General features: G+C 63.2%; 50 protein-coding genes (2 of these 50 running past the window's edge). 27 read left to right on the forward strand and 23 right to left on the reverse strand.

Features of this window, described 5'->3' with window-relative positions:
• A protein-coding gene (gene alaS / locus DXT74_RS19100; RefSeq protein WP_194426772.1) for an alanine--tRNA ligase crosses the window boundary here: on the forward strand, window positions 1-173 show its 3' portion. 2,461 nt of this gene lie to the left of the window's left edge; only the last 173 of its 2,634 coding nucleotides appear in the window; its start codon lies off the left edge, out of view; it ends in the stop codon at window positions 171-173.
• Between the two features lie 114 nt (window positions 174-287).
• A complete protein-coding gene (locus DXT74_RS19105; protein ID WP_194426773.1) occupies window positions 288-773 on the forward strand; it encodes a GNAT family N-acetyltransferase in 486 nt (161 codons plus the stop codon).
• A 200-nt stretch (window positions 774-973) separates the two neighbouring features.
• Here DXT74_RS19105 and DXT74_RS19110 read toward each other — a convergent pair whose 3' ends face one another.
• Together DXT74_RS19110 and DXT74_RS19115 are read right to left on the reverse strand one after the other, a co-directional pair.
• Window positions 974-1,744 (reverse strand): sulfite exporter TauE/SafE family protein, encoded by a 771-nt coding sequence (locus DXT74_RS19110; protein ID WP_043634085.1) that lies wholly within the window; start codon window positions 1,742-1,744, stop codon window positions 974-976.
• 635 nt (window positions 1,745-2,379) lie between these two features.
• Window positions 2,380-2,604, reverse strand: a complete 225-nt coding sequence (locus tag DXT74_RS19115; RefSeq protein ID WP_143330317.1) for a hypothetical protein — start codon at window positions 2,602-2,604, stop codon at window positions 2,380-2,382.
• Between the two features lie 90 nt (window positions 2,605-2,694).
• Between DXT74_RS19115 and kdpF the strand changes: the two genes are divergently transcribed.
• From kdpF to kdpE, 6 genes are all read left to right on the forward strand, one after another.
• The gene (gene kdpF, locus DXT74_RS19120; protein ID WP_019103745.1) at window positions 2,695-2,784 is read left to right on the forward strand and encodes a K(+)-transporting ATPase subunit F; all 90 of its coding nucleotides are present in this window, start codon (window positions 2,695-2,697) and stop codon (window positions 2,782-2,784) included.
• Between the two features lie 2 nt (window positions 2,785-2,786).
• Entirely contained in the window at window positions 2,787-4,610 is a 1,824-nt protein-coding gene (gene kdpA, locus DXT74_RS19125; protein ID WP_194426774.1) for a potassium-transporting ATPase subunit KdpA, read from the forward strand.
• An 88-nt stretch (window positions 4,611-4,698) separates the two neighbouring features.
• Entirely contained in the window at window positions 4,699-6,744 is a 2,046-nt protein-coding gene (gene kdpB / locus DXT74_RS19130; RefSeq protein WP_196783920.1) for a potassium-transporting ATPase subunit KdpB, read from the forward strand.
• Window positions 6,745-6,764: 20 nt separating this feature from the next.
• The gene (gene kdpC, locus DXT74_RS19135; RefSeq protein WP_043591748.1) at window positions 6,765-7,340 is read left to right on the forward strand and encodes a potassium-transporting ATPase subunit KdpC; all 576 of its coding nucleotides are present in this window, start codon (window positions 6,765-6,767) and stop codon (window positions 7,338-7,340) included.
• Between the two features lie 234 nt (window positions 7,341-7,574).
• Window positions 7,575-10,277 carry a sensor histidine kinase KdpD gene (locus DXT74_RS19140; RefSeq protein WP_194426776.1) on the forward strand — a complete coding sequence of 901 codons (2,703 nt, stop codon included), beginning with the start codon at window positions 7,575-7,577 and terminating at the stop codon, window positions 10,275-10,277.
• A gap of 19 nt (window positions 10,278-10,296) precedes the next feature.
• Window positions 10,297-10,992, forward strand: a complete 696-nt coding sequence (gene kdpE / locus DXT74_RS19145; RefSeq protein ID WP_043634099.1) for a two-component system response regulator KdpE — start codon at window positions 10,297-10,299, stop codon at window positions 10,990-10,992.
• A gap of 172 nt (window positions 10,993-11,164) precedes the next feature.
• Here kdpE and DXT74_RS19150 read toward each other — a convergent pair whose 3' ends face one another.
• The 8 genes from DXT74_RS19150 to DXT74_RS19185 all read right to left on the reverse strand — a co-directional run bounded on the left by DXT74_RS19150 (window position 11,165) and on the right by DXT74_RS19185 (window position 22,432).
• Window positions 11,165-11,833 (reverse strand): response regulator, encoded by a 669-nt coding sequence (locus DXT74_RS19150; RefSeq protein WP_043634103.1) that lies wholly within the window; start codon window positions 11,831-11,833, stop codon window positions 11,165-11,167.
• 70 nt (window positions 11,834-11,903) lie between these two features.
• Window positions 11,904-13,838, reverse strand: a complete 1,935-nt coding sequence (locus DXT74_RS19155) for a type IV pili methyl-accepting chemotaxis transducer N-terminal domain-containing protein (protein WP_043634105.1) — start codon at window positions 13,836-13,838, stop codon at window positions 11,904-11,906.
• A gap of 10 nt (window positions 13,839-13,848) precedes the next feature.
• Window positions 13,849-14,823: a GTP 3',8-cyclase MoaA gene (gene moaA, locus DXT74_RS19160; protein ID WP_043634108.1), complete on the reverse strand. Its 975-nt coding sequence runs from the start codon at window positions 14,821-14,823 to the stop codon at window positions 13,849-13,851.
• Window positions 14,824-15,296: 473 nt separating this feature from the next.
• The gene (locus tag DXT74_RS19165; protein WP_043634110.1) at window positions 15,297-15,623 is read right to left on the reverse strand and encodes a glycine zipper domain-containing protein; all 327 of its coding nucleotides are present in this window, start codon (window positions 15,621-15,623) and stop codon (window positions 15,297-15,299) included.
• 201 nt (window positions 15,624-15,824) lie between these two features.
• A complete protein-coding gene (narI, locus tag DXT74_RS19170; protein WP_019102299.1) occupies window positions 15,825-16,511 on the reverse strand; it encodes a respiratory nitrate reductase subunit gamma in 687 nt (228 codons plus the stop codon).
• A 22-nt stretch (window positions 16,512-16,533) separates the two neighbouring features.
• Entirely contained in the window at window positions 16,534-17,175 is a 642-nt protein-coding gene (gene narJ / locus DXT74_RS19175) for a nitrate reductase molybdenum cofactor assembly chaperone (protein ID WP_194426777.1), read from the reverse strand.
• 8 nt (window positions 17,176-17,183) lie between these two features.
• Window positions 17,184-18,734 carry a nitrate reductase subunit beta gene (narH, locus tag DXT74_RS19180; protein WP_194426778.1) on the reverse strand — a complete coding sequence of 517 codons (1,551 nt, stop codon included), beginning with the start codon at window positions 18,732-18,734 and terminating at the stop codon, window positions 17,184-17,186.
• On the reverse strand, window positions 18,731-22,432 hold the full coding sequence (locus DXT74_RS19185; protein WP_194426779.1) for a nitrate reductase subunit alpha: 3,702 nt from the start codon (window positions 22,430-22,432) through the stop codon (window positions 18,731-18,733). The genes narH and DXT74_RS19185 overlap by 4 nt, the downstream gene beginning before the upstream one ends.
• 308 nt (window positions 22,433-22,740) lie before the next feature.
• Between DXT74_RS19185 and zigA the strand changes: the two genes are divergently transcribed.
• The 5 genes from zigA (at window position 22,741) to DXT74_RS19210 (ending at window position 29,553) form a co-directional block, all read left to right on the forward strand.
• Complete coding sequence (gene zigA, locus DXT74_RS19190) at window positions 22,741-23,988, forward strand: zinc metallochaperone GTPase ZigA (protein ID WP_194426780.1); 1,248 nt, start codon at window positions 22,741-22,743, stop codon at window positions 23,986-23,988.
• On the forward strand, window positions 23,985-24,869 hold the full coding sequence (folE2, locus tag DXT74_RS19195; protein WP_194426781.1) for a GTP cyclohydrolase FolE2: 885 nt from the start codon (window positions 23,985-23,987) through the stop codon (window positions 24,867-24,869). The genes zigA and folE2 overlap by 4 nt, the downstream gene beginning before the upstream one ends.
• Window positions 24,870-25,021: 152 nt before the next feature.
• Complete coding sequence (locus DXT74_RS19200) at window positions 25,022-25,582, forward strand: carbonate dehydratase (protein ID WP_194426782.1); 561 nt, start codon at window positions 25,022-25,024, stop codon at window positions 25,580-25,582.
• The gene (locus DXT74_RS19205) at window positions 25,583-26,920 is read left to right on the forward strand and encodes a dihydroorotase (protein WP_194426783.1); all 1,338 of its coding nucleotides are present in this window, start codon (window positions 25,583-25,585) and stop codon (window positions 26,918-26,920) included.
• 644 nt (window positions 26,921-27,564) lie between these two features.
• Window positions 27,565-29,553: an exotoxin A binding domain-containing protein gene (locus DXT74_RS19210; RefSeq protein WP_194426784.1), complete on the forward strand. Its 1,989-nt coding sequence runs from the start codon at window positions 27,565-27,567 to the stop codon at window positions 29,551-29,553.
• 159 nt (window positions 29,554-29,712) lie between these two features.
• Here DXT74_RS19210 and DXT74_RS19215 read toward each other — a convergent pair whose 3' ends face one another.
• The 6 genes from DXT74_RS19215 to DXT74_RS19240 form a co-directional block, all read right to left on the reverse strand.
• On the reverse strand, window positions 29,713-31,521 hold the full coding sequence (locus DXT74_RS19215; protein WP_043634136.1) for a carbon starvation protein A: 1,809 nt from the start codon (window positions 31,519-31,521) through the stop codon (window positions 29,713-29,715).
• A 123-nt stretch (window positions 31,522-31,644) separates the two neighbouring features.
• On the reverse strand, window positions 31,645-32,421 hold the full coding sequence (locus tag DXT74_RS19220) for a hypothetical protein (RefSeq protein WP_081556627.1): 777 nt from the start codon (window positions 32,419-32,421) through the stop codon (window positions 31,645-31,647).
• A 70-nt stretch (window positions 32,422-32,491) separates the two neighbouring features.
• Window positions 32,492-33,226, reverse strand: coding sequence for a two-component system response regulator BtsR (gene btsR / locus DXT74_RS19225; RefSeq protein WP_231138224.1), 735 nt, complete (start codon window positions 33,224-33,226; stop codon window positions 32,492-32,494).
• Window positions 33,223-34,923, reverse strand: a complete 1,701-nt coding sequence (locus DXT74_RS19230; RefSeq protein WP_279625728.1) for a sensor histidine kinase — start codon at window positions 34,921-34,923, stop codon at window positions 33,223-33,225. Before DXT74_RS19230 ends, btsR begins: the two co-directional genes overlap by 4 nt.
• 158 nt (window positions 34,924-35,081) lie before the next feature.
• Complete coding sequence (locus DXT74_RS19235; RefSeq protein ID WP_043634142.1) at window positions 35,082-36,608, reverse strand: fumarate hydratase; 1,527 nt, start codon at window positions 36,606-36,608, stop codon at window positions 35,082-35,084.
• Window positions 36,609-36,802: 194 nt separating this feature from the next.
• Complete coding sequence (locus DXT74_RS19240) at window positions 36,803-37,744, reverse strand: GlxA family transcriptional regulator (protein WP_043634145.1); 942 nt, start codon at window positions 37,742-37,744, stop codon at window positions 36,803-36,805.
• Window positions 37,745-37,920: 176 nt separating this feature from the next.
• On the opposite strand from DXT74_RS19240, the gene DXT74_RS19245 reads away from it, so the two are divergent.
• Together DXT74_RS19245 and DXT74_RS19250 are read left to right on the forward strand one after the other, a co-directional pair.
• On the forward strand, window positions 37,921-39,066 hold the full coding sequence (locus DXT74_RS19245) for an aromatic ring-hydroxylating dioxygenase subunit alpha (RefSeq protein ID WP_052370372.1): 1,146 nt from the start codon (window positions 37,921-37,923) through the stop codon (window positions 39,064-39,066).
• 15 nt (window positions 39,067-39,081) lie between these two features.
• Complete coding sequence (locus DXT74_RS19250; RefSeq protein ID WP_194426785.1) at window positions 39,082-40,017, forward strand: PDR/VanB family oxidoreductase; 936 nt, start codon at window positions 39,082-39,084, stop codon at window positions 40,015-40,017.
• Between the two features lie 340 nt (window positions 40,018-40,357).
• Here DXT74_RS19250 and DXT74_RS19255 read toward each other — a convergent pair whose 3' ends face one another.
• The 3 genes from DXT74_RS19255 to DXT74_RS19265 all read right to left on the reverse strand — a co-directional run bounded on the left by DXT74_RS19255 (window position 40,358) and on the right by DXT74_RS19265 (window position 42,656).
• A complete protein-coding gene (locus tag DXT74_RS19255) occupies window positions 40,358-40,768 on the reverse strand; it encodes a type II toxin-antitoxin system HicB family antitoxin (RefSeq protein WP_043634152.1) in 411 nt (136 codons plus the stop codon).
• A 9-nt stretch (window positions 40,769-40,777) separates the two neighbouring features.
• Entirely contained in the window at window positions 40,778-40,960 is a 183-nt protein-coding gene (locus DXT74_RS19260) for a type II toxin-antitoxin system HicA family toxin (protein ID WP_043634155.1), read from the reverse strand.
• A 283-nt stretch (window positions 40,961-41,243) separates the two neighbouring features.
• The gene (locus DXT74_RS19265; RefSeq protein WP_081556622.1) at window positions 41,244-42,656 is read right to left on the reverse strand and encodes a sigma-54-dependent Fis family transcriptional regulator; all 1,413 of its coding nucleotides are present in this window, start codon (window positions 42,654-42,656) and stop codon (window positions 41,244-41,246) included.
• Window positions 42,657-43,023: 367 nt separating this feature from the next.
• Between DXT74_RS19265 and DXT74_RS19270 the strand changes: the two genes are divergently transcribed.
• The 10 genes from DXT74_RS19270 to DXT74_RS19315 all read left to right on the forward strand — a co-directional run bounded on the left by DXT74_RS19270 (window position 43,024) and on the right by DXT74_RS19315 (window position 52,861).
• Window positions 43,024-43,815, forward strand: coding sequence for an ABC transporter ATP-binding protein (locus DXT74_RS19270; RefSeq protein WP_194426786.1), 792 nt, complete (start codon window positions 43,024-43,026; stop codon window positions 43,813-43,815).
• Between the two features lie 19 nt (window positions 43,816-43,834).
• Entirely contained in the window at window positions 43,835-44,608 is a 774-nt protein-coding gene (locus DXT74_RS19275) for a transporter substrate-binding domain-containing protein (protein WP_081556620.1), read from the forward strand.
• A gap of 40 nt (window positions 44,609-44,648) precedes the next feature.
• A complete protein-coding gene (locus DXT74_RS19280) occupies window positions 44,649-45,362 on the forward strand; it encodes an ABC transporter permease (protein ID WP_052370374.1) in 714 nt (237 codons plus the stop codon).
• Between the two features lie 13 nt (window positions 45,363-45,375).
• Window positions 45,376-46,071 (forward strand): ABC transporter permease, encoded by a 696-nt coding sequence (locus DXT74_RS19285; RefSeq protein WP_043634166.1) that lies wholly within the window; start codon window positions 45,376-45,378, stop codon window positions 46,069-46,071.
• Window positions 46,072-46,159: 88 nt separating this feature from the next.
• On the forward strand, window positions 46,160-47,362 hold the full coding sequence (locus DXT74_RS19290; RefSeq protein ID WP_194426787.1) for a pyridoxal phosphate-dependent aminotransferase: 1,203 nt from the start codon (window positions 46,160-46,162) through the stop codon (window positions 47,360-47,362).
• On the forward strand, window positions 47,359-48,954 hold the full coding sequence (locus DXT74_RS19295; RefSeq protein WP_194426788.1) for a 5-guanidino-2-oxopentanoate decarboxylase: 1,596 nt from the start codon (window positions 47,359-47,361) through the stop codon (window positions 48,952-48,954). Before DXT74_RS19290 ends, DXT74_RS19295 begins: the two co-directional genes overlap by 4 nt.
• A gap of 274 nt (window positions 48,955-49,228) precedes the next feature.
• On the forward strand, window positions 49,229-49,903 hold the full coding sequence (locus tag DXT74_RS19300; RefSeq protein ID WP_194426789.1) for a hypothetical protein: 675 nt from the start codon (window positions 49,229-49,231) through the stop codon (window positions 49,901-49,903).
• A 185-nt stretch (window positions 49,904-50,088) separates the two neighbouring features.
• A complete protein-coding gene (locus DXT74_RS19305) occupies window positions 50,089-50,646 on the forward strand; it encodes a hypothetical protein (RefSeq protein WP_196783789.1) in 558 nt (185 codons plus the stop codon).
• Window positions 50,647-50,816: 170 nt separating this feature from the next.
• Window positions 50,817-51,923, forward strand: coding sequence for a hypothetical protein (locus DXT74_RS19310; protein ID WP_194426790.1), 1,107 nt, complete (start codon window positions 50,817-50,819; stop codon window positions 51,921-51,923).
• A 323-nt stretch (window positions 51,924-52,246) separates the two neighbouring features.
• Entirely contained in the window at window positions 52,247-52,861 is a 615-nt protein-coding gene (locus tag DXT74_RS19315) for a hypothetical protein (protein WP_194426791.1), read from the forward strand.
• 119 nt (window positions 52,862-52,980) lie between these two features.
• On the opposite strand, the gene DXT74_RS19320 is transcribed toward DXT74_RS19315, so the two are convergent.
• The 3 genes from DXT74_RS19320 to DXT74_RS19330 all read right to left on the reverse strand — a co-directional run bounded on the left by DXT74_RS19320 (window position 52,981) and on the right by DXT74_RS19330 (window position 55,247).
• Window positions 52,981-53,394, reverse strand: coding sequence for a hypothetical protein (locus DXT74_RS19320; RefSeq protein WP_194426792.1), 414 nt, complete (start codon window positions 53,392-53,394; stop codon window positions 52,981-52,983).
• 545 nt (window positions 53,395-53,939) lie between these two features.
• Complete coding sequence (locus tag DXT74_RS19325; RefSeq protein WP_114152881.1) at window positions 53,940-54,416, reverse strand: peptidylprolyl isomerase; 477 nt, start codon at window positions 54,414-54,416, stop codon at window positions 53,940-53,942.
• 306 nt (window positions 54,417-54,722) lie between these two features.
• On the reverse strand, window positions 54,723-55,247 hold the full coding sequence (locus DXT74_RS19330; protein ID WP_194426793.1) for a hypothetical protein: 525 nt from the start codon (window positions 55,245-55,247) through the stop codon (window positions 54,723-54,725).
• Window positions 55,248-55,392: 145 nt separating this feature from the next.
• Between DXT74_RS19330 and DXT74_RS19335 the strand changes: the two genes are divergently transcribed.
• Complete coding sequence (locus DXT74_RS19335; protein WP_194426794.1) at window positions 55,393-55,587, forward strand: hypothetical protein; 195 nt, start codon at window positions 55,393-55,395, stop codon at window positions 55,585-55,587.
• 69 nt (window positions 55,588-55,656) lie between these two features.
• On the opposite strand, the gene DXT74_RS19340 is transcribed toward DXT74_RS19335, so the two are convergent.
• The gene (locus DXT74_RS19340) at window positions 55,657-56,592 is read right to left on the reverse strand and encodes a LysR family transcriptional regulator (protein WP_043634192.1); all 936 of its coding nucleotides are present in this window, start codon (window positions 56,590-56,592) and stop codon (window positions 55,657-55,659) included.
• A 94-nt stretch (window positions 56,593-56,686) separates the two neighbouring features.
• Here DXT74_RS19340 and DXT74_RS19345 point away from each other — a divergent pair, with 94 nt between their 5' ends.
• A protein-coding gene (locus tag DXT74_RS19345; protein WP_194426795.1) for an NAD(P)H-dependent oxidoreductase crosses the window boundary here: on the forward strand, window positions 56,687-57,303 show its 5' portion. It continues 157 nt past the right edge of the window; only the first 617 of its 774 coding nucleotides appear in the window; the start codon lies at window positions 56,687-56,689; its stop codon lies beyond the right edge, outside the window.

Here is a 57,303-nt window from a genome sequence, read left to right on the forward strand (position 1 = left end):
CCGCCGATCTGACCGCCAAGCTGAAGGCCGGCGAACTGGTCAACTTTGTCGCCCAGCAAGTGGGCGGCAAGGGCGGCGGCCGTCCGGACATGGCCCAAGCCGGCGGCACTCAGCCGGAAAACCTGGCCGCGGCCTTGGCCGGCGTGCAAGCCTGGGTGGCCGGCAAACTCTAAGCCGCACGCCACGCTACGACAAAAGACCGCGCAAGCGGTCTTTTTTTGCCCGCCTTTTGCCAAATGGGCCAAACCACGCGCATGCTGTAGCGGGACAACGCAGCGGAAACCGCCATGAACTTGCTCGACACGCTGGAACTGCGCGCGGCGCGCGCCGACGAACTGCCCGCCGTACTGACCTTGATCGCCCTCGCTTTCCAACCGCTGGCCGCGCGTTTGCCCAGCCGTCCCACCGCGCTGGACGAGACCGAAGACAGCCTGCGCCAGCGGCTGGACGCAGGGGGACAAGTCTACATCGCCAGCCGGCAGGATACGCCCTTGGCCTGCCTCATCACCGCGCCGCTGAACGCCGCCGCGGTGGAATGCAAACGCGTGTGCACTCACCCGGACTGGCAGGGCCAAGGTCTGGGCAAGCGCCTGATGCTGCACAGCGAAGCCCTCCTGAAACAACAAGGCCTCACCCGCATCCAGTTGGCCACCCGCGCCAGCATGCCGGCCAATCTGCGCTTTTATCAGGCGCTGGGCTATCGCATCATCGCGGAAGAGCCTTACCCGGCAGGCATTGCCGATCTGCGCATCATTCTGGAAAAACAATTGTAGCCGGCGGACGCGGCTTTCTTGTTCCAAATCAAGGGCGCAAGAATTACGAAACCCTAATATTAAGAGGCTTTAATTTTGGCTTCTCCTTTTGTTGTTTGCATTTCAGCCCTGCTCGCCTCTCCGACCAGGGCGTTTTTTTGTGCGCGGACATGAAAAAAGGCGGCCCGAGCCGCCCAGTTACCGTGAAGCCGCGCTGCGGCTCAAAACACCAGCTTGCCCCCTATCACCGCCAACATCACCGCCAGCGCCGGCCGCAGCCAGCCCTCCGCCAACTGCCGCGTCAGCTTGCTGCCCAGCCAGATGCCGGGCAAAGAGCCCGCCAACAGATTAAACAGCAGCGAGAAATCGACATTTCCAAGCCCGGCATGCCCCAGGCCCGCCACCAGGGTCAGCGGCACCGCGTGAGCGATTTCCGTGCCCACCAGCCGCGAAGTCGGCAAGGCCGGATACAGCAGGAACAAAGCCAGCGTGCCCAGAGCGCCGGCGCCGATGGAACTAAGCGTCACCAAGACGCCCAGCACCACGCCGGTGGCCACGGTCAGCCCGACCCGCGGCTCGAACGACAACTCCGCCGCGCCGGAGCGGCCCAGCCAGCGCAGCAGCAAGGGCTTGCCCAGGATGGCGGCGGCGGTCAGCAACAGCGCCGCGCCCAACACCAGCTTGAACAGAGTGTCCAGCATCTTCTCCGGCAGATGCAGATAAGACAGGCCCGCCAGCACCAGCAAGGCCGCCGGCACGCTGCCGACTGTCAGCCAGCCTGCGATGCGCCAATCAACATGGCCCTGCCGGTGATGCACCGTCACCCCGCCCATCTTGGTCAGGGCCGCGTACAACAGATCAGTGCCAACCGCGGTGGCCGGAGAAATGCCGAACCACAGCAAGATAGGCGTCATCAAAGAGCCGCCGCCCACACCGGTCAATCCGACAATAAAGCCCACCGCCAGCCCTGCGATCGCATACCCCCACTCCATAAAACCCGCTCCTTGGCCGCGCCATTCGATAGCGGGATGCTACGCCAGTTTCATATAACGATTTATACCGTTTTGAAACAACATTATTCGAAAAGTGATTTACCTCAAAGACTTGCTTCAACCGCCCTCCGAATCATGCTGCGGTAACATCGCGCCGGTAGCGTGAAAAGGCGGAGACGGCAAGCAAACGCCACTTTTGCTTCTAACCGTAACCAAGCAGGGCTTTACAAATCTTCAAAATAGCGTCAATGTCAAAGGGTCAGGGTTTGCCCTGGCCTCACACAAGTACGTGACCGAGAGGTGCAAGGATGATGACTTCCCGTATTCCTCTGAGTGTTCGCAGAAAGCAGGCTAGAGACCAGCACGAGAGTTTTCTCTATGCGGTTGCAAAGCCTCAGTTGAGTGATGCTGAGAGGTCGCGCCAGCAGAAAGTGCGCCAACGCGCACATGATCGGGACGATGCCCGGTTCCTGGCCGACCGCTGCGACGACCTGTTCTGAACACCCGCCCGGCGGATTTCCGCCTCATAACGGCTAGCGACCCAGCCTGACGCCAGGCCGCAGCCCTACTCGCTTGCAAGCCGCGGCGCTGCATCTGTTCTGCGCCGCAGCTTTACTGTTTTTCCTCTTTCCCCGCTACCACCCCCGCCAGGCCACTGCCAGCAAGCCGTGTGCGCTCCCTAGACTCATCCCCGCGTATAAAAAAAATCCGTTTTCCCGCCCAAATCTGGCTTGAAATGAAATAAAGGCCAGTTTTTCAAACATTTTTATACGATTTTTATCGGCTACCATGGGGTTTTGTCGGGTTTTTGACGTGCGCTTGCGTACCTTCTCATTACTGATTCGAATGGAGATTTTCATGATGGATGCCGTCTATCTGGGACTCGTCCTGCTGTTTGGCGCGCTGAGCTACGGCTTTGTCGTCGGCTGCCAACACCTGGGAGAAAAGAAATGAGCGTCTGGTATCTGCTTAGCGCGCTGATCGCGCTGGGCCTGCTTGGCTATCTGATCTACGCACTGCTTAAGCCGGAGAATTTTTAATCATGTTCGCCAATTTCATCGGCTCGGCCGCACCCTTGCAGCTGGGCTTGTTCCTGCTGGTGCTGCTGGCGCTGGCCTGGCCCCTGGGCGCCTATATCGCCCGTGTGATGCAGGGCGACAACGTCGGCCCCCTGCGCCTGTTCGCGCCGCTGGAGCGCGGTTTCTACCGGCTGGCCGGCGTCAAGCAGGACGAAGACATGGGCTGGCGCGGCTATGCCGTGGCGCTGCTCTTGTTCAACGTGCTGGGCGCGCTGGCGCTGTACCTGTTGCAACGCGTGCAGGGCTGGCTGCCTTTCAACCCCCAGGGCATGGGCGCGGTGGCGCCGGACTCCGCGTTCAACACCGCGATTTCCTTCATCACCAACACCAACTGGCAAGGCTATGGCGGCGAATCCACCATGGGCTATCTGGTGCAGATGCTGGGCCTGACGGTGCAGAACTTCCTGTCCGCCGCCACCGGCGCGGCGGTGGTGCTGGCGCTGGTGCGCGGCTTCGCCCGTCACAGCTCGGCCAAGATCGGCAACTTCTGGGTGGACGTCACCCGCTTCACTCTCTACGTGCTGCTGCCGCTGTCCTTCGTGTTCGCGCTGGTGTTCAGCCAGCAGGGCATGATCCAGAACCTGTCCGCCTATAAAGACGTGCAGACGGTGGAGACCACCCATTACCAGCAGCCCAAGACCGATGCCCAGGGCAATGCGGTCAATGGCGCCGACGGCAAGCCGGTGATGGTGGACGCCAGCACGCAGAAACAGACGCTGCCTATGGGGCCGGTGGCCTCGCAGGAGGCGATCAAGCTGCTGGGCACCAATGGCGGCGGCTTCTTCAACGCCAACTCCGCGCATCCGTTCGAAAACCCCACCCCGCTGACCAACTTCTTGCAAAGCCTGGCCATCTTCCTGATCCCGGCCGCGCTGTGCTTCATGTTCGGCCGGATGGTGGGCGACCAACGCCAGGGCTGGGCCATCATCGCCGCGATGACGGTGATGTTCGCCTGCGCGGTGGTGGTGGAAACCGGCGCCGAGCAAGCCGGCGTGCCGCAGTTCAGCGCCCTTGGCATAGACCAGCATGCCAGCCATCTGCAGGCCGGCGGCAATATGGAAGGCAAGGAAACTCGTTTCGGCATCATCGACACCTCCTTGTTCATCGCGGTGACCACCTCCGCCTCCTGCGGCGCGGTCAACGGCATGCACGATTCCTTGACCCCGATAGGCGGCCTGGTGCCCACCTTCCTGATGCAACTGGGCGAGGTGGTGTTCGGCGGCGTCGGTTCCGGCCTGTACGGCATGCTGATCTTCGCCATCCTGGCGGTGTTCATCGCCGGCCTGATGGTGGGCCGCACGCCGGAATACCTGGGCAAGAAGATAGAAACCTACGAGATGAAGATGACGGCAATCACCATTCTGGTGACTCCGGTGCTGGTGCTGACGCTGACCGCCGTCGCGGTGCTGGCCGCCTCCGGCAAGGCTGGCATCCTCAACCCCGGCGCGCACGGTTTCAGCGAGGTGCTGTACGCCTTCACATCGGCCGCCAATAACAATGGCAGCGCCTTTGCTGGCCTGTCCGCCAATACGCCTTTCTACAACATCGCCACCGGCGTGGCCATGTTCTTTGGCCGCTTTTTCATGATCGTGCCCATCCTGGCCATCGCCGGATCGCTGGCCGCCAAGAAGCGTCTGGCCGTCAACGGCGGCACCCTGCCCACTCACGGCCCGCTGTTCGTGGTGCTGCTGATAGGCACCGTGTTGCTGGTGGGCGCGCTCAACTATGTTCCCGCGCTGGCGCTGGGCCCGGTCGTCGAGCAGTTGCAGATGATCAACGGCCGCTGAGCCTGACGGGAGGATGCAGAAAATGAACAATATCAATCATTCCAATATCCAGCCCGCTCAAGCGGGCCACCGGAGCGCGGCCAAGTCCATGCTGGACCCCAGCCTGGTGAAACCGGCCATCGTCGACTCCTTCAAGAAACTGTCGCCGCGCACCCAGTGGCGCAATCCGGTGATGTTCGTCGTCTACATCGGCAGCATCCTGACCAGCGCGCTGTGGGTTCAGTCGCTGGCCGGCCAGGGCGAGGCGCCGTCCGGCTTCATCCTGGCGGTGGCGCTGTGGCTGTGGTTCACCGTGCTGTTCGCCAACTTCGCCGAAGCGCTGGCCGAAGGCCGCAGCAAGGCCCAGGCGGCCAGCTTGCGCTCCGCCAAGAAAAACGTGGTGGCCAAGAAGCTGTCCGGTCCTAGCCACGACGCCGGCAAGACCGTGATAGACGGCAGCAGCCTGCGCAAGGGAGATTACGCGCTGGTGGAAGCCGGCGACGTGATCCCGGTGGACGGCGAGGTGATCGAAGGCGTGGCCTCGGTGGACGAGTCCGCGATCACCGGCGAATCCGCGCCCGTGATCCGCGAGGCCGGCGGAGACTTCTCCTCGGTCACCGGCGGCACCCGCGTGCTGTCCGACTGGATCGTGGTGCGCATCAGCGTCAATCCGGGAGAAACCTTCCTCGACCGCATGATTGCGATGGTGGAAGGCGCCAAGCGCCAGAAAACTCCGAACGAGATCGCGCTGACCATCCTGCTGGTGGCGCTGACCATCGTGTTCCTGGTGGTCACCGTCACCCTGCTGCCCTTCTCGCTGTTCAGCGTGGAAGCGGCCAAAGCCGGCTCGCCGATCACCATCACCACCCTGGTGGCCTTGCTGGTCTGCCTGATCCCCACCACCATCGGCGGCCTCTTGTCCGCCATCGGCGTGGCCGGCATGAGCCGGATGATGGGCGCCAATGTGATCGCCACCTCCGGCCGCGCGGTGGAAGCCGCCGGCGATGTGGACGTGCTGCTGTTGGACAAGACCGGCACCATCACCCTGGGCAACCGTCAGGCCTCCACCTTCATCCCGGCTCCCGGCGTCAGCGAGCAGGCGCTGGCGGACGCCGCGCAACTGGCCTCGCTGGCCGACGAAACCCCGGAAGGCCGCAGCATCGTGGTGCTGGCCAAAAAGCAATTCAATTTGCGTCAGCGCGAACTGGCCAGCCATGAAGCCGTATTCATCCCCTTCACCGCGCAAACGCGGATGAGCGGCATAGACTACGACGGCCGCCAGATCCGCAAGGGCGCCATCGACGCCATCCGCCGCCATATCGCCGATCAGGGCGGCCAGTTCCCGGACGCGCTGGCCAAGAGCGCCGATGACGTGGCGCGCCGCGGCTCCACTCCGCTCTTGGTGGCGGAAGGCAACCGCGCCTTGGGCGTGATCGAGCTGAAGGACATCGTCAAGGGCGGCATCAAGGAGCGTTTCGCCGAGCTGCGCCAGATGGGCATCAAGACGGTGATGATCACCGGCGACAACCCGCTGACCGCCGCCGCCATCGCCGCCGAGGCCGGCGTGGACGACTACCTGGCCGAGGCCACGCCGGAGGCCAAGCTCAAGCTGATCCGCAGCCACCAGGCCGAGGGCAAGCTGGTGGCGATGACCGGCGACGGCACCAACGACGCGCCGGCGCTGGCCCAGGCCGACGTGGCTGTGGCGATGAACACCGGCACCCAGGCGGCCAAGGAAGCCGGCAATATGGTGGACCTGGACTCCAACCCCACCAAGCTGATCGAGATCGTGGAAATCGGCAAGCAGATGCTGATGACACGCGGCTCGCTGACCACCTTCTCCATCGCCAACGACGTGGCCAAGTACTTCGCCATCATTCCGGCCGCTTTCGCCAGCACTTACCCGCAATTGAACGCGCTGAACGTGATGGGCCTGAACAGCCCGGCCTCGGCCATCATGTCGGCGGTGATCTTCAACGCCGTCATCATCGTGTTCCTGATCCCGCTGGCGCTGAAGGGCGTCAAATACCAAGCCAAGAGCGCGGCGGAGCTGCTGCGCGGCAACCTGCTGATCTATGGCCTGGGCGGGCTGCTGGTGCCCTTCGCCGGCATCAAGCTGATCGACATGCTGCTGGGCGCACTGGGCCTGGTATGAGCACTGAAAGGAAAAACCAAATGAAACTGTTACGTCCCCTGCTGGTGGTGTTTGGCGGCCTGACCCTGATCACCGGCCTCGCCTACCCGCTGCTCACCACCGGAGCGGCCCAGGCGCTGTTTCCGTTCCAGGCCAATGGCAGCCTGATCGAGCGCGACGGCAAGATCGTCGGCTCGCGGCTGATAGGCCAGAACTTCAGCGGCCCGCAATATTTCTGGGGCCGCCCATCCGCCACCGGTCCAATGCCGTACAATGCCGGCGGGTCCAGCGGCTCTAACCTGGGCCCCACCAACCCGGCGCAGCTGGACGCGGTGAAAGCCAATGTGGCGCGCATCCGCGCCGCCCACCCGGCGCAAAGCGGCCCGGTGCCGGTGGACCTGGTCACCGCTTCGGCCAGCGGCCTGGATCCGGAAATTTCCGCCGCCGCGGCTTTCTACCAGTTGGAACGCGTCGCCGCCGCCCGCAAGATGGAGCCGGCCGCGCTGCGCAAGCTGGTGGAAAGCCGGGTGATAGGCGAAACCTTCGGCTTGCTTGGCGAGCCGCGCGTCAATGTGCTGGAATTGAATCTGGCGCTGGACCAGGCCGCCAAAGCCTGATCGACCTTCGGCGCCGGGGGCGCAGCGAGGCTTGCTCCGCCTCGTCCCCGGCGCCGATGAATGAATAAGAGCGTGTTTACGATCTAGCGGGCTAGAGCGAGACAAGGCGTTGCGGCTGAGAAAGCGGAATGCGCAAGTGGCACGTGAGCATTTTCAGGACGATTTCAACGCCCTTTTCCACCCATCCTGCCGACGCGCGGCAGATCGTAAACAGGCGCTAAACAAAGCTCGCATATGACCGATTCCCGTCCCGATCCGGACGCCCTGCTCGATGAGCTCAAACGCGAAGAACTGGACGCCCAGCGCGGCCGGCTGAAGATTTTCTTCGGCGCCTGCGCCGGCGTCGGCAAGACTTACGCCATGCTGGCGGCGGCCCGCGCCAAGCGCCAGGACGGCGCGGCGGTACTGGTGGGCGTGGTGGAAACCCACGGCCGCAAGGAAACGCAGGAACAACTGGCCGATCTGGAAGTCCTGCCGCCAAGACAGATCGCTTATAAAGGCCACGAACTGGCTGAATTCGATCTGGACACAGCGCTGGAACGCCGGCCCCAGCTGATCCTGATGGACGAGTTCGCCCACTCCAACGCGCCCGGTTCTCGCCACCCCAAACGCTGGCAGGATGTGGAAGAACTGCTGGCCGCCGGCATCGACGTTTACACCACCCTCAATGTCCAGCACCTGGAAAGCCTGAACGACGTGGTCGGCCAGATCACCGGCATCGTGGTGCGCGAAACCCTGCCCGACCATGTGTTCGACCGCGCCGACGAAGTGGCGCTGGTGGACCTGCCGCCGGACGAGTTGCTGGGCCGCCTGGCCGCCGGCAAGGTCTATCTGCCGCAGCAAGCCGAACGCGCGGTGAAGAACTTCTTCCGCAAGGGCAATCTGCTGGCGCTGCGCGAACTGGCGCTGCGTCGCACGGCGGACCGCGTGGACGCCCAGATGCGCGCCTACCGCGCCGACCAGGCCATCAACCCGGTGTGGCATGCGCGCGAGCGGCTGCTGGTCTGCGTCGGCTCCAGCGCCGGCATCGACAAGCTGATCCGCAGCGCCAAGCGCCTGGCCGCCAGCCTGGACGCGGACTGGATCGCCGTCTACGTGGAAACGCCCCAGCAGCGCAAACTGTCCGAGGATCAGCGCGCCCGCGTGCTCAAGGGCCTGAAGCTGGCGCAGGAGCTGGGCGCGGAAACCACGGTGCTGGGCGGCAGCGAGTTGGCGCCCACGCTGCTGGCCTATGCCCGCAGCCGCAATGTGTCCAAGCTGGTGCTGGGCAAATCCGCCCGCGGCGGCTGGTCGCGGCTGTGGCGCCGCCCGTTGGCCGACGAACTGAGCCGCCGTTCCAGCGACGTCGATCTCTTCGTGGTGGCCCACGAGCAGGAAGACGCCTCCGCCAACGCCGCCGCCAAAACCGGCGGCAGCCTGCTGTTCGAAGACCAGGACAGCCCGCGCTCGCGCTTCGGCTATCTCGCCGCCTTCGTCGCCTGCCTGCTGACCACCGCGCTGGCCGGCCTGCTGATTCCGCACGTGGCGCTGGCCAACGACATCATGATCTACCTGCTGGTGGTGGTGCTGGTGTCGGTGCGCTACGGCCGTGGTCCCGGCATGCTGGCCTCGCTGCTGTCGGTGGCCTCCTTTGATTTCTTCTTCGTGCCGCCGCATATGTCGTTCGCGGTGTCGGACACCCAATATCTGATGACCTTCGTGGTGATGTTGCTGGTGGCCTCCATCATCAGCCAGCTCACCGCCCGGCTGCGCTTCGAAGCCAATATCTCCACTTATCGCGAACGCCGCACCCGCGCGCTGTACGACCTGGGGCGCGAACTGGCCGGCGCGCTGACCGCCGCGCAGATTGTCGATACCGCCGTCAGCCGGCTGGAACCGCTGTTCGCCGCCAAGGTCAGCCTGTTCCTGCCCAATAGCGGGGACGAGCTGCGCTCGGCCGGCGAGGGCCGCGGCGATGCCGATATCGGCGTCGCGCAATGGGTTTACGACCATCAGCAGCCGGCCGGCCTGGGCACCAACACCCTGCCCGCCAACGCCGCGCTTTATGTGCCGCTGCGCGCCCCCATGCGCAACCGCGGCGTGATCGCGCTACTGCCGGACATTACCGATCAGGTCTTCTTGCCGGAACAACAGCGGCTGCTGGAAACCTGCGCAGCCCAGATCGCGCTGGCGCTGGAACGCGTGCATTACGTGGAGGTGGCGCAGGACGCCATCGTGGCCATGGAGTCCGAGCGGCTGCGCAACAGCGTGCTGTCGGTGGTGTCTCACGATCTGCGCACACCGCTGACCACCATGGCCGGCCTGTCCGAGCGGCTGTGCTCGTCCAATATGGACGACAGCCAGCGAGCCGAGATCGCCGCGGCCATTCAGGACGAAGCGCTGCGCATGAACAAACTGGTGACCAACCTCCTGGACATGGCGCGACTGCAATCCGGCGTCAAACTCAACAAAGAATGGCAGATGCTGGACGAGGTGGTGGGCAGCGCGCTGCGCGCCGCCGAACGCGGCCTGCGCGGCCGGGAGCTGACGCTGGAGCTGGCGCCGGACCTCCCTGTGCTGGAGTACGACGCCGTGCTGCTGGAGCGGGTACTGGTCAACCTGCTGGAAAACGCCGGCAAATACACCCCGCCCGGCAGCCACATCACACTGGCGGCGCGGCGCGAGGGCGCGGAGGTGGTGGTGTCGGTCAGCGACGACGGCCCCGGCCTGCCGCCCAATATGGAAGAGCGCGCCTTCGACAAATTCTCGCGCGGCGCGGCGGAATCCAGCACCCCCGGCGTGGGGCTGGGTCTGGCGATCTGCCGCTCCATCGTGGAAATCCACGGCGGCCGCATCAGCGCGCGCAACCGCTCGCCTCACGGCGCGGAATTCCGCTTCAGCCTGCCGGCAGGACAAGCGCCGGCGCTGCCGGAAGAACACCCCGAACCGCGAGCCTAAACCTGAGCGAAACCCTATCATGCAAGACGCACCGATCAGCATCGTCGTCATCGAAGACGAAAAACCGATCCGCCGCTTTCTGAGCGCGGCGCTGGAAGAGGAAGGCCTGACCGTTCACGAGGCGGAAACCGGCAAGCAGGGCCTGATCGAAGTGGCCACCCGCAAGCCGGACCTGGTGATTCTGGACCTGGGCCTGCCGGATATGAACGGCCAGGACACCATCAAGCAACTGCGGGAATGGACCGACCTGCCCATCCTGGTGCTGTCGGCGCGCACTCAGGAAACCGAAAAGGTGGCGGCGCTGGACGCCGGCGCGGACGACTACCTGACCAAACCCTTCGGCGTGGCCGAATGCCTGGCGCGCGTCCGCGTGCTGCTGCGCCGCCGCACCCACGGCAGCGCCGCGGCGCAGCAGGTGTTCCAGTTCGGCGACATCAAGGTGGACCTCGTCAACCGTCAGGTGGCCAAGGCGGAGGCGGCGGTGCATCTGACGCCGATAGAATATCGGCTGCTGTCCACCTTGATACGCAGTGCCGGCAAGGTAATCACCCATCGCGAGCTCTTGCTGGCGGTATGGGGGCCGTCGTTCTCGGAGCACAACCAGTATCTGCGCGTCTACATGGGGCATTTGCGCCAAAAGCTGGAAGACAATCCGGCGATGCCGCGCCACATCCTCACCGAGACCGGAGTCGGTTATCGGTTGGTGGAGGGTTGAGCAGGCCGCCGCTTAGAGCGGCTAACAAAAATCAGTTTTACGGATGAGGCAAGGCGCGCCGACGCAGGCAGTACTTGAGTACGGCAAGTCGGCGCAACGCAGCATGAGGTATTTTGTTAGCCGCTCTTAGAAGCTGTTCATGCTCCAGGGAGCCAGGGGCATGTGTAGCCGCTCAAGCGCTGCGCCCCACCCCGTTCTCCACCGCGAACACCGCCGCCTGCACCCGGCTGCTGAGGCTGAGTTTTTTCAGGATGTTCTGCACGTGGATCTTGACCGTGCTCTCCGCCAGGTCCAGGCTGCGCGCGATCTCCTTATTGCTCTTGCCCTGGGCCAGAAAACCGAGGATTTCGCGCTCGCGCGGGGTCAGCTTATCCAGCTCCTGCTCCTCCGGTTCCACCGGCGCCGCCGCGCCGTGGCGGAACTGGGCCATCAACTTGGCGGTCATCGAGTCGCTCATTACCGATTCCCCGGCGGCGGCGCGCACCACCGCCTGAGTCAGAAAGTCCGCGTCGATGTTTTTCAATAGATAGCCGCGCGCGCCGGCCTTCAGCGCCGCGGTCAGGTCGTCGGCCTCCTCGGACACCGTCAGCATCACCACCGCCCGCTTGGGCTGGTCCTGCAGCATCAAGGTCAAGGCCTCCACGCCGGAGATACCGGGCATGTTCAGGTCCAGCAGCACCACGTCCGGGTCCAGCTGCTTGGCCAGCTTGACGCCCTCGGCGCCGTCGGCCGCCTCGCCTACGACGTCGAAACCCGCCTGGCGCGCCAGCAGAGCCTTGATGCCGCTGCGGAACAAAGTGTGATCGTCCACCAGCAAAATGCGTATGGTCTGTTCAGACATCATCGAGTTCCGGGTCTTTCTAGTTCAGATATGGACAGTATGAGAGCTGTCTTGCCGCCGCGCCAGCGGCTCAAGCGGCCATGCGCCGCGCGCGCGGCAGCAGCAGGCTGACCAGGGTGCCCGCCTCCGGGGTGGATTCAATGTCCAGCTGCAAGCCGGCGCGCTGCGCGCGTTCCTGCATGATGGACAGGCCGAAATGACCGTCGCCCTTGTTCCGCACGGTATCCAGGTCGAAGCCGACACCGTTGTCCAGCACGCTGAGCACGAACACCTCGCCGTCGTCGCTAAGGCTGACCGTGACCTGGCTGGCCTCGGCGTGCTTGCGCACATTGGACAGCGCCTCTTGCAGAATAAACAGGATTTGCAGCTGTTGTTCCGGCATCAAAGGCGCGCTGGCCCCGGTGGAGCGCAGCTCCACCCGCAGCCCGGTCTGCTTGCGGAATTTGTCCAGCAAGCTGCTCACCGCCTGACTCAGGCTTTCCGACAGCTTGGAGCGGAAATTATTGAGCAGTTCGCGCACATCATCGTAGCTTTCCTTGACCCCGGCCTCGAACAAGGCCAGCGTGTCGTCCACCAGCCCCGGATCCCCGCTGTCCAGCGCCTGCCGCATGATCTGGGTTTGCAAGTTCAGGAAAGACAGACCTTGCGCGATGCTGTCGTGCAAGCCCTGGGCCACCAGGTTGCGCTCTTCCAACACAGCCAGTTCGCGCTCCTTGGCCGCCAGCCTCAGGTTTTCGATCGCCACCGCCAAATGCTGGCCCAACATCTCCAGCTGCCGCACTTGTTGCGGCAGCAGAATGCGCGCCTGGCGGAAATGCAAATTGAAAATGCCCAGCGTGCGGTTCTGCGTCGACACCGGAAAGGCGCTGACTACGCGGAAGCCTTCGCGGCTGCATTGCTTGTCCGGCAGGCCGCGCATGTTCTCCACCCGGCTCTCGGCTTTGGCTGCGGCTTCTCCGCACAGGCAGTCGCCCACTTTCAGGCAGTGTTCGTCGCGCAGCAGCCCCTCCGGCAAGCCGTCGTCGGCCACCACGAACACCATGCCCTGGCCATAGTCGGTCAAGCGCACAGCGCCGCCGTCGGCGTCGAAGGCGCGCATCACTCGGGCCAGAAAACCCTTGCACAGCGCTTCCAGCGGCTGGGATTGATTGCAGAAGGCCGTGATTTCGTACAGCAGGGCCAATTCCTGGTTTTTCTGCTGCAGGCTGGCCGTCTTGCCGCGCACCCGCTCTTCCAGGGTGGCGTGGGATTCGGACAAACAGGCCGCCATCAGATTGAAGCCGGTGCTGACTTGGCCGAACTCGTCGTCGGTCTCCACCGGCACCCGCACGCTGTAATCGCCTGCAGCCAACTGGCGTATGCCCTGGTGCAACTTGTCCAGCGGCCTCAGCACGATCAGCAGCATCAGATAGATCAGCGCGACGGTGCCCACCACCGCCATGCTGGCGAGCAAGAGCTGCAACAGGCGAAGGTAGTCTGTATTGCGCGCGTTGTAGGCTTCCATGCCGCTGACGAAGGTGTTGATGTCCTCCACGTAGAGCGCCACGCGCTCGGCGAAGCGGGCGGCCTCCGCCGCGTTGTCGCCGGGCCGCGTCAGCGCGTTCAGCAGCACCGGTTTCAGTTGCTCGCGCCACTGCCTTTCCACCTGATTCAGCGCCTGCTGAATGTCGGCCTGGCGGGGCACCAGCAGCGGCCGCGCGGGGTCGCCGCGGCGCAATCGCTGCAAGATGGTTTCGTAATTGACCATGTCGCGACGCAAGGCGTCGGCGCGCGCGCCGTCCTGGCCGCTGAGCTGCAAGTCCAGCGCCAGCCGAGTGACGCGCATGCGCAGGCTGCCGGCGTCATTGATCGCCGCCGCGCCGCCCTCTTGCTGCCAGGACAGCCACAGCGTGGCGCCGATGGAACCCAGCGCCACCAACAGAAACACCGCCAGCACGCCGACGATCTTGGCGCTGAGCCGCTGCCCCAGCGGGCCGCCCAGCACCGGGGACACGTTCAGCCGCATCGCCGTTGTCCTAGCCACCGGTCATCGACATGAAGCGCACCAGCTTTTGCGGCTTCTCGCTGAACTCATGTCGCTCCGGCTTCAGTTCTATCGCGGTACGGATTGCCGCTTCCAGTTCGGCATCGGAGATACCGGCGCGCAGCAAGGGACGCAGTTCGAAGCTTTCCTCCTGGCCCAGGCACATGTACAAGGTGCCGTCCACAGACAGCCGCACCCGGTTGCAGGTGGCGCAGAAGTGTTGGGAGATGGGGGTGATCAAACCCAGCGAGAAACCGCCGTCCCGGGTTTTCCAGTAGCGGGCCGGACCGCCGCCCAGGGTGGCGGCCTGTTCGACCAGATCGAATTCGGTTTGCAACTGGCGCAGCACTGGCTGCAAGTCCAGATAACTGGCGGCGCGGCCGGTGTCGCCCATCGGCATGGCTTCAATCAACCGCAGCACGAAGCCATGCTGGATACAGAAGGCGACCATGGCGCCGATGTCGGCGTCGTTGACGTCCTTCATCGCCACCATATTGATCTTGATTGGGGAAAAGCCGGCGTCCTTGGCCGCCATCAAGCCTTCCATCACCCGCGGCAGGCTGTCGCTGCCGGTGATGTCGTGCACGCAGTCGCGGCGCAGCGAGTCCAGGCTGACGTTGACGCGGCTCACCCCAGCGGCGCGCAGCGCCTGGGCGTGGCGCGCCAGCTGAGTGGCGTTGCTGGTCAGCGACAGATCGTTGAGACCGGGCAGCGCGGACAGGCGCGCCGCCAGCTCAGGCAGATTACGGCGCAGCAGCGGCTCGCCGCCCGTCAGCCGCAGCCGTCGGGTGCCCAGCCGGGCGAAGGCCCCCACCACGCGTTCTATCTCGTCGAAGGTCAGCCAGTTGGCCGGTTCCTCGAAGCCTTTGAAGCCTTTGGGCAGGCAGTAATTGCAGCGCAGGTCGCAACGGTCCGTCACGGACAGACGCAGGTATTCGATGGAGCGCCCGAAGCGGTCGGTAAGCATGAGTTCCTCCATGGCAGCCAATGATACCGCTTAGTCGCAACCAAGTGGCCCGGCTGTCGCCGCCAATCTGATATTTCCTGATTCAATTTTACTAGCTAGACCAACTTTTCGCAGTCCAACCAAAGCACGCAGGCCCCTAGTCACTTGTAACTAGGGGCCAGTCGGCTGAATTGAAGCCCGCGGAGCGGGAGAGGTTTACGATCTCGCGAGCAAAAGCGAGACAAGGCCGAAACAACTGAAGAAGCGGAATGTGCATGCGGTACATGAGCATTCTGAGGTTTTTTCAGCGCCGTATCGCCGAAGTGCAGTCAATCGTAGACCGGTTCTCAGATCAAGGCCTGGACAGCATGGCGGGTTCCGATCTCTATCGATTGTTTCTCTTGATTTTCCATGACGATGAAAACCAACACCCATCAATATAGATCAAGCCCGGCCCATGCTGAATACGACAAGGTGACTAATGGCTATGACACTCAGCAGCGGCCTTTCTTGGCCTGTCCCGGCGGGCAGAAATAGCCCTTGTCGTGGTGGTGACGATGACGGTGCTTGCGATAGCGGCGGCCATCGTCGTCGCGGCGTTCCGACGCCGCCGGCTTGCCGTAGTCGTGGCCGATGGCCGCGCCGGAAGCGCCGCCCACCGCGCCGCCGATGATGGCGCCGTTGCGGCCGCCCACCGCTTCGCCCACTGCCGCGCCGGCCGCGCCGCCCAGCGCGCCGCCGACGATGGTGGAGGTGTCCGCCATGGCGGTGGAGGCCAGTCCGGCCAGGCTCAGCGAAAAGATGACAAGTGCGCGTTTCATGCGGCTAACTCCCGAATTTAAACAGATGGCCCAGCTTAACCGTTTGGTTGACAACGAGCTGTTTCGAATTGTTAGGAATTGTTCGCTCTTGTTATCGCTTCACAACTTATCAAGTTTATATGTAGCCGGACGGCATGAAAAACGGCGAAGCCCCCTTGGACTCCGCCGCATCGCCATGCAAATTCTGGCAAGCCAGCCGGATCAACCCCGCGGCCGCACCAGCTGCCAGGCCCGGCCCAGATACGTCACCGCGCCGAAGCCGCTCCACACGTGCACCAGACGGGTGAACGGGAAGATCACGAACAAGCTCATGCCCATGAACAAGTGCGCCTTGAACACCGGCGAGGCGTCGACGATGAAGAAGGCCGCGTCGCCTCGCAGAGTGACGATGTGCTGAGCCCAGCTCATCAGCAACACCATCTCGTGGCCGTCCAGGTGCTGCGCCGACACCGCGATGGTGCTGAGACCCAACAACAAGGTGGCCAGAATCCACAGCAACACCAGCTTGTCGCGCCAGGTGGTGTTGGCCGCCAGCCTGTCGCAGGTGAAGCGGCGGTGCAGCAGAATCAGAATGCCAATCAGGCACAGGCCGCCCATGATGCCGCCGGCCGTCATCGCGAACACTTGCTTGAAGCTGTGGCTGACGCCCAGCGCGTCCCACACCGCCACCGGGGTCAGCAGCCCCACCAAATGGCCGAAGAACAGGCCGATGATGCCGAGATGGAACAGGATGTTGCCCAGCCGCAACTGGCCGCGATACAGCAGCTGCGAGGATTCGCTCTTCCAGCTGTATTGCTCGCGGTCAAAGCGGATCAGGCTGCCCAGCAGGAACACCGCCAGCGCGATGTAGGGGTAGATGCCGAATACGAATTGGTGCAGATAGTTCATGTTGCTCTCCTGGCAGCGGGATTCAGCCCTGCGGCCGCTGCGGGTAAAAATTCACCGGGGCGATGGCCGGCCGCGCCGGCTTCAGCAGCGGCTCCACGCCGTCGGCGCCGGGGCCGAAGGTCTCCAGCATCTCGTCCATGTCGCGCACCGGCGGCACGGTCAGCGCCTCCGGCGTCACCGGCGACAGCAGCACCAGGCCCTGCAGCAAGCCGGCGTAGTGGGAGTGACTGTCGGCCAGCTTGCCGGCCACATGGGCGATCACGTGCACCGCGTCCGAAAGCAGCCGAGTGGCCTCTTCCGGCTGGCACTGCGCCAGGAACTCGAGAAACAGCGGCAGATAGTCCGGCAGCTCGTTGCCCGCCGGCTCGAAGCCCTGGGCCTGGTATTCCGCCAGCAGGTCCACCATGGCCTGACCGCGGGCGCGGTCCTCACCGTGGATGTGCTCGAACAGATGCAGCGAATGGCTGGGGTTGCGGTCGAAGGTCTGCACATAGCGTTCTTGCAGGGTGATCAGATCCTCGCCTTCCAAGGACAGCAGCAGCGGCTCCAGCAGCCGGGCGATGCGCGGCTCCGCCGCGACTTCGACGCGGATGTCGTCCGCCGCCGCGACCAGGTCCGGCTCCGGGTAGCACAGCAGCGCCGATAAGGCTTGATAGATGCGCATGGCGTCCCTCACTGACCGGAATTGGACTTGCGGTCGCGCCGCATGTCGTGGAACACGATGGGGGTGGCTTTCTTCTTGCCGAACAAGCTGGCGTCGGACTCGCCGCCGGAGCAGCCGTTGCCGAAGGTGAAGCCGCAGGACGCCTTGTCCTCGAAAGTGTTTTCCACCAGTTCCTTGTGGCTGGACGGAATCACGAAGCGGTCTTCGTAATTGGCGATGGCCATCACCTGGTACATCTCCTCCACCTGGGCCGGATTCAAATGGGTGCCCTTGAGGGTGGCGGCGTCGGACACCTTCTCCACACTCTTCTTGCGCATATAGCGCCGCATCGCCACCATGGTTTCCAGCGCTTTCACCACCGGCTCTTCCTTGCCTGCCGTCAGCAGATTGGCCAGGTACTGGATGGGGATGCGCAGATCCTTGACGTCCGGGATGATGCCGTTCTCGCCGATCAGGCCGTTTTCCATCGCGGACTGGATGGGCGACAACGGCGGGATGTACCACACCATCGGCAGGGTCCGGTATTCCGGGTGCAGCGGGAAAGCCACTTTCCACTCCATCGCCATCTTGTAAACCGGGGAGCGCTGCGCGGCGTCCAGCCAGCTTTGCGGAATGCCCTGCTTCTGCGCTTCGGCGATCACTTCCGGCGCGTTCGGGTCCAGGAACACGCCCAGCTGCGCCTCGTACAGGCTCTTCGGGTCTTCCACCGCGGCGGCTTCGTCTATCTTGTCGGCGTCGTACAAGAGCACGCCCAGATAGCGGATGCGGCCAACACAGGTTTCCGAGCACACCGTCGGCTGGCCGCCCTCGATGCGCGGGTAGCAGAAGGTGCACTTCTCGGCCTTGCCGGAGGTCCAGTTGTAATAGATCTTCTTGTACGGGCAGCCGGACACGCACATGCGCCAGCCGCGGCATTTGTCCTGATCGATCAGCACGATGCCGTCGTCTTCGCGCTTATAGATGGAGCCGGACGGACAGGACGCGACGCAGGCCGGGTTCAGGCAGTGCTCGCACAGCCGCGGCAGATACATCATGAAGGTGTTCTCGAAGGCCGAGTACATCTCCTTCTGGATGCCTTCGAACAGAGCGTCCTTGCTGCGCTTGGCGAATTCGCCGCCCAGGTCGTCCTCCCAGTTCGGGCCCCATTCGATCTTGTCCATCTTCTTGCCGGTCAGCACCGACACCGGCCGCGCGGTGGGCGGGGTCTGCATTTCCGGCGCGTTCTGCAGGTGTTCGTAGTCGTAGGTGAACGGCTCGTAGTAATCGTCAATCGCCGGCATATTGGGGTTGGCGAAGATATTGCCCAGGATTTTCAGCCGGCCGCCCTGACGCGGCTCCAGCTTGCCGTTGGGCTTGCGCACCCAGCCGCCCTTCCACTTTTCCTGGTTTTCCCATTCCTTGGGGTAGCCGATGCCGGGCTTGGTTTCCACGTTGTTGAACCAGGCGTATTCAATACCGTCGCGGCTGGTCCAGACGTTCTTGCAGGTGACCGAACAAGTGTGACAGCCAATGCACTTGTCCAGATTCAACACCATGCCGATTTGAGCGCGGATTTTCATTGTTGCTCTCCTGCCGGACTATCCATCCAGTCCACTGTGTTCATCTTGCGCACCACCACGAATTCGTCGCGGTTGGCGCCCACGGTGCCGTAGTAGTTGAAGCCCCAGGACAGCTGCGCGTAGCCGCCTATCATGTGGGTGGGCTTGGTCACCGCGCGGGTTACCGAGTTGTGGATGCCGCCGCGCTTGCCGGACACTTCCGCGCCCGGCACGTTCACGATCTTCTCCTGGGCGTGGTACATCAGCGTCATGCCCTGCGGCACCCGCTGCGACACCACGGCGCGGGCGGTCAGCGTGCCGTTGACGTTGAACACCTCGATCCAGTCGTTGTCCACGATGCCGGCCTTCTTGGCGTCGTCCTCGGACAGCCAGACGTGCGGGCCGCCGCGGCTCAGCGTCAGCATGCGCAGGTTGTCGGAATACGTGCTGTGGATGCCCCATTTCTGGTGCGGCGTCAGGAAGTTCAGCACCAGTTCGTGGTTTCCGTTGCCGTGCTTGCCCAGCACCGCCTGGGTGGTTTTCAGGTCCACCGCCGGCTTGTACACGCACAGGCCTTCGCCGAAGGCGCGCATCCACTGGTGATCCTGATAGAACTGCTGGCGGCCGGTGATGGTGCGCCAGGGAATCAGCTCGTGCACATTGGTGTAGCCGGCGTTGTAGCTGACCTCTTCGCTTTCCAGGCCGGACCAGGTGGGCGAGGAAATGATCTTGCGCGGCTGCGCCTGCACGTCGCGGAAGCGGATGCTGTCGTGCTCGCGCGGCTTGGCCAGATGGGTGTGGTCGCGCCCGGTGATCTTGGACAGCGCGTCCCAGGCCTTCACCGCCACGTGGCCGTTGGTTTCCGGCGCCAGGGTCAGAATCATCTCGGCGGCGTCAATGGCGGTTTCCAGCTTGGGCTGGCCCTTGCCGGCGCCCTGGCTCGCCACCTGGTTCAGGCCGCGCAGGATGTCCACTTCATGGCCGGTTTTCCAGTTGATGCCCTTGCCGCCGTTGCCGGCTTTTTCCAGCAAGGGACCGATGGTGGTGAACTTGTCGTAGATCGCGCCGTAGTCGCGCTCCACCACCGTCATCTTGGGCATGGTCTTGCCCGGCACCGGCTCGCACTCGCCTTTTTTCCAATCCTTGGGGTCAAAGGGCTGGCCCAGTTCTTCCGGGGTGTCGTGCATCAGCGGGGTCAGCACCAGATCCTTTTGCACGCCCAGGTAGTCCTTGCCGATCTCGGACAGCTTCTTGGCGAAGCCCTTGTAGATCTCCCAGTCGGTGCGGGACTGCCACAGTGGCTGCACCGCTTCGGACAGCGGGTGGATGAAGGGGTGCATGTCCGAGGTGTTGAGATCGTCCTTTTCGTACCAGGTGGCGGTGGGCAGCACCACGTCGCCGTACAGACAAGTGGTGGACATGCGGAAGTCCAGCACCACCAGCAGATCCAGCTTGCCTTCCGCCGCCGGGCGCATGGTGATCTCGGTGGGCTTGATGCAGTCGTCTTCCGAATTCAGCACCGCGTTCTGGGTGCCCAGCAGGTATTTGAGGAAGTATTCGTGCCCCTTGCCGGAGCTGCCCAGGATGTTGGAGCGCCACACAAACATATTGCGCGGGAAGTTCTGCGGGTTGTCCGGGTCGTTGCAGGCCAAGTCCAGCTTGCCGGACTTGAGGCCGTCCACCACGTAGGCGGCGGCGTCCTGGCCGGCGGCGGCCGCGGCGCGGGTCACGTCCAGCGGATTGGCGGACAGCTGCGGCGCGGAAGGTAGCCAGCCCATGCGTTCGGCCTTGGCGTTGTAGTCGATCAGCGCCATGCCGGCCATGCTGCCGTCGGCGGTGGGCGCAAGGATTTCGCCCACGCCCAGTTTTTCATGCCGCCACTGGCTGGTATGGGCGTAGAAGAAGCTGGTGCCGTTCATCTGCCGCGCCGGGCGGTTCCAGTCGCCAGCGAAGGCCAGCGGCGCCCAGCCGGTTTGCGGGCGCAGTTTTTCCTGACCCACGTAGTGGCACCAGCCGCCGCCGGACTGGCCGATGCAGCCGCACAGCATCAACATATTGATGATGCCGCGGTAGGTCATGTCCATGTGGTACCAGTGGTTCAGCGCCGCGCCGACAATCACCATGGATTTGCCCTGGGTCTGATCCGCGTTTTGCGCGAACTCGCGCGCCACCTGGATCACCAGCTCCGGTTTCACGCCGGTGTGCTTCTGCTGCCAGGCAGGGGTGTAGGGCACGTCGTCCATGTAGTCGACGGCGACGTTGCCGCCGCCCAGCCCGCGGTCTATGCCGTAGTTGGCCGCCATCAGGTCGAACACCGTGGCCACCAGGGTTTCGCTGCCGTCGGCCAAACGGATGCGCTTGGCCGGCACATTGCGGGTCAGCAGCTCATCGTGCTCGGCGCCGAAGTAAGGGAAGCCCACGCCGACTACCGCGTCGCCGTCCTTGATCAGCGACAGCTTGGCGGATACCTCGCGGCCGTTGCCGCCATCCTTCTGCTCCAGGTTCCACTTGCCGGTCTTGCCCTCGGCCTGGCCCCAGCGAAAGCCGATGGAACCGTTGGGCGCGACGATGTCGCCGCTGGCCTCGTCGATCAGCAGGGTTTTCCAGTCCGGGTTATTGTCCTCGCCCAGGCTGCCCTCCAGATGGGAGGCGCGCAGGAAGTAGTCCGGGAGGTAACGCTCGCCGTCTGGCTTCAGGGCCACCAGCATCGGCATGTCGGTGTAGCGGCGGATGTAGTCGGTGAAGTAGCCGGATGGATTATCGAGGTGGAATTCCTTGAAGATCACATGACCCATCGCCATTGCCAGCGCGGCGTCGGTGCCCTGCTTGGGCGCCATCCAGATGTCGCCGAACTTGGCCATTTCGCCAAAGTCGCTGGACACCGCCACCGTTTTGGTGCCCTTGTAGCGCACCTCGGTATAGAAATGGGCGTCCGGGGTGCGCGTCATCGGCACATTGGAGCCCCACACCATCAGATAAGTGGAGTTGTACCAGTCCGCGGACTCGGCCACGTCGGTCTGCTCGCCCCAGGTTTGCGGGCTGGCCGGCGGCAAATCGCAGTACCAGTCGTAGAAGGACAGCGGCACCCCGCCGATCAGGCTGAGGTAGCGGCTGCCGGCGGCGTAGGACACCATGGACATCGCCGGAATCGGCGAGAAGCCCACCACGCGGTCCGGACCGAATTTCTTGATGGTGAAGGCGTTGGCGGCGGCCACGATCTCATTGGCCTCGTCCCAGCTGGCGCGCACGAAACCACCCTGGCCCCGCTTGGATTTGTACTGCTTGGCCAGTTCCGGCGTCTGACTGATCTTTTCCCAAGCCTCAACCGGGCTCAGGGTTTGGCGCGCTTCGCGCCACAGCTTGGCCAGCCGGCCGCGGATCATCGGATATTTGACGCGCTGGGCGGAGTAGACGTACCAGCTGTAGGACGCGCCGCGCGGACAGCCGCGCGGTTCGTGATTGGGCAGGTCCGGCCGGGTGCGCGGGTAATCGGTCTGCTGGGTTTCCCAGGTGATCAGGCCGTTCTTCACATATACCTTCCAGCTACAGGAGCCGGTGCAGTTCACGCCGTGGGTGGAACGCACCACCTTGTCGTGCTGCCAGCGCTGGCGGTAGGCGTCTTCCCAACCGCGATCCTCGTTGACGACGGCGCCGTGACCATTGGCAAAGGTGGAGCGGGTCTTGCCCAGGAAATTCAAACGGTCGAGAAAGTGACTCATCTTGCCTCCAAATATCGGGGTCCGCGCCATGCGGGCCGGCGGCTCCAGCCACCGGGGGAAACGGACCTTTTCACTTGATTGCAAGCTTAGAACGCGCCGGCAAACGCCGACATTCGCCGAAGGTCGACGCCGGGCGGCGCATTGGCACTAGTCGTGGTTAGTACTTTGGCAAGAAGGACTAGCCAGAAAGAACTAGTGCCGACATTCGACCCTTGCCATCGAAAAATAAAATGTTATAACATAACAAAAATGACGAAAGCCAAGCGCTCTCGCCATCCGCATCGCCATCATCTAATCGGACCCATGCCATGACGCCCAGCCCCTCCTCCGCCGCTGCTTCCTCCACGGATACCAGACTACCGGTCACCGTACTGTCCGGCTTCCTCGGCGCCGGCAAGACCACCTTGCTCAACCACATCCTCAACAACCGCGAGGGCCGCCGCGTGGCGGTCATCGTCAACGACATGAGCGAGGTCAATATCGACGCCGCCCTGGTGCGCGACGGCGGCGCCGCGCTATCGCGCACTGAGGAAAAACTGGTGGAAATGAGCAATGGCTGCATCTGCTGCACCCTGCGCGAAGACCTGCTGCTGGAAGTGTCGCGGCTGGCGAGCGAAGGCCGCTTCGACCAGCTGGTGATTGAATCCACCGGCATCGCCGAACCGCTGCCGGTGGCGGAAACCTTCACCTTCGCCGACGACCAAGGCCGCAGCCTGGCCGACTCCGCGCGGCTGGACACCATGGTCACCGTGGTGGACGCCTGTCACTTCCTGCGCGACTACGCCTCGCGCGATCATCTGCGACAACGCGGCGAATCGCTGGGCGAGGCCGACGAGCGCACGGTGGTGGACCTGTTGATTGAACAAGTGGAGTTCTGCGACGTGATCGTGCTCAACAAGACCGATCTGATCGACGCCGCGGACAAGGAGCGGCTGGCCGGCATTCTGCGCCAGCTCAACCCCCGCGCCCGCATCGTTGAAGCCTGTTTCGGCCAGGTGCCGCTGGACGAGGTGCTCAACACCGGCTTATTCGACTTCGACGCCGCAGCCGACGCCCCCGGCTGGCTCAGCGAGCTGCGCGGCGAGCATACGCCGGAAACCGAGGAATACGGCATCGCCAGCTTTGTCTACCGCGCTCGACGCCCCTTCCACCCGCAACGCTTCCACGAACTGGCGCAACGGGAATGGCCGGGCGTGCTGCGCTCCAAGGGCTATTTCTGGCTGGCCAGCCGCCCTGCCCACGCCCAGCTGTGGTCGCAGGCCGGCGCGGTGTGCCGCCACGAACTGGCCGGCCAGTGGTGGGCCGCCACCCCGCGCGAATACTGGCCGCAGGACGAGGACAGCCTGCGCCAGATCGAAAGCCACTGGCAGGACGTGATCGGCGATGCGCGCCAGGAACTGGTGTTGATCGGCATCGCCATGGACGAAGCCGAACTGCGTCGGCAACTGGACGCCTGCCTGCTGGACGAGGCCGAAATGGCCGCCGGCCCGGCCGCCTGGGCGCTGCTGCCGGACCCGTTCCCGCCCTTGGAAACCGCCGCCGAGGACGCCGCATGAACGCCCCGCTGCCCGATATCGCGCGCAGCGGCGCCGCCGCCGCGCTACTGCCCTTGAACTGGGTGGGCATGGACGGCATCGCGCTGCCGCTGCGGCTGGCGGACGCCGCCCACGGCTGCGTCGCCGCCCGCGCCGGCGTGCAAGTCAACCTGCCCCGGCCAACGATCAAGGGCATCCACATGTCCCGGCTCTACCGCTTGCTGCAACCCCACGCCGACGCCGCGCCGCTCAGCCCGGCCGCCCTGAGCCGGCTGCTGCAGGCAATGGTAGACAGCCACGCCGACTGCGGCAGCAACGCCGCCCGCGCCGAATTCCGCTTCGAACTGCTGTGCCAGCGCCCGGCGCTGGCCACGCCGGGCCTGTCCGGCTGGAAAGCCTACCCGGCCGCGCTGGGCGCGGAACGGGACGGCGACGGCTGCCGGCTGTGGGCCGAGGTGGAAATCGCCTACTCCTCCACCTGCCCCTGCTCCGCCGCTCTGGCGCGCCGGCTGATCGCCGACGCCTTCCTCCAGCAAGCCTGCGCGGCCACGCCGGACGCGGTCCACGCCTGGCTGCTGGAACACGCCACCCTGGCCACCCCGCACAGCCAGCGCAGCCAGGCGCGCTTGCGCTTCGACATCCCCGCCGACGCCGCCGGCTGGGACCTGGCGGCCCGCATAGACCTGGCCGAACAGGCGCTGGCCACCCCGGTGCAAACCGCGGTCAAGCGCGCCGACGAACAAGCCTTCGCCGCCCTCAACGGCGCCAACCTGATGTATGTGGAAGACGCCGCGCGCCGGCTGCAAGCGGCGCTGGCCGGCCACGGCCTGAGCCGGGTCGACGTGCGCCACCAGGAAAGCCTGCACCCGCACGACGCCGTGGCCGCCAGCCAACTCTCATAACCTATCCACGATCTCGCGAGCAAGAGCGAGACAAGGCGAGAACAGCGGAGAAAGCGGAATGCACATTCAGTACATGAGCATTTCTGAAGATGTTCTCAACGCCGTATCGCCGCAGCGCAGCAGATCGCGAACACCCCCTTAGAGAGCAGCGCATGATACGCAAGAACCCCTCCGGCCACCTGCCGCTGATCGCCGAATCCGCCTACGTCGACAAGACCGCCATCCTCTGCGGCAAGATCATCGTCCACGACAATGTCTTCATCGGCCCCTACGCGGTGATCCGCGCCGACGAAGTGGACGCCAACGGCGAGATGGAAGCCATCGTCATCGGCCCCCACTCCAATATCCAGGACGGCGTGGTCATCCACTCCAAGGGCGGCGCCGCCGTCATCATAGGCGCGCACACCTCCATCGCCCACCGCTCCATCATCCACGGCCCCTGCGCCGTGGGCGAACGCGTCTTCGTCGGCTTCAACAGCGTGCTGTTCAACTGCCGCGTCGGCGACGGCTGCGTGGTGCGCCACAACGCGGTGGTGGACGGCTGCGAACTGCCGGCCGGCTGCTACGTGGCCTCCACCGAACGCATAGGCGCGGCCAGCGACACCGCGCACCTGCCCAAGGCCAGCGTTTCCGCCGCCGAATTTTCCGAAGACGTGCTGCGCGCCAACAGCGAACTGGTACGCGGCTACAAAGCGCTGCAAAACGAGTTCTGAATGAACGACATCCTGATCCGCAACGCCCGCCTGGTCAGCGACGGCCGCGAGTGGGAAGCCGACCTGCGCGTCGGCAACGGCCGCATCCGCCTCATAGGCGCCAGCCTGCCCGGCCGCCCCGGCGACATCGATATCGACGCCGCCGGCCAATGGCTGTTGCCCGGCATGATCGACGACCAAGTCCACTTCCGCGAACCCGGCGCGCCGCACAAGGGCAGCATCGCCAGCGAATCCCGCGCCGCGGTGGCCGGCGGCGTCACCAGCTTCATGGACATGCCCAACACCCGGCCGGCCACCACCTGCCTGGAGGCGCTGACTGACAAGGAAAGCCGCGCCGCCGCCAGCTCGGTGGCCAATTACGGCTTCCATCTAGGCGCCACCCGCCACAATCTGGACCTGATCGCCGCGCTGCCGCCCAACCGCGCCGCCGGCGTCAAAGTGTTCATGGGCGCGAGCACCGGCGACCTGCTGCTGGACGCCCCGGCCGCGCTGGAACGGCTGTTCGCCTCTTGCCCGCTGCCCATCCTCACCCACTGCGAACACACGCCGCGCATCCGCGAGCGCGAAGCCGCCTGGCGGCTGCGCTTCGGCGACGATATCCCGCCGGACCAACACCCTCTGATCCGTGACGCCGAAGCCTGCTACCAATCCAGCCGGCTGGCGGTGGACCTGGCGCGGCGTCACGGCAGCCAGCTGCACGTGCTGCACCTGAGCAGCGCGCGCGAACTGGAGTTGTTCCAGCCTGGCCCCATCAGCGGCAAGCGCATCACCGCCGAGGCCTGCGTCCACCACCTGCTGCTGGACGACGGCGACTACGCCCGCCTGGGCCACCTGATCAAATGCAATCCGGCGATCAAAAGCCGCGCCGACCGCGACGCGCTACGCCAGGCGCTGCGCGACGGCCGCATCGATCTGATCGGCACCGACCACGCGCCGCACGCCTGGGAGGAAAAACAGCAGCCCTACTCGCAGGCCCCGGCCGGACTGCCGCTGGTCCAGCACGCGCTGCCGGCGCTGCTGGAACTGGTGGCCGACGGCGAACTGACGCTGCCGCAACTGGTGGACAAGACCAGCCACGCGGTGGCCACGCGCTTCGCCATCGCCGAGCGCGGCTATCTGCGCGAAGGCTATTGGGCCGATCTGACGCTGGTGGCGCGCCTGCCCGCGCCGCGCCCGGTGTGCCGCGACGCCCTGCTGGCCCATTGCGGCTGGACCCCGTTCCCGCATCTGGCCTTCCGCCACGCGGTCAGCGCCACCATCGTCTCCGGCCAGTTGGCCTGGTTCCAGGGCCGCATCCAGCCGGACTGCCAGGGCCTGCCGCTGCGGTTTATGCGTTGAAGGCCGGTTCACGATCTTTACACACAGGGATCATTGCTTAGAGCCGCTAACAAAAACTCGCAGAGAACCTGAGCCAAGGCGCGCCGACGCAGGCAGTACAAGTGGCACGACAAGGAGGCGCAACTCAGTATCAGGGGTTTTGTTAGCGGGTCTTCATGCATTGAATCCGCTTCGCGGATAATGGTTTTGATTGCCGGAGCGGCATCTTGGAACCGGCCGCCCACGAAGAGGCTCCCCGCCGGCACCGGCCATTTACACGTGCGTCAACGCAGCGGCATGCAGGCGGAAATGGTTGGCGTGCTGGCGCATTACCTCAGGCCAAGGCGATCCTATTGAAACCGCATCGCCATTCCATTTCCCACCCCTCCCCCAATAAAACCCGCTGCCAATAAAATGCCATAAACATTTAAATACCCACCCATCACGCCAATAGAAACAACCATAAAGTTCTTACAAAACTATCTTTATTTAATACTTTCCTAAATATCAATTTAACAATCAAAATCAATGACATGAGGCTGTGAGTATTTACAATTGACCTCAAAAAACAAACACCGAGATACTGTAAATACAAAATTTAATCATTTACAAAAATGATCATAACAATGGCTCGCTCGCTTCATTCCATCACTTAGGAGCGCCATATGCGATTGTATAAAAGCCTTGCCCTTGCCGCGGGCCTGATCCCCTTATTGTCCGCGTGCGAAACCGACGAAGCCAGCCCCTTTGCCGCCGGAACGGCTCAGACCGCCAGTTTCAAGCAGGCCGCCAGTTCCGTCATCAAAACCGATTTCGAAATCTTCAAGCAATGCGCGGACAACTGCATTCTGTCGCCGGCTGAACCAGGCAAATTCATCAGTACCTCGCTGCCGCTGCAAATCACCCCGTCGCCGGACGAAGGCGTGCTGTACTACTCGATGTTCGTGCAAGACCGCTTCGCCGCCGCCGCCAACAACAGCGCCACCATCAAGATCGACGAATTCGCCAAAGTCCGGATCAACGACGGCCAGGGTACCGGCCACGCGCCGGGCACTTTGACCATCGAACTGGCTACCCCGGACGGCAAGGTCAAAAAATTCACGCATAAGCGCCGTACCGAATGGTTCACGCTGAATTGGGTGGTCCCCATCGGCAAAGACGCGCCCACCAGCATCAAGCTGTTCATCATGGACATGGACAGCAATAAGAAGATCGTCGATCACTCGCCGCTGTACAGCGTGGACCTGGACGACGCCGCGCTGGCGCGATGGCCGGACAAGGCCAAGCTGGCGTTCAGCTCCGCCAATCCAAGGAACGACATCATCCTGTCTTGGCCAGGGGTGGGTTACACCGCCGCGCCCACGCAGCACAACCGCCAAAAGCGCTGGAGCGAATGGCATAGCGGCATCCTGCTGTGCTGGCTGGACCCGCTGGACGCCATCTACAACTACGTCACCCAAAACCGCTGCCAGTTGAACAAGACCTGGGAAGGCAAGCTGTACCAGGTAGTCGCCGGCAAGCCGCAGATCAATGAATTCAAACCGCTGGCCAAAGCGCCCATCCAGCACCGGGTGCACTTCAGCAAGGAAAACGCCTTGGGCGCGCTGTCCGCCCACCGCGTCTGCGGCATTCCGCTGGAATCCCTGGCCCGCAGCCGCCAACCCAGGGGATGGGAAGAGCTGTCCGCTTGCGGCTTCCGGGTGGAAAACATCGTCGGGCTATACATCGCCACCCGGCTGTCCTTCGATCGTTTCCGTCAGGTGGTCGATGACTTGATCCATTCCCGCCCGGTCAGCGGCGCGCAAGATCCGGAGGCGCTGGAGCAATTGGGCACCGCGGTGCGCGAAACGCCGGAACTGGCCCGTGAAGGCCTCGCCGAGGCGGAGGCTCGTTTGAACGCCTATCGCGCCAACCACGCCGGCGCCAGCGCCGACGACGCGCAAAGAGCGGACGTGCTGTCCCTGACTTGCCCGGCCGACAGCGAGCCTTGCGCCGCCGACAACGCCGACGGCGCTCACGTCAACCGCGAGTACCACCCCGGCTCAAGCTTCTTCGCGCCGGGCGAGCCGGTGGAATTCCTCGCCAACGGCACCACCGGCAACTGGAGCCAGGAGCGCCTGCAAGCCACCCATCAGCGGCTGCTGGACCAGGGCTATGTCTTCGCCGGCTATCACGGCGGCTCCCGCGCCGCCGCCACAAGCATCGTCACCGGCGGCATCACCCGCCGCACCCAGGATCTGCAGCCGATCTGGCGCGGCCTCTACATCGCCGGAGATCCGAACGTCGCCTACGGCTACGCGCTGGACAACGACTCCGGCGCCACCGGCATCATGATGCGCGTCTACGTGCCCAGAACCGCCCTCTCCCGCCTGTTCCGCACCAGCCAGCCACTCAGCGACGAGACCGCGGCGCTGAGGGAGATCAGCCGCTTGCTCGGCCGCAACGTCACCTTGAACAGCCTCTTGGGTTATGAGTCGATCACCGGGCCGCAAGACCCCGGCGAGGCGGATGAAACCATTCTGGGCTGGGATCTGGCGGAACACGCGGTGGCGATTCCGTCGATGATTCAGGGCAACAACAGCGTGCGGCCCATCAATGTGCCGGACTACGAAAAGAAGATCAGCGCTCTGCCCGACTACATCACCAAGCGATGACCACCATCAGGCCCTGGGAAAGCGCCTCTGGCTTTCTCTGGGCCTGTTCAAAGTCTCGCTCTTGCTCGCAAGAACCTAAACAGACTCTCACGGCCCTGGCGTAAAAAAGGCCCGCTGTTTCCAGCGGGCCAAGTCTTACCCCAATTTTGATCAAGCGGCTCAAGCTTCCGTGGCGGCCAGTTCGCGCCGCGCGTCCGGCGCCGGCCGCGCCAGCAGCTCCATCCACTTGCGGCAGGCGGAAAGCAGAATCACCAGGCCCAGCGCCAGCATGGCGATGGAGATGGCGGCGTTGAACAGGTTGTAGCCCTTGGCCGCCGGGTTCAGATAAACATGCTTGATCATCCAGTAGCCGGCGTAATTGACGGTAACGTAGAGATAAGCCAACGGCACCAGGCAGGTCATCATGTAAGCGCGCTTATGCGACAGCCGCAGGATGATGGTGGCGCCGATGATCAGGCCGATGGACGCCATCAGCTGATTGGACACGCCAAACAAGGCCCACACAGAATTAATATCGCCGGAGTTCAGCAGATAGCCCCACAGCAAGCAGGCCACCACCGACGCGCCGATGGCGCCGGGCATCCAGTCGGTGCGCTTGAGCGGCGCCCAGGCGTCGCCAACGAAATCCTGGATCAGATAGCGGGCGACACGGGTGCCGGAATCAATGGCGGTGAGGATGAACACCGCTTCGAACATCACCATGAACTGGAAGAAATAGGACGCCAGATTATGGAACCAGGGGATGCGGGTAAAGATGTCCGCCATGCCCACCGCTAGCGTCACCGCGCCGCCGGTGCGGCCGTACAGGTCCAGGCCGATTTCCTGGGACAGCTGCGGCAGGTTCACCACCTGCATGCCCAGCTTGGCGAAGACATCCGGCGCGGAGTTGATGGCGAAGTAATCCGCAGGATGCAGCGCGGTGGCGGCAATCAGCGCCATCACCCCCACCACGCATTCGGCCAGCATCGCGCCAAAGCCCACCGGCAGGATGTCGCTCCAACGGTCTATCTGCTTGGGCGTGGTGCCGGAGCCGATGAAGGCGTGGAAGCCGGAAATGGCGCCGCAGGCGATGGTGATGGAGATGAACGGCCATACCGGGCCGGCCAGCACCGGGCCGCCGCCGTGGATGAACTGGGTGACGGCGGGGAACTGGATTTGCGGGTTGATGAACACCACGCCCACCACCAACAGACCAAACACGCCGATCTTCATGAAACTGGACAGGCAGGCGCGCGGGGTCAGCAGCATCCACACCGGCAGCGCGGTGGCGAAGAAGGCATAGATGGGCAGCAGCAGGGACACGGTGGACGCCTTCAGCGTCAGCAGCTCGCCGAGCGCGGTGCCCTGTATGTAAGGGCCGGCGAACACACAGGCCATGATGGCGGCGACGCCGACATAGCTGGCGTTTTTCATGTTGCCGGTGACGCGCTCCCACAGGCCGACGGCGATGGCGATGGGAATGGTCATGCTCACCGCGAACGCGCCCCAGGGATTGCGCTCCAGCGCATGCACCACCACCATGGACAGGCCGGCCATGGTGATGGTGATGATGAACAGCATGGCCAGGCCGGTGCACCAGCCGGCCCAGGGGCCCAGTTCGGTCTTGGCCACTTCCGACAGCGATTTGCCGTGATGCTTCATCGAGGCGAACAACACCACGGTGTCGTGCACCGCGCCGCCGATCACACAGCCTATCAACAACCACAACATGCTGGGCAGATAGCCGTACTGGGCGGCCAGCACCGGCCCCACCAGCGGGCCGGCCGCCGCGATGGCGGCGAAGTGGCCGCCAAACGCCACCCACTTGCTGGTGGGCACATAGTCCTTGCCATCCTGTAATTCATGCGCCGGGGTCACGGCGCTATCATCGACACCCAACACCTTGCGCGTGAAGAACACCCCGTACAGGCGGTAGCAGATGGCAAGTATGCAAAGAGTGGCGATCACGAAGGTCAATGCGTGATCCATTTTTGTCAGCTCCGGTGATAGTCTCACTCGGAACTTACGCGCGGGCGCGGCCTCCGTGGGGCGAAAACCGGCTCAGCGGCAGCATGCCGCTGCCAGCGGCGGCCAGAGCGGAGCGAACGGCGCTCAGGGCTGCCAGTCCTGATAAGGCTTATGCACCTTAACGTAGGCTTTCTGCAATTCTCCGCTGGCGCGCGCGGAGCGTATGGCCCGATTCAGCGCTTGGTGGACAAAATCGCCACGGCGGTTGCAGTTGAGAAACAGCACATCCGGGTAGTCGTCGAAGCGGGCGCGATGGATATTGCTCAGTTTGAACTTGCGCACCAGATAATCCGCCTCCTCTTGCGCCCACAACACCCCGTCCACCCGGCCCAGGTTCAGCTTTTTCAGCGACAGTTCCAGGTTGACCACGCTCTTGCTGGGGAAGCCCCAGTTCACCGGCGGCGCTTCAATGTCGTACTTGGCCAGATTGGCCATGCGCAGCACGTCCTCCCTGTCCAATGGTTTGTTCTTGTGGGTGTAAAGCACGAAAGTGACCTTGCCCAGCATCTCCTTGGTGAACTGGTAGGGCGTGGCGTCGTCGGCGCCTTCGCGCAGCTTCATGATGGGGAAGCGGAAATCCGCGTTCTTGTCGCTGGTATCCATGTACACGCGCTTGACCGGTTCGATGCTGAAGCTGATCTTGCCTTCCTTGTAATGTCTGGCCACCACATTCAAGAGTTCGGCGAACGGACTGGTCTGATTGTTTTCCAACAATTGCGGCAGGAAGACGGCAATGCCGTGCAAATCCGGCCGGGTGACGTCCGGCGAACTGTCCTGCGTCGCCGTGCCGTTGCAGGCCAGGAGCAAGCCGGGCGCGCAGCCCAGCGCCCAAGCCGCGCATAGCAGTAATTGTTTTGCCATCGAATGTTCCCCCTGGACTGAGGTGTAGCACACCCGCGGCGGCTGCGCGGCGCATTCGGACGGGTGGACGCTAGCTCGCGATACCCAATGCGTCCTTCAAGGGTTTCAGATAACGGCGGCTGACCGGCAAGCTGTGGCCGTCCAGCGTGCAGGCGGTGGCCACGCCGTTGTCGCCAAACAGGATTTCCCGGATCGCGGACAAACGCACCAGGTATTGCCGGTGACAGCGAAACAAATCCGTGCGCTCTTCCAGCGTGCGCAGCGTCAGCTCGGTAAAGCGTTCCACACCGGCGGCGTCCACCACGTACACGCCGCTGAGCCGTGAACAGACATAGGCCACCTCTTCCAGCCGGCACAGCACAATGCGGTTGACGCCCTGGCAGGGAATCAGGCTTAACGGCGCCAAGCCGCATACCGCCGCCGGCGGCGGCGCGGCGCGCTGGCGCAGCCGCGCCAGAGTCTTGGCCAGCCGCGCCGGGTCCACCGGCTTGAGCAGGTAATCGCAGGCGTGTTCCTCGAAAGCCTGCAGCGCGTAGGCGTCGTAGGCGGTGACGAACACCACTTGCGGCATGGACTCCGGGTCCAGCATCGCCAGCATTTCCAGGCCGCTGATGCGCGGCATCTGGATATCCAGAAACACCACGTCCGGCTTGCGGCGATGGATGAAGGCAATGGCCTCCACCGCGTTGCCGCACTCGCCGACGATGTCCAGGCCGCCGGCGGCTTGCAGCCGCTGACGCAACTCATCGCGCGCCAGCGGTTCGTCGTCCACCAGCAGCGCGCTGGGCAGGCCGGCCGCGCTCATGCCGCCGCTCCGGCGCGCTCGGCGTCCGCCCGCGGACAGCGGCAGGGCAGCAGCAGGCTGACCCGGGTGTAAAGCTCCGGCGCGCAATCCACCGCCACCCCGTAGGCCTCGCCGTAACGGGCTCGGATGCGGCGGTCCACCAGCGACATGCCCAGGCCGTCGCTCTGCTCCGGCTTGCGGTAGAGTCCGGCGTTGTCCTCCACCGTCACCCGCAGGCCTTGCGCGTCGCAGCGGGCGGCGATGCGGATGCGCCCCGGCTCCAGCAGTTGGGAAGTGCCGTGCTTGATTGCGTTTTCCACCAGCGGCTGCAGGGAAAACGCCGGCAGCTCGGCCCGGCGCGCCGCCTCCGGCGCCTCGATCTCCACTTGCAGCCGGCCAGCGAAGCGGGCCTCCTCAATGCGCAGATAGGCACTGACGTGGTCTATCTCGTCGCCCAGCGTGGCCATCTCGCTGGAGCGCTTCAGGTTCTTGCGGAAAAAGGTGGACAGGTATTGGACCAACTGGCGCGCATGCTCCGGGTTGCGGCGTATCACCGCGGACAGCGTATTGAGCGCGTTAAACAGGAAATGCGGGTTGACCTGGGCGTGCAGCAGCTTGATCTCGGTTTGGGCCAGCAGCTGTTTCTGCTGCTCGTACTTGCCTTGCAGAATCTGATTGGACAGCAGCCGGGCAATGCCCTCGCCCAGGGTCAGGTTGATGCCGGAAAACAGCTTGTTGCGCGTCTCGTACAGCTTGATGGTGCCGATCACCCGTTCGTCCTCTCCGCGCAAGGGGATCACCAGCGAGGAGCCCAGCTTGCACGCCGGGCTGATGGAGCAGCGGTACGGCGTCTCGTTGCCGTCCGCGTACACCACCTGATTGTCGGCAATGGCGCGCTGGGTCAGCGGCGAGGTGATGGGCGTGCCCGCCAAGTGGTGGTCGGCGCCGGCGCCGATGAAGGCCAGCAGCCGCTCGCGGTCGGTCAGCGCCACCGCGCCCACACCCAGCTCCTCGTACAGGATGCGCGCCATGGTCATGCAATTGTCGCGGTCGAAGCCGTGGCGCAGCACGCCCTCGGCGCGGGCGGCGATCTGCAGCGCCTTGGAGGAGAAGGCGGAGGAATACTTCTCCGCCAGCGCGCGCCGGTCCAGCAGGATGCGCATGAACATCGCCGCGCCCAGAGTGTTGGCTATCATCATCGGCAGCGCGATGCTGCGCACCAGATGCCAGGCCGCGGCGAAGGGCTTGACCGCCGCCAGCAGGATCAACATCTGCATGCATTCGGCCAGCAGCGCCACCGCGGCCACCGCCAACGGGTCGAACACCCTTCCCACTTGGCCGCGCCGCACGAAGTAAAGATGCACCAACCCGCCCAGCAAGCCTTCCGCCATGGTGGACGCCATGCAAGCGCCGGCGGTGACTCCGCCCAGCGAATAGCGGTGCAGCCCGCCAGTGAAGCCCACCGCCAATCCCACCCACGGCCCCCCCAGCATGCCGCCCAGCACCGCGCCGGTGGCGCGGGTGTTGGCGATGGAATCGTCGATGTGCAGGCCGAAGTAAGTGCCCATCACGCAGAACACCGAGAACACCAGGTAGCACACCAGCTTGTGCGGCAGGCGGATGGTGACCTGGGTCAGCGGGATGAACAGCGGCGTCTTGGACAGCAGATAGGCGATCACCAGGTAAACGCACATCTGCTGCAACAGCGTCAGGATCAATGAAAACTCGGTCAGCATGCGGGCAGGAAAATAAGGGTGTGCCGTCGAGCATAGGCGACGGTTCGCCGCCCGACCTTGGTCTGGATCAAACCATTTTCAAGCGCCAGCGGCACAAACAAAAACGGCCGCCGAAGGCGACCGTTTCTTTCATCCAGGCTTTACACCGGGATGACCGGGATCTTGCCAATCTTCACGCGCCACTCGGCCGGGCCGGTGTCGTGCACGCTGGACCCACAGGAATCCACCGCCACCGTCACCGGCATGTCCTTGACCTCGAACTCGTAAATGGCTTCCATGCCCAGATCTTCGAAGGCCACGACCTTGGACGCCTTGATCGCCTTGGACACCAGGTAGGCGGAGCCGCCGACGGCCATCAGATAGACCGCCTTGTTGTCCTTGATCGCCTCAATCGCGATGGGGCCGCGCTCGGCCTTGCCTATCATGCCCAGCAAGCCGGTTTGCTCCAGCATCTGGCGGGTGAACTTGTCCATGCGGGTGGCGGTGGTGGGGCCGGCCGGGCCCACCACTTCGTCGCGCACCGGATCCACCGGGCCCACGTAGTAGATGAAGCGGTTGGTGAAGTCCACTGGCAGCTTCTCGCCCTTGTTCAGCATGTCCACCATGCGCTTGTGCGCGGCGTCGCGGCCGGTGAGTATCTTGCCGTTGAGCAGCAGCACGTCGCCCGGCTGCCAGCTTTGCACTTCTTCCGGGGTGATGGCGTCCAGGTTGACGCGCTTGCCGTTGGAGTTGTCGTAAGTGATGTCCGGCCAGTCTTCCAGGCGCGGCGCTTCCAGCACGGCCGGGCCGCTGCCGTCCAGGTGGAAGTGCACGTGGCGGGTGGCCGCGCAGTTGGGGATCATCGCCACCGGCAGGCTGGCCGCGTGGGTGGGGTAATCCAGAATCTTCACGTCCAAGACCGTGGTCAGGCCGCCCAGGCCCTGGGCGCCGATGCCCAGCGCGTTGACCTTTTCAAACAGCTCCAGGCGCAGTTGCTCCACGCGGCTCAGTTCCGCGCCGCTGTCGGCCTTGGCTTTCAAATCCTGAATGTCCACATGGCTCATCAGGCTTTCCTTGGCCAGCAGCATCGCCTTCTCCGGCGTGCCGCCGATGCCGATGCCGAGGATGCCCGGCGGACACCAGCCGGCGCCCATGGTGGGCACGGTCTTCAGCACCCAGTCCACGATGGAGTCGGACGGATTCAGCGCGTAGAACTTGGATTTGTTCTCCGAGCCGCCGCCCTTGGCGGCACAGGTCACTTCCACGCCGTCGCCTTCGACGATCTCGAAATGCACCACCGCCGGGGTATTGTCCTTGCTGTTCTGGCGCTTGCCGGCCGGATCCAGCAGCACCGAGGCGCGCAGCTTGTTGTCCGGGTTCAGGTAAGCGCGGCGCACGCCTTCGTTCACCATCTCCTGCACCGACAATTCGGCGTCCCACTGCACCTTCATGCCCACTTTCAGAAACACCACGGCGATGCCGGTATCCTGGCAGATCGGGCGCTTGCCTTCGGCGCACATGCGGCTGTTGATCAGGATCTGCGCCATGGCGTCCTTGGCCGCCGGGCTCTCTTCCTTCAGATACGCCTGGTAAAGCGCGTCGATATAATCTTTGGGGTGGTAATAGCTGATGAACTGGAAGGCGTCGGCAATGCTTTGCACGAAGTCTTCCTGACGGATGATGGCCATTTTCGGGTTTCTCCAGCGTAGGGCGATTTTGGGGTTTGCCCTGTCATTTTATGGAGGCGCGCCGCCCGCGCCAATCCAAACCCTCAACAGTACCCGATAATACCGTCCGCGGCCAGCCAATGCCCCCGCTCCGAACCGGTCCAAAGTCTCGCGAGCAAGAGCGAGACAAGGCGAAAACCGCGGAGAACAGATCCTCAGGCGCCGCTGCGGTCCTCGCGATCTTCCCTCGGACTACGTCCAAAACGCTTGCGGTAAGCGCGGGAAAAATAGGACGGAGACTCAAAGCCGCAGGCCACGCTGATCTCCACCACGCTTAGCTCCGTCTGGCGCAGCAGCCAGCGGGCGCGGTCCAGCCTCAGCGCGCGGTAGAACTCCGCCGGCGAGGCCTTGAGATGGGCGCGGAACAAGCGCTCCATCTGGCGGCGGGTGGCGCCGCAGCGCGCGGCCAGTTCCTCCGGCGGCCACGGGTCCTCCAGTTGCTCCTCCATCAGCCGTATCGCCTGCGCCAGCTTCTTGTTGTGCACCTGATAGCGGCTGGCCACTTGCAGGCGCTGATGCTCGGACGGACTGCGCATCTGGCCCTGCACCAGTTGTTCGGACACCGCCAGCGCCAGCTCGCGGCCGTGGCGTCGCGCCAGCAAGGCCAACGCCAAGTCCAGCCCGGCCACCGCGCCGGCGGAGGTGGGCCGCTTCTCGGTCAGGAACAGCTCCTGGCTGGCCGTCACCTGCGGGTAGCGTTCCCGGAAGGCCGGAATCGCTTCCCAGTGCAGCGTCACCGTCTCGCCGCGCAGCAGGCCGGCCTCGGCCAGGATGAAGCAGCCGGTGTCTATCGCCCCCAGGGTCGCTCCCCCGCGCTCCAGCCGTCGCAGCGCCGCGCCCAGTTCCGGCGAGTAATGGCGCAGCGGATGGAAGCTGCTGACCACGAACAGACAGGTGCACGGCCCGGCCTCCGCCAGCGCGCCGTCCACCATCAACGCGATGCCGTTGCTGGCCGCCACCGCCTGGCCGTCCACGGACAGCAATCGCCAGCGGCTGGCGCCGGGCTGAAAACGGTTGGCGATGCGGAAGGGTTCCATCAAGGCGGCAAAGCCGATGAAGGAAAACTCCGGCAATAACAGAAAATGGTATTCGTCCACCGTGCCCTCCCTCCCAGTTCAAAGCCCAGCATAAGCGCGAGCGCCCGGTTCACGTCAATGCCAAATTGTCGCGCAATGAAAAGTAAGCGTCGCCGCCATCCACTCCGCCGCCGCCGGCAGGCCGTTAAATCATCGACAGCCCTCCCCCACTCGCAGGCTTTTGAAGGAGCCCCGCCATGCAACAGTACGCCGCCGTCCAGTTCCCGCCCGCCGCGCCGCAACTGCCCGCCGATTTCTGCAGCGACATCGACCGTGCTCACACCCTGCCGGCGCGCTGCTACACCGCCGACGAAGTGTTCCAGTACGAAAAAGAACAGATCTTCGCCAAGTCCTGGCTGTGCCTGTGCCACGGCAGCGAGCTGGCCCGGCCCAACGATTACGTCACCCGTCGGGTGATAGGCGAAAACATCCTGCTGCTGCGCGACCGCGACGGCGCGCTGCGCGCCTTCTACAACGTCTGTCCGCATCGCGGCCACGAGTTGCTCAGCGGCAGCGGCCAAGCCAAGAATGTGATCACCTGTCCCTACCACGCTTGGGCCTTCAAGCTGGACGGCCAGCTGGCGCACGCGCGCAACTGCGAGCAAGTGGCGGACTTCGACCGGGCCGGAAACCATCTGAGCCCGCTGCGGGTGGCCGAATACTGCGGCTTCGTCTTCGTCAACATGGACCCGGACGCGCCGGACATTGACGTCGAATACGCCGGCCTGCAAGAGCACTTCATGCAAGTGTGCCCGCAAGTGGCGGACTTGAAAGTAGCCGAACGCGTGGTCACCACCACCCCGGCCAACTGGAAAGTCATCGTCGACAACTATATGGAGTGCTACCACTGCGCGCCGGCCCACCCCAGCTTCTCGCAATCGGTGTCCACCGAGGGCTACACCCACAGCTTCCACGGCCGCTGGACCTTGCAGCGCGGCGCCGCCCAGTCCAGCGACAGCAGCTACGCCTTTGACGGCGAGGCCGCCAACCAGGCCTTCAACGGCTACTGGCTGTGGCCTGGCGTGATGTTCAATGTGGTGCCCGGCGACGCGGCGATGACGGTGATATACGAGTTTCCGGAATCCGCCGGCGTCACCGTCCAGCATTACGACATTCTCTTCCTCAATCAGGATTTGAACGAAGAGCAACGCCGCTTCGTCAGCTGGGCGCGCGACGAATTCCGCCCCGAGGACCTGCGGCTGGTGGAAAGCGTGCAGCGCGGGCTGCAATCTCGCGGCTACCGCGGCCAGGGCCGCATCATGGCGGACAGCCAGCGCAGCGGCATCAGCGAACACGGCATCGCCTACTTCCACCAGATGGTGGCCGCCGCTTACCGCGGCTGAACCGGAGCGCCGCGCATGTCCGCCATCGTCACCGAAGTCTGCGCCATCGAAGACGTGGCCGCCGGAGTCAAAGCCTTCACCCTGCGGCCGCTGGACGGCCCGGCCCCGCCCTGTCCGTCCGGCAGCCACATTGTGGTGGACATGCCGCCTCCGGGCCGGCCGGCGGCCTACTCGCTGCTGGACCCCGGCGGCGGGGTCTACCGCATCGCGGTCAAGCGCGAGCCGGATTCGCGCGGCGGCTCAAGCTATCTGCACGCGCTGAAGCCGGGCAGCCGCCTGCGCGTGCAGGCTCCGGCCAACCGCTTTCCGCTGGCCGCCGCTCCCGGCCCGCGGCTGTTCATCGCCGGCGGCATCGGCATCACCCCCTTCATCGCCCATATGGCGGCGCTGGGCAATGACGCCTACCAGCTGCACTACGCCTTCCGCGACGCCGCCAGCGCCGCCTTCGCCGCTCAGTTGGCTAACCGAAGCGAACGAGGCGACGCCAGAGTCCACCTGTACGAGAGCCAAGCCGGCCGCAGGCTGGACCTGGACGCCTTGATCGCCGCCGCGCCAGCGGACAGCCAGGTATACGTCTGCGGGCCGGAGCGGCTGATCGCGGCAACGGCGGACGCCTGCGCGCGACGCTTACCCGCCGGCCGGCTGCACTATGAGCGCTTCAGCGCCGACGCGACGGCGGAGGGCGCAAGTTTCGAGGTGGAGCTGGTCCGCTCCGGCCTGCGAGTGCGGGTGGGCGCAGAGGAATCCATTCTGGCGGCGATAGAGCGGCAGACCGCGCTGCGGCCGGACTGCCTATGTCGGGAAGGTTATTGCGGCAGCTGTGAAACCAGGCTGCTGGCCGGCGATGCCGAGCACCGGGACCAATACCTGAGCGAGACGGAGCGCCAGGAGCGCATTATGATCTGCGTGTCGCGGGCGGCGGGGAGCGGGCCGCTGGTGCTGGATTTGTAACTAAGGCCCGCTAACAAAACCCCTGATCCTGCGTTGCGCCTCCTGGCCGTACCACTTGTACTGTAGCTTCGCAGAAACTTCGTTTTCTGCGTCGGCGCGCCTTGACTCAGGTACGCTGCGCGGTTTTGTTAGCAGGCCTAAGAGCCTGTTCACGATCTCGCGGGCTAAGGCGAGACAAGGCGTTGCGGCTGAAGAAGCGGAGTGTACAAGTGGTACATGAGCATTTTGAGCTCGTCCTCACCATGCAACGCCTCACGACGCGCAGCAGATCGTAAACGGGTTCTTAAGAGGCTGAGTGCGACGCGGCACATCCATGGTCAAACAGCAAAATTAACCACTTTTATGGCCGACACAATAGCTTTTCTAGCGCGGTCTTGGCCAGGAAACCGCTGCGGCTATCATATTCCGGGTGGGAAGCGACATATTCATCGATACGGTGCAGAAGGTTGGCCGGCAACGTGACATTGATCTTGGTCGCTTTACCCAGATAGCGAGTGATGTCCACATCCACCAGCGCCCAGATATGGCCGGCAAACTCGGATTTACCGACATGAGCCTGCGCGCTGCTGGCCAGAGGGATAACGTCCAGGTCTTCCACCAGCCCTTCCAGATGCAGTTCGATGGCTTCGCGGGCGTTACGGATGGCCTCATCCAGAGTGTCCCCGGCGGAAAAGCAGCCGGGTAGATCCGGCACGATGACGCCATAGGCATGTTGGTCATCACCGGGTTCAACTGCAATCGGGTAGTACATAATGGTTCCTTACTTGAGACCCGCTTGTTTCTTGATGCTGTTCAGCGTGCCTATCGGTATGTCCTTCTTGGGGTGAGGCACCGTCACCCGGCCGGTCTTGATCGGGTGTTTGAACTGTTGATGGCTTCCCTTGGCGGCAACCAGATACCAGCCGTCGGCCTCTATCATGCTGATGACTTCTTTGCTGGTCACGGCGTCGCCCCTACGCTTAGAGTCTGTTTACGATCTGCTGCGCCTCGTAAACACAGTACGGTGAGAACAGCTTCAGAATGCTCATGTAGCATTTCTACATTCTGCTTTTGTTTTCACCTTGTCGCGCTCTTGCACGCAAGACATTTGAGCAGGCTATCGGCCAGAGCATATTGTAGCTTCTACGACAGGCCCGTCAATAACCCTGGGGTTATTTGATCGACAGCCAAGCGCTCTCGCTCTCTACCCGCTACTCAGCTGCGAGGGACACCATGCCCCGCCCCGCTCACCCCAACACCGTGCGCGCCAGCTGTATCCCGTGTTTCTTCAACTTGTACTGCAAGGTGGCGCGCGGCAGGCCCAGCCGGCGCGCCGCCTCGGTCAGATTGGCGCAGCCCTCCAGGCAGTCCACCAGCAGCCGGCGCTCATAGCGCGCCATCCGCTGCTCCAGCGTGCCCTCGGCGTCCGGCGGCGGCGGGGCCGGCGGCCGACGCTCTTCCGCGCGCCGCTCCGCCGCCTCGCCCTCCTCCTCCAACAGCAGGAAGTCCAGTTCGTCCCCGCCCTCGCACAGGATCAGGCTGCGCAACAGCACGTTTTCCAGCATGCGCACATTGCCCGGCCAGTGATAGCGCAGCATGCGCTCCATCACCGCGTGACTGATGCGCTGCACTCGGTGGCCAGTGACCTTGCCGTGCTTGCGTAAAAAGGATTGCGCCAGCAGCGGGATGTCCCGCAACCGCTCGCGCAGCGGCGGCACCGCCAGGCAGCCCACGTTAAGCCGGTACAACAGGTCCGGCCGGATCTTGCGCTCGTCCAGCATCCGCTGCGGCGACTCGTTGCTGGCAGCCACCACTCGCACATCCACGCGCACCTCCGCGCCAGAGCCCACCCGGCTGAACGTGCCCTCCTGCAAGGCCCGCAGCAGCTTGCCCTGGATGGATAGCGGCAGCGAGTTGATCTCGTCCAGAAACAAGGTGCCGCCATGGGCGGATTCCAGCACCCCGCGCCGGTCCTCGGCCCCGGTGAAGGCGCCGCGCACGGTGCCGAACAAGGTGCTTTCAAACAGCGGCTCCGGCAAGGCCGCGCAATTGAGCACCACGAAGGGACGCTCGGCGCGCGGCCCTTCCTGATGCAGCAGCCGGGCGAACAATTCCTTGCCGGTGCCGGTTTCACCGTGGATCAGCACCTGCACGTCGGCGCGCGCCAGCCGCCGAGCCTGGTGGATCAGCTGCTTCATCGCCGCGTCGTCGGTGATGATGCCCATCAGCCCGCCGTCGGCCTCCTCCTCCACGTTCTGCTGCAAATCCACCAGCGCCTGATGCAGCGGGCTGACCACGGTCAGATCGCGGGACAATTCCACCGCGCCGACGATACGGCCGTCGGCGCGCTTCAGCGGCAGCGTGGTATGCACCTGATGCACCGCCTTGCCTCTGGGATTGCGGTAGCGCTGATAATGGTTGCGGTAACTGCGGCCCTGTCGCAGCGCCTGCAACAAGGTGCTGCTGTTCTCGTCCAGCTCCGGGTACAACTCCAGCAGATAGGCTCCCAGCGCCTGCTCCGCGGTGTATTCGTCCAGCTGCGAACACTCCTGGTTGTAATAGGCGTAGCGCCCGTCCTGGTCGATGATGGCCACCGACAGGCCGATCGCGTCGAAAAAATCGCCAAACAGCGCAATGCCCTGGCTCAGGTCTGCATCCATGTCTCTCCCTTCCCCTTAAGAACCTGTTTTCGATCTGCTGCGCGTCGTGGAGCGTTACACGGTGAGTACGGCTTCGAAATGCTCATGTACCACCTGTACATTCCGCTTTCTCAGCCGTTTTCGCCTTGCCTCGCGAGATCGTAAACAGATTCTTGGCTGCCAAGCACGGGTGCCAAAAATTCGGCGTTTTTATGAATAGTTGCAGTATTGACGGTTTTTATCGCCGCGAGCAAGCACAAAACCCTTTTAAATTCATGCAATTAAAAAACGGCCCCGCTGGCATGGATGTTGCCACTCCTAGCACGGTCGCACCAAGGTGCGGCTCACAACTACAGCAGGCTGCCACAGCCGCAAGGAGGAGAGATTCATGCATCACCCCACCCCCACCATCCACCCACCTCCCACCCCCATCGTCGCGGTGGAAAACCTGCGCAAGCGCTTTGACAGCCAAGTGGTGCTGGACGGCGTCTCCTTTGCCGCCTCCGCCGGCGAAGTGGTGTCGCTGATCGGCGCCAGCGGCTCCGGCAAGAGCACCTTGCTGCGCTGTCTCAATTTGCTGGAAGTTCCTGACGACGGCCGGGTGCTGATTGCCGGCGAGGAAATCGCCCTGCGCACCGACAAGCACGGCCGGCGCGTGCCGGCCGACCCGCGCCAGGTGGACCGGCTGCGCTCGCGGCTGGGCATGGTGTTCCAGAACTTCAATCTGTGGCCGCACATGACGGTGCTGGAGAACCTGATCGAGGTGCCGGTGCGCGTCTTGCGCCAGCCGCGCGCAGAAGCGGTGGCGCTGGCCGAGGCGCTGCTGGAGAAAGTGGGCATGGCGGACAAGCGCCAGGCCTATCCGGCCTTCTTGTCCGGCGGCCAGCAACAGCGGGTGGCCATTGCCCGCGCGCTGGCCACCCGGCCAGCGGTGATGCTGTTCGACGAGCCCACCTCCGCGCTGGACCCGGAACGGGTGGGCGAAGTGCTGCGGGTGATCCGCCAGCTGGCCGATGAAGGCTGCACCATGCTGCTGGTCACCCATGAAATGGCCTTCGCCCGCGAAGTCTCCAGCAAAGTGCTGTTCCTGCACCAGGGCCGCATAGAGGAAGCCGGCCCGCCGGAACAGATTTTCGCCGCGCCCCGCAGCGAACGCTGCCGCCAGTTTGTCAACGCCTGACACCCCAGGGAGAAACCCCATGAAGCCACTCCGCACCCTCATCGCCGCCTTCGCCGTCCTGTGCTGTGCCGCCGCGGCCGCCGCCAACCCGCTGCGCATCGGCATCGCCGCCGAGCCCTACCCGCCGTTCACCATCAAACAGAGCAACGGCCAATGGAGCGGCTTTGAAGTGGAACTGGTGCGCAAGCTGTGCCAGCGCCTCAAGCAAAACTGTCAGATCACCGAAGTGTCCTGGGACGGCATCATCCCCGCGCTCAACAGCAAGAAGATAGACGTGATCTTCAACTCCATGTCCATCACCCCGGAGCGGGAAAAAGTCATCGCCTTCAGCCTGCCTTACTACTACACCGCCTCTGAGTTCGTCGGCCCCAAGGGCCAAAAAACCGTCCTCAGCCCGGCCGGCCTCAAGGGCAAGACCCTGGGCGTGCAATCCGCCACCACCAACGCCAACTTCCTGAAGAAATACTACGGCGCCGGCTCCGCCATCCGTTACTACAACACCCAGGACGAACTGAACGCCGACCTCGTCGCCGGCCGCGTGGACCTGATGCTGCTGGACGCGCTGGCCGCCAGCGATTTCCTCGGCGGCAAGGACGGCGCCGGCCTGGAATCCAAAGGACTGGCGCCCAAGGACCCGCTGTTCGGCCCCGGCATCGGCGCCGGCCTGCGCAAGGCCGACGTTGCGCTCAAACAGCAGTTCGACCAGGCCATCCTGCAACTGCGCGCCGACGGCAGCTTCGACGCCATCCAGAAGAAATACTTCAAGGTCAACATCTCGCCGGACGCCAAGTGACAGCGCCCCGTCCGCCTGCGCCGCCCCAGGGAGAGCATAGATGCTGGATTCACTGCAACAAGCCTACGACGCCGTAGTCCGCGACTGGGGCCCCGCCCTGCTGCAAGGCGCCGTGGTCACGCTGGAAATCTCGCTGGGCGCTTTCGCGCTCGGCCTGGTGATAGGCCTGGCCACCGCGCTGGTCAAACTGGGCGGCCACCCGCTGCTCAAACGGCTGGCCAACGCCTACACCAGCGTATGCCGCTCGCTGCCGGAGCTGCTGCTCATCCTGCTGCTCTACTACGCCGGCGGGGACGCCATCAACGCGCTGGCGGCGCTGCTGGGCCAGCCGCAAGTGGAGGTGAACGGCTTTGCCGCCGCCATCGTGGTGTTGGGCATCGTGCAAGGCGCTTACGCGGCGGAAATCATGCGCGGCGCGGTGCAGGCGATACCGCACGGCCACATCGAGGCCGCGCGCGCCTTCGGCTGCGGCCGCTGGCTGACCGCGCGCCGCGTGATCCTGCCGGAGATGATGCCCTACGCGCTGGCCGGCCTGGCCAACCTGTGGCTGGTGCTGATCAAGGACAGCGCGCTGATCAGCGTGGTGGGCTACAGCGAACTGCTGTTCACCACCAAACAGGCCGCCGGCTCCACCCGTCAGTACCTGCTGTTCTATCTGACCGTGGCCGCCATCTACTTATTGATGACCCTGCTGTCCAACGCCGGCTTCAGCCTGATTGAACGCCGCTTCCGCCGCTGGCAACCGGCGCTGTGAACGGGAGACCCGCATGAACTTCCAATGGCTGCAAGACTACGGCCCCATGCTCTGGCGCGGCGTCACCATCACCGTGCAACTACTGCTGCTTTCCGGCAGCCTGGGCTTCGCGCTGGCCGTGGCGGTGGGCTTTGCCCGGCTGTCCCGCCAGCCCTTCCTCGCCTGGCTCAGCCTGTCCTTCACCAACCTGATCCGCGGCACCCCGCTGCTGGTGCAGATCTACGTGCTCTATTACGGCCTGGGCAGCCTGTTCGCCGGCTTTCCGGCGCTGCGCGACAGCCCGCTGTGGCCTTACCTGCGAGAAGGATTCTGGTACGTGGCGCTGGCGCTGGCGCTGAGCGTGGCCGGCTATGTGGGCGAAGTGGTGCGCGGCGGCCTGGCCGCCGTGCCCAAGGGCGAACTGGAAGCCGCCCGCGCGCTGGGCATGTCGCGGCTGACCGCGGCGCGGCGCATCTGGCTGCCGCGCGCGCTGCTGATCCTGCTGCCGTCCTTGGCCGGCGAAACCGTGCTGCTGCTCAAATCCACCGCGCTGGCTTCCACCGTGGCGGTGATGGACGTACTGGGCGCGGCCAACCTGGTGCGCGCGCAAACCCTGCGCACCTACGAACCGCTGCTGACCGTGGCGCTGATCTATTTCGCGCTGGCCTGGCTGATAGAACGGGTCTTCCTGCGGCTGGAGAGGAGGCTGCCGGTCCGCACCGCATTCTAAGAGCCTGTTTACGATCTGCTGCGCGAAGGTGATCCCGTCTTGAAAACGGGTTCCAGTGCCGCCTTACCCCATTGTTACGGAGACCTCCATGCGCTTTTCCCCCTTGGTCGAACGCATCGCCGGCGAACGCGTCGATGCCTGGAACATCCACTTTGCTGCGCAACAAGCCGCCGCCCGCGGTGAGGACGTGATCATCCTCAGCGTGGGCGACCCGGAGTTCGCCACCCCGGCCCCCATCATCGAACGCGCGGTGGCCGCGCTGCGCGACGGCGATACCCACTACAGCCCGGTGGACGGCCGCGCCGACCTGCGCGCCGCCATCGCCCGCCGCCATGCCGCCGCCACCGGCCTGGAGATGGACGCCGACAACGTCATCGTGGTGGCCGGCGCACAAAACGGCCTGTTCTCCGCCGCGCTCTGCCTGTGCCAGGCCGGCGACGAAGTGCTGGTGCCGGAGCCCATGTACCTGACCTACGAAGCCAGCATCCGCGCCAGCGGCGCCACGCTGGTGCCGGTGCCGGTAAAACCCGCGGACGGCTTCCACCTGGACCTGGCCGCGCTAGAAGCCGCCGTCACCCCGCGCAGCCGTGCAATCTTCCTCGCCACCCCCTGCAACCCCACCGGCGCGGCGCTGCGCCCGGAAGAACAGGCCGCGGTGGCCGCCCTGGCCCGCTGCCACGACCTGTGGGTCGTGGCCGACGAAGTCTACGCCGGCCTCAGCTTCGAAGCCCCGCACCACAGCATCGCCGCTCTGCCCGGCATGGCGGAACGCACGTTGACCCTGGGCAGCCTGTCCAAATCCCACGCCATGGCCGGCTGGAGACTGGGCTGGGCCGCCGGCCCGCGCCCGCTGATCCAGCACATGGGCACGCTGGCCCTGTGCATGCTCTACGGCATCCCCGGCTTCATCCAGCAAGCCGCGCTGCTGGCCCTGCAAGACTACGACGCCTTTGTCGAACCCGTCCGCGCGCTGTACCAGCGCCGGCGCGACCTGGCCCACAGCCTGCTCAGCGACGTGGACGGCCTGCAATGCCCGCTGCCGGAAGCCGGCATGTTCCTGCTGCTGGACGTGCGCGGCTGCGGCCTGGAAGCCGGGGATTTCGCCTGGAAGCTGTTTGAAGCCACCGGCGTCTCCGTGCTGGACGCCGCCGCCTTCGGTCCCACCGCCGCCGGCTTCATCCGCCTGGGCCTGGTGGTGGACGACGAACGCCTGGCCGAAGCCTGCCGCCGCATCGCCCGCTTCGCCGGCCAACTGCGCACCACCGCGCCAAGACAAAAGGAATCCGCATGAGCACCACCCTGGGCAGCTACCTCACCGCCTGGCTGGCGGCTTACGGCGTCGACACCGTGTTCGGCATCCCCGGCGTCCACACCATCGAGCTCTACCGCGGTCTGGCCGGCAGCGGCATCCGCCACATCGCCGCCCGCCACGAACAAAGCCTGGGCTTCATGGCCGACGGCTACGCCCGCGTCAGCGGCAAACCCGGCGTCTGCTTCGTCATCACCGGCCCCGGCCTCACCAATATCGCCACCGCCATGGGCCAGGCCTACGCCGACTCCATCCCGCTGCTGGTGATCTCCGGCGTCAACGCGCGCGGCAAGCTGGGCTCCGGCGACGGCCACCTGCATGAACTGCCGGACCAGCACGCGCTGGCCAGCCAAGTCGCCGCCTTCAGCCACACCCTGACCGCGGCGGCGGAACTGCCGCAAGTGCTGGCACGCGCCTTCGCCGTGTTCGACGGCGCACGCCCGCGTCCGGTGCACATTGAAATCCCGCTGGACCTGATGGCCGCGCCCGCCGACGGCCTGCCGCCGCCGCAAGCACCGGCGATGCGGCTGCTGCGCGGGCCGGCCGCCCCCGCCGCCATCGACCGCGCCGCCCGCCTGCTGTCCAGCGCGGAGCGGCCGCTGCTGCTGATAGGCGGCGGCGCGCGCCAGGCCGCGCCGCAACTGACCCGGCTGGCGGAAATGCTGGACGCGCCGGCGCTGATGACCATCAACGCGCGCGGCGCGCTGCCGGACGGCCACCCGCTGGCGCTGTCCTGCAGCCCCTCGCTGCCGGCCGCGCGCCGCCTGATCGCCGCCAGCGACGTGGTACTGGCCGTGGGCTGCGAACTGGGGCCCACCGATTTCGACATGTATGTGGACGGCGGCTTCCGCCTTCCCGGCGCGCTGATCCGCGTCGACATCGACCCGGAACAACTCTGCCGCGGCCGCGGCGCGGATCTACCACTGCTGGGCGACGCCAAAGAAACCCTGCAACTGCTGATACCGCGGCTGACCGACGCCGCCCGCCAGGGCGAAGAACGCGCCGACGCCGCCCGCCGCCTGGCCGCCGCCGAAATGGAACCAGAAAACGCCGCCGACCTGGCCTGGCTGCACCGCGTGCGCGACATCCTGCCGCAAGCGCGCTGGGTGGGAGACTCCACCCGCCTGGTCTACGCCGGCAATCTGGGCTTTTGCGCGCCGCGCGGCAACAGCTGGTTCAACGCCTCCGTGGGCTTCGGCGCGCTGGGTTACGGCCTGCCCGCCGCCATCGGCGCCGCGCTGGCCGAACCGGACCGGCCGGTGCTCTGCCTGGCCGGCGACGGCGGCTTCCAGTTCACCCTGGCGGAAATGGGCACCGCGATGGAAACCCGCGCCCGCCTGATCGTGCTGCTGCTCAACAACCGCGGCTACGGCGAAATCAAAAGCGCGATGCGCTCCGCCGATATGGAACCGCTGGGCGTGGACCTCTACACCCCGGACTTCCCGGCGCTGGCCCGCGCCTACGGCTGGCGCGCCGAAACCCTGGCGCTGGGCACCCCGGAACCGCTGCTGCGCCAGGCGCTGGAACAGGCCGCCGCCGCCGCTAATCCCACCTTGATAGAAATCGAGGTCTAAGAACCTGTTCAAAGTCTGCTGCGCTTCAGCGATACGGCGTTGCGGCTGAAGAAGCGGAATGGTCATACGGTACATGAGCATTTCGAAGCGGTACTCACCGTGTGACGTCTCACGACGCGCAGCAAATCATAAACAGGCTCTAAAGCGCGCCGGCCCGCCCCCGGGCCGCGCACAGCAAACTCAATTTGCATAGAACCCGGCCACGGCGATAACATGGCCTATCCACGGCGGCACCCGCCCCGCAAGCAATGCGAGACCGGCTCCGGGCATCCCTATGAGAGAACTCGAAATCGTCGAACAACTGGTCCTGGGCGTAGACCCGGCCGGCCGGCGCGACCCGCTGGGCACCCCCAAGGACCCGGCGCTGGACAAGGCGCGCGCGCTGTATTACGAGCAGCTCAAACGCGTCGCCAAACAACACGCCGCGGACCCGCCCTCCGCGCCTGAGCCACAAGTGGCCCCCGGCGGCGCACGCCAGGGCCAACGCTGGACCATAGCCGAAGACAACCGCTTAACCCTGCTGTGGGAAGCCTCCCCCGCGCCAGTGCGCCAACTATCGGAAAAACTGGGCCGCAGCCCGCTGGCCATCGTCTCCCGGCTGGTCCGCTTAGGGCTGTACGACCACCAGCAAGCGGCGATGCAGGCCGACAACGCCCGCATGCAAGCACTGGACCTGCCGCCGCTCTGGGACGTGCCCGCCGCCACGGAAACCCCGCCGGCCAAACCCGCTGCGCCGCCCACGGCAGACAAGCAAGGCGCGGTCTGGACCGTGGCCGACGACCAGCAACTGAAAACTCTGTGGCACAGCCCGGCCCAGCCGGATAGCCAGGCCATCGCCAAACAATTGGGCCGCAGCCGCGGCGCCATCCTCGCCCGCCTGGTGCGCCTGGGCCTGTTCAGCGACCGCGACGCGGCGTATCAGGCGGACCAGGCGCGGCTAACCGGCTAGCCGCCCTCATCCTTTTCTAAATCACCAGTTCAAACGACACCATGGCATTCACCTTTGCAAATATTTTCAAGCCTCGTCCCCCACAACAAGCAAGCACACCGGCAACAGTTCCCGCTCCACAGCCAAGCGCAGCGCCCACGCCGCCGCAAGCCATAACGCCTATCCAGCCCGCTAGCCCAATAAGCGTGCAAATTTCCACGCCTAGCCTGCCGCCAGTCACAACTCAGCCCTCCCAACCCGCCCCCAGCTCAGCGGAAAAAAAGGGCCATGAGGGCGAGAAAGCGCTCAACGCCTGGTTCAAGCAGCACAAGCTGGCCTATGTCGGCATCTGTCAGAACAAAAACAGCTTTGCCACCCTATTCCATGGCACGGCCAAACGGCCGGACTTCCTGCTCCTGCTGCCCTCGCTGGGCATGATCGCCATCGACGCCAAGAACTACACCCCATCGCGCGGCGAACTCACCCTCAGCCTGGAGGAAGAACTCAAAAAAGCGCTCACCTTCGAGCGGCTATTCCGCTTGCCGCTGTGGTACGCCTATTGCGATAAACAAAACTTGGGCCAGAACTGGTACTGGATCAGCGCGCTGAAAGCGCTGGAAGTGGGCGAAGTGCGCGATGGCAGTAATGGGCAATTCCTGGCCATCAAGATGGAGCACTTTGAAACCATCTCCAACCCCAAGGATTTGGCCAAGCTGTATACCCATACCTTGCCAAGTTTGGAGAAAGTGGCGGCAGGGGTTTGATTGGGGGGTGACAGGTTTATGGTAAAGCTTGCTGTTGTTCAGTTATTCAACCGGAGTGGTCAGGTAACACAAGAACAGGCATACCTATAGAAGCCGAGGCAGTCCAGACTTTTGGTTGCGAGAATACCATTACTAGACACAAAAATATGCTAGAGACACAGCAAAGCTCAATGACAACAGTCTATCTTGATAGTCAGGATTTTTCTCATTTTTCGAGCAGGCACAAAGATCATGCAAAGTATGCCGCACTCAAGGCTCAATTATTACAACTAAAAGAACTGGGTAAAGTATGCTTTGTTTTCAGTGACATACACTTCTACGAGGTTTATCCAAAGGGTGGTAAAGCAACAGCCGAGGGTCTTGAACGTATTCGCACTATCTCTGAGTTCTGTGGCAAAGACAGCTTGCCATCATTCACAGCACTATTAGAACATGAAATTATGGCGGAGCTTTGCAAAAGGCGTGGAGACCCGGTTCCCTCACTTTCCACTAACTGGTTTCCCGACCTTGGAATACGCGGTCAGCCCCTAGCTCGCCCAGAGAGAAGCAACCGTGCAGAGAGGCGTAAACTAGATATTGCATTGCGCCGTGAAAAAAGTAAGGAATCCTTAACAGCAGAGTTTCGCCAAGTGTACCCCTTTCTTAAGCATGCAGAAGTATTTTTGAAATACTATGCACATCAAGCTGAATGGGAAGACGTGGTGCACATGATTGAGGATAGCATTCAAGATATTGAGTCGTTCTCTACGTTCCTAACATCCAATCCTAATATCAGTTTGGACATCCCCAATATACTTAGGAGTGGATATGAGTCTTACACTGAGGCGATAACTACGCTCAAGAATGAGGTTGCATTGCGTACCAGCATCGCCGAGACTATCAAACAAAAGTCTGAACTCTCTGCTGAGATTCATCAGGTATTGACTAAATCAGAAGAGGAGTTTCGCACATCAATCGTCCAAAAATTGATGATAGATCTTGAAGGCTATGATCCGAAGCAAGATGTAATAAGCATCAGTGGCGCCACTCCTTGCTTTGACTCTTTCATCAGGTACCTCTCTGAACTCATTCGTAGATCTTCGCAGATCAGAACGCCACGCAAGCCTGCCGGTAGCGACTTTGCTGATGCATTACACGTGACATATTTCCCAATTGTGAATGTTTTTCGCACAGATGCAGCGGCGGCCGATGCATTGGGCCGTCTATATCCTCATCGCAAAGCAGATATTATTGGTGATGTATTCCAACTACCAAATCGGATCATAGCCGATGCGTAACTTACAATGCGTTGTTGCTAGTCAACACCTCCTGCTCTTTGAGCGCTCCTCAGTATAAAAAAGAAAGGTGTATCCCACCGGCAGCCCAGACGAATGACAATCTATTGCTGAAGCACACGAACAACCCCATTTAATAACCATTTTACATCTTAAACACAGCATAAAAATAATGCACAATAACTCGCCTATCTTTTTTAAGCATATAGCAAATCAAAGCATGCGGGAAATCATGCAAATCCATAATGCTATGATTTCTTCTTGACTGCCGCTCAAGCCATAATCAGGCTGGCAGATAGGTTCACCTATTAACTACAAGGTTTTCTATGACAGCCATCATCACCTTCAAAAAAACATTAGCAAGAGCAAATGCACTTATTACTCTCCACACCTCGTTATCTCCTGCTCAGCTCGCAGCAATGCCTACTCCAAACGACCTCCTTCGATCTGCAGTCGCACTTTCGATTGCAGGGATGGATACTTACTTTACAGATCGATTTGCAGAATCACTCGTCCGCTTCTTGAAAAAACATGGTGCCAAGCCTGATCTAGTAGCACTCCTATTCGATGCGGGGTTAGATACGAAAGCCTCTCTCGAAATGCTAACAATGCAGCGTCCATACAGACGAATCCGAACACTCGTAGAGGCTTATCTATCCAACTACACAACACAAAAACAACATGTCATTGATAAATTGTTCCTCGTTTATGGAATCAAAGGGCTGTGCAGCCACGCGGAAAAGCATTCCAAGAAAAAGAAATTACTCACAAACGTAAATGCGGCAGTCCTCAGGAGGCATTCAATCGTTCACGCAGGCGACCTAAATTCCCACAATAATCCGCGCCCAATAGACAATAAATTAGCAAACCGCTATATAGATAATGTTGATACATTTGTTACTAATGCTGAAGCAATACTTGTCAAAGCTCTCAAAATCTAAGTTCTTACCAAAGATGAGCTTGAAATACCTCTCCACGTACCCAGAGAACAGAGGCGACGCTGAACTGGCACTGCTAAAAGAGTACTAAAAAGCCCTCAAAAAGAGGGCTTTTCACTTCATCAAACTTGGGCGCTGTTCAGCCCCAGTCCGCGCCACATATCAGCATGAGCATTGGAGCGCTCAAAGAACATCCGAACAGGATATTTTATTTTGCCATTATGGAACCATTCATTCTTGATTGCCATGTAGTCACGATTGTCATCATCGGCACGCATCAGCAAATCGTAATCTTCATTGCCGCCCATAAAATTAAAAATCAATTTCTTGACTTCTTCGCGCTTGGACTCTTTGATGGAGGTTGTAATCAGGATGCGATAGCCTGCCCGATGTGGCCTCAAAGCCGTCAAAACTTGAATCAGATTCCAGTTATAAGAAGAATTTCCGTAGAACTCAGAAACCAAATCAACACCAGAGATAACGGCTCCAAGCTCAAAAGCCATGTAAGCATTTTCAACAGTCATCTCATTTTCCATTATAAGCACCTCAAGTAAACGTTAATCTTTCAAGCCAAACCCAATGACCCGAACCATAACTAGCATCTTCAGCAATTGAAAAACCTAGCAAAGCCAATCAGCCAAAAACAGTATATCTACAAAGCCCTACCGCTACAGTCTGACAAGTGTCACTACCATTCGAATAGTGGCAATAAAAATACGGCAGCTACTTGGTTACACTCTCGGCATCCATGGTCTTTGCCATCAGGCTTTAGGAATATTTAAACGCATACTCTCAGCTCCTTACCTCAGCTTTTGTAAAGACTCCTGCCTCAGAAATGACAATGAAAAATTTGGAAAGTAGAAGCGACTGAATCTCTGACGAATTCGCTGCAATCAAAAACCACCATCAACACAAAGATCTAAGTTGAGCAATCCAAAAGAAAATACTTTTATATATCAAAGTTGATCTCGCATATGAAAAAGCACTCAACAACAGATAAGCAACGCCCAAACCGACAAGCCACAGACAAAAAAAGCCCTCCCAAATTTGGGAGGGCTTTGTTTGTATGAGGCCGGTGCTATCAGTGCTGATGCCCGTGCTCGCCATGCACATGCTGGTGAGCAATTTCCTCAGCCGTTGCCGCGCGCACGTCCACCACTTTGACGGCAAAGCGCAGAGTTTTACCGCATAGCGGGTGGTTGCCGTCCAGCAAAACGGTGGGGCCTTTGATCTTGGTGACGAAGTAGTAACGCGGCTCGCCATCCGGGCCGATACGCTGGATTTGGCCGCCTACCTTCACGCCGGGCGGGAAATCTGCCTTGGGCATGGTGGTGACCAGGGCTTCGTCGCGGGCGCCGAAGGTGTCTTCGGTGGCCAGTTCCAGCGTGGTTTGAAAGCCCGATTCCTGGCCTTCCAGCGCGGCTTCCAGCTTGGGAAACAGGTTGTCGTAATCGCCGTGCAGGTAGGAGACGGGCTTTTTGCCATCATCGTAAACCAGGCCCTGGCTGTCGGTGACTTTCATGCGCAGGGTAACGGCGGTGTTGGCGGTGATTTTCATGGCGGGCAATAACAAAAAAATGGAAGCGGGAAGGGTCTCAGTTCAGCGAGGGAGTGTCAACCGAAACGCCCCTGCTTTGCTGGATACGAATGTGGCTGTTTTCTGGGGTAACTATCCCCTTCCCAACAGCCAGCCCCAATGGGGCCGGCTGTCCCTTCCCGGCTTAGAACCTATTTACGATCTGCTACGCGTCGGCGATACCGCGTTGAAAGCAAGCTCAAAATGCTCATGTACCCCTCGTACATTCCGCTTTTTCGCTCGTTTTCGCCTTGTCTCGCTCTAGCTCGCAAGATCGTAAACAGGTTCTTAGCTCCTCTTCTTCCGCCTCGGCTTCCGCTGCAAGGTTTCCAGCTCGTCCAGGCTGAGATGGAAGCGTTGCAGCGCCTCCACGTGCTGCGCCAGGTTCACCTGTTGCGCCCCCAAGCTCAGCAGTATCTCCAGATAGTTGAAGAAGCTTTTGCACATGCTGCGGCGGTGGCTGTGGTCGCTGAAATCCATATCGCTGGCGATGCGGAACAGCAGCCCGCGCGCCGAGTGCTGGCGGTTGAGCTTCAGCATCTGCGCCAAGTGGGCGGCGTACTGGCGTCCCAAGGCGCAGGCTTCAAATTCATCCTTGGCCTCGGCCGGCTGCCAGTAATGCGGATAGGTACGGCCTGCGATACGGCGGATGAAGGGCAGGCTGAGGTCTTTGGCGTGGGGGCCGGCAAAACGGTAACGCGAGCGCGGCCCTAGCGGCGGGAGTTGGGATACGGAATCCAGACGGGTATCTTGGGTTTCAGTAGCGGATGAAGTGAGTTCGATGCCTAGCACCGGACGGACAAGCTTTACCATTTGCAACCTCCTGAGCAGAAGGGCCCGGCCGCAAGGCGGCAGGGCGGGCACATGACAAGAGTTGGCCTACCGGTGATATGTCGTACAAAGCCGGCGCGCCCTCGAGGGGCGCCACTTGCCACGGCCCGCCCGAATAGGCAAAGCAATGGCAGCGGATACGCTGTGGAAACAGCGCATCCGCGACGACATTTCAATTCAGGAGGCCAATCCCGAGCGCCGCGATTGCTGCGGCGCGGGGGCTATTGTTGGGGAGGAGCGGGAGGGCGTCAAGCCGGCGGGGTCCGACAAGACAAGAGTAGCCGTGCACCGAGTGCCGTGCGTGGCAGGCCATGTACCCTAAACATCATCTGCGCAGCGGATTCAATGTCTTGAACAATATTTCCGATCAGAAAAGGTCGTAAACAGGTTCTTAAGAGAGAGGCACCGCATCCGCCGCCGACCCCGCCTGCGCATTAACCAGGGTAACAATGAAGTCCCGCATCCAGCGATGGCCGGGGTGCTGCTGGGTGCGGTCATGCCAGACCATGCCCACTTCAAAGCTTTCCGTGGGCAGCGGAAACTCCACTTGCTTCAGCGCGTCGCCGCGGTCTTGCACCAGGCGCTGCGGCACCAGCGCGACAAAGTCGGACTGCGCCACCATTTCCGGCACAAACAGGAAGGACGCGGCGGACAAGACCACGTTGCGGCGCAGGCCCAGCGCCGCCAGCGTGCGGTCCACCGGGGTGAAGAAGCCGTTGCCGTCCAAGGACACGATGACGTGGTCCAGCGCCGCGTATTCTTCCACGCTCAGCCCCTCCTTCAGGGCGGGGTGGTCGCGGCGGCCAATCAGCACATAGTGTTCGTCAAACAGCCGGCAGCTGTTCAGTTTGGACGGGGCGGCCGGCGGGGTGAGCAGCGCCAGGTCCAGATCGCCCTGCTCCAGCTGCGCCTCTAGCCGGTGCGGGTCCAGCGTGCGCACCGCCACCCGCACGCCGGGCGCGCTTTTGTGCAGTTCCCGCGCCAGCGGGATCAGCAGCGCGGCTTGCAGGTAATCGGTGCAGGCGATAGCCACGGTAAGGTCCGCGCTGGCTGGCTCGAAGTCCTGATGTCCGGCCACGGTGGCGCGCACTTCGTTCAGCGCCTTGCGCAAGGGCTCGAACATTTCCAGCGCCTTGGCCGTGGGGTACATGCCGCGGTGGACGGTCACCAGCAGCGGATCGTCAAACAATTCGCGCAGGCGGTTCAATTGCGCGCTCACCGCCGGCTGGCTCAAGCTCAGCCGCGCGGCCGCGCGCGTCACGTTCTGTTCCACCAGCAAGGCTTCCAGCGTTACCAGCAGATTGAGGTCGAGTCGTTTGGTATCCATCTGATGAATAGTAAGCAATAAAAACCGTGATTTCACGAATTGTTGACCACGCGTCAGACTGACGGCTTTCCACCTTTAAACGCTTGGAGGCCGCATGAACCGACACGCCCTGATCATCCACGCCCACCCGGACCCGGCGTCGCTAACCGCCCAATTCGCCACGCTGGCGCGGCAGACCTTGCAACAGCAGGGCTGCGAGGTCATGGAGTCCGATCTCTACGCAATGAGCTGGAAAGCCGGCGCCGACGCGCAGGATTTCCCGGACCGGATCAATCCACAGCGCTTATTCCTGATCTCCGAATCCCAGCACGCTTACGCCAATGGCCGGCAGAGCGCCGATGTGGCGGCCGAACAGCAAAAACTGCTGGCGGCGGACTTGGTGATCATGCTGTTTCCGCTGTGGTGGTACGGCTTGCCCGCCTTGCTCAAGGGTTGGATTGACCGAGTCTACGCTTACGGCTTCGCCTATGGCTATCGCAACGAAGGCAACCGCTGGCGCTACGGCGACGGCGCGCTGAGCGGCAAACGCGCAATGCTGGCCGCGATGGTGGGCGGGCCGGAGCGGGACTACGGTCCGCGCGGCATCAACGGGCCGCTGGAGCAACTGTTGTTTCCCGTGACACATGGCTGCCTGTTCTACCCCGGCATGGAGGTGCTGCCCACCCATGCGGTGTACGACGCCAACCGCCTTGCCGGCGCGGAACTGGATGC

The sequence above is a fragment of the Chromobacterium sp. Rain0013 genome, assembly GCF_015291765.1.
Taxonomy (GTDB): domain Bacteria; phylum Pseudomonadota; class Gammaproteobacteria; order Burkholderiales; family Chromobacteriaceae; genus Chromobacterium; species Chromobacterium haemolyticum.

Coding starts and splice junctions, on each gene's coding strand:
- DXT74_RS19340 (WP_043634192.1), bottom strand. CDS start 56,592: ATGGATACCAAACGACTCGACCTCAATCTGCTGGTAACGCTGGAAGCC.
- DXT74_RS19330 (WP_194426793.1), bottom strand. CDS start 55,247: ATGGTAAAGCTTGTCCGTCCGGTGCTAGGCATCGAACTCACTTCATCC.
- DXT74_RS19105 (WP_194426773.1), top strand. CDS start 288: ATGAACTTGCTCGACACGCTGGAACTGCGCGCGGCGCGCGCCGACGAA.
- DXT74_RS19255 (WP_043634152.1), bottom strand. CDS start 40,768: ATGTACTACCCGATTGCAGTTGAACCCGGTGATGACCAACATGCCTAT.
- DXT74_RS19235 (WP_043634142.1), bottom strand. CDS start 36,608: ATGGCCATCATCCGTCAGGAAGACTTCGTGCAAAGCATTGCCGACGCC.
- DXT74_RS19185 (WP_194426779.1), bottom strand. CDS start 22,432: ATGAGTCACTTTCTCGACCGTTTGAATTTCCTGGGCAAGACCCGCTCC.
- DXT74_RS19285 (WP_043634166.1), top strand. CDS start 45,376: ATGAACTTCCAATGGCTGCAAGACTACGGCCCCATGCTCTGGCGCGGC.
- DXT74_RS19275 (WP_081556620.1), top strand. CDS start 43,835: ATGAAGCCACTCCGCACCCTCATCGCCGCCTTCGCCGTCCTGTGCTGT.
- kdpC (WP_043591748.1), top strand. CDS start 6,765: ATGAAACTGTTACGTCCCCTGCTGGTGGTGTTTGGCGGCCTGACCCTG.
- DXT74_RS19295 (WP_194426788.1), top strand. CDS start 47,359: ATGAGCACCACCCTGGGCAGCTACCTCACCGCCTGGCTGGCGGCTTAC.
- DXT74_RS19270 (WP_194426786.1), top strand. CDS start 43,024: ATGCATCACCCCACCCCCACCATCCACCCACCTCCCACCCCCATCGTC.
- DXT74_RS19150 (WP_043634103.1), bottom strand. CDS start 11,833: ATGTCTGAACAGACCATACGCATTTTGCTGGTGGACGATCACACTTTG.
- narH (WP_194426778.1), bottom strand. CDS start 18,734: ATGAAAATCCGCGCTCAAATCGGCATGGTGTTGAATCTGGACAAGTGC.
- DXT74_RS19110 (WP_043634085.1), bottom strand. CDS start 1,744: ATGGAGTGGGGGTATGCGATCGCAGGGCTGGCGGTGGGCTTTATTGTC.
- DXT74_RS19315 (WP_194426791.1), top strand. CDS start 52,247: ATGACAGCCATCATCACCTTCAAAAAAACATTAGCAAGAGCAAATGCA.
- DXT74_RS19205 (WP_194426783.1), top strand. CDS start 25,583: ATGAACGACATCCTGATCCGCAACGCCCGCCTGGTCAGCGACGGCCGC.
- kdpE (WP_043634099.1), top strand. CDS start 10,297: ATGCAAGACGCACCGATCAGCATCGTCGTCATCGAAGACGAAAAACCG.
- DXT74_RS19280 (WP_052370374.1), top strand. CDS start 44,649: ATGCTGGATTCACTGCAACAAGCCTACGACGCCGTAGTCCGCGACTGG.
- DXT74_RS19115 (WP_143330317.1), bottom strand. CDS start 2,604: ATGAAAATCTCCATTCGAATCAGTAATGAGAAGGTACGCAAGCGCACG.
- DXT74_RS19140 (WP_194426776.1), top strand. CDS start 7,575: ATGACCGATTCCCGTCCCGATCCGGACGCCCTGCTCGATGAGCTCAAA.
- kdpB (WP_196783920.1), top strand. CDS start 4,699: ATGCTGGACCCCAGCCTGGTGAAACCGGCCATCGTCGACTCCTTCAAG.
- DXT74_RS19300 (WP_194426789.1), top strand. CDS start 49,229: ATGAGAGAACTCGAAATCGTCGAACAACTGGTCCTGGGCGTAGACCCG.
- DXT74_RS19335 (WP_194426794.1), top strand. CDS start 55,393: ATGGCAGCGGATACGCTGTGGAAACAGCGCATCCGCGACGACATTTCA.
- DXT74_RS19265 (WP_081556622.1), bottom strand. CDS start 42,656: ATGGATGCAGACCTGAGCCAGGGCATTGCGCTGTTTGGCGATTTTTTC.
- DXT74_RS19290 (WP_194426787.1), top strand. CDS start 46,160: ATGCGCTTTTCCCCCTTGGTCGAACGCATCGCCGGCGAACGCGTCGAT.
- btsR (WP_231138224.1), bottom strand. CDS start 33,226: ATGAGCGCGGCCGGCCTGCCCAGCGCGCTGCTGGTGGACGACGAACCG.
- narJ (WP_194426777.1), bottom strand. CDS start 17,175: ATGCGCATCTATCAAGCCTTATCGGCGCTGCTGTGCTACCCGGAGCCG.
- DXT74_RS19325 (WP_114152881.1), bottom strand. CDS start 54,416: ATGAAAATCACCGCCAACACCGCCGTTACCCTGCGCATGAAAGTCACC.
- DXT74_RS19155 (WP_043634105.1), bottom strand. CDS start 13,838: ATGCGGCTGAACGTGTCCCCGGTGCTGGGCGGCCCGCTGGGGCAGCGG.
- DXT74_RS19250 (WP_194426785.1), top strand. CDS start 39,082: ATGTCCGCCATCGTCACCGAAGTCTGCGCCATCGAAGACGTGGCCGCC.
- DXT74_RS19165 (WP_043634110.1), bottom strand. CDS start 15,623: ATGAAACGCGCACTTGTCATCTTTTCGCTGAGCCTGGCCGGACTGGCC.
- moaA (WP_043634108.1), bottom strand. CDS start 14,823: ATGCTTACCGACCGCTTCGGGCGCTCCATCGAATACCTGCGTCTGTCC.
- DXT74_RS19200 (WP_194426782.1), top strand. CDS start 25,022: ATGATACGCAAGAACCCCTCCGGCCACCTGCCGCTGATCGCCGAATCC.
- DXT74_RS19215 (WP_043634136.1), bottom strand. CDS start 31,521: ATGGATCACGCATTGACCTTCGTGATCGCCACTCTTTGCATACTTGCC.
- DXT74_RS19220 (WP_081556627.1), bottom strand. CDS start 32,421: ATGGCAAAACAATTACTGCTATGCGCGGCTTGGGCGCTGGGCTGCGCG.
- kdpA (WP_194426774.1), top strand. CDS start 2,787: ATGTTCGCCAATTTCATCGGCTCGGCCGCACCCTTGCAGCTGGGCTTG.
- DXT74_RS19310 (WP_194426790.1), top strand. CDS start 50,817: ATGACAACAGTCTATCTTGATAGTCAGGATTTTTCTCATTTTTCGAGC.
- DXT74_RS19245 (WP_052370372.1), top strand. CDS start 37,921: ATGCAACAGTACGCCGCCGTCCAGTTCCCGCCCGCCGCGCCGCAACTG.
- DXT74_RS19320 (WP_194426792.1), bottom strand. CDS start 53,394: ATGGAAAATGAGATGACTGTTGAAAATGCTTACATGGCTTTTGAGCTT.
- kdpF (WP_019103745.1), top strand. CDS start 2,695: ATGAGCGTCTGGTATCTGCTTAGCGCGCTGATCGCGCTGGGCCTGCTT.
- narI (WP_019102299.1), bottom strand. CDS start 16,511: ATGAACTATCTGCACCAATTCGTATTCGGCATCTACCCCTACATCGCG.
- zigA (WP_194426780.1), top strand. CDS start 22,741: ATGACGCCCAGCCCCTCCTCCGCCGCTGCTTCCTCCACGGATACCAGA.
- folE2 (WP_194426781.1), top strand. CDS start 23,985: ATGAACGCCCCGCTGCCCGATATCGCGCGCAGCGGCGCCGCCGCCGCG.
- DXT74_RS19210 (WP_194426784.1), top strand. CDS start 27,565: ATGCGATTGTATAAAAGCCTTGCCCTTGCCGCGGGCCTGATCCCCTTA.